We start from the raw sequence: 57116 nt of genomic DNA, 5'->3' as shown, positions 1-57116 counted from the left end.
GGGGGTTCGGGCAGATACCGAACTGTGTCTTCAGTGGTGTTCGAACTGGTCTTGGGAACAATCTCGCCTTCCATGCGTTGGGGGACCGAGACCTCAACACAGGAGATCGAACCATGCCACGTCGAACCGAGACCACGGAGAAAGCGAAAGCCCATGCCCAGGATCTGGCCGGCAAGGTCAAGGACACCGTGACCGCCGAGGCCTCGGCCCGGGCCGAATCACTGAAGGACAGCGCAGCGCAGGAGGTTGAGAGCGCCGCTCATGCAGCCGACGCCGCTGCCGATGCATTTCCCGACCAATCGGTGCAGCATCAGGTCTTGTCGAGGATTGCGGACAACATGGAAGCTGTGGCTGGGCAAGTCCGCTCTGCCGACTTGGCCAGTATGAGCCGAAAGGTGTCTGATTTCGCCCGCGAAAACCCGCTGTTGTTCGTCGGATCGGCTGCCTTGGCCGGGTTTGCTGCAGCCCGTTTCCTGAGCGCGCGCAATACGGGCGCGGCCCAGTCCGCATCTTTTGGGGCAGATCCTTGGGATATTGATCCGTCGCTGCTGCATGGGACCTCGGTCGATACGTCGGGCCACACCAGCGCGCTGGCGCGGATGAATGGTGGCCGCGATGCATAACCCCAACGATCTGCGATCTGCACCGGGGCTTGTGGCAAACGCGCTCAAACATCTGTCGGGTTTGCTTCAGGCTGAGGTAAAGCTTGCCAAGGAGGAGTTGTCCCGAAACCTGACGCGAGCGGGCTTAGGGCTGGCCTGCATTGGCATTGCTCTGATCCTGTTGATGATCGCGCTGAACCTCATGGCCACAGCCCTGGTCGCGTATGTCGCCGCCAATGGACTGTCGGTGGGTATGGCCTCGTTGCTCGTTGGCGCGGGTTTCGTTCTGGTTGCTGCGTGCCTGGCGTTTTTTGGCCGGTCCCGCCTGTCCGCCACCGCGCTGGTCCCCGAGCAAACCATGAAAAACCTGCAGCGCGACATCGAAGCGATGAAGGAATCGACCCATGTCTGACCTGACACCTCTTGAAACGCAGATCGCATACGAACGCAGCGCTCTTGCACGCTCGCTGAATGCTCTGTCGGATACGCTGGCACCGCCACGCCTGGCAGACGAGGCGAAATCGACGCTCGAAGCCTATGGCGGGCAGATCGGTGCGCAACTCTGGTCCGCGGCTCAAAAAAATCCGGCCGCCTTTGCTCTGCTCGGTGCAGGAGCAGCCCTTTTGGTTGCGGGTCCCGGGTTTGGGGCAAAAAGAACTCAATCCCCGCCCCAGGCCGTACCTCCGCAGCAGGCCTTCGACGGGTTTGACCGGCGTGTCGCCGACGCTGACAGCCGCATGAAACAGGAGATGTCAGGAATGACTGAAAACAGCCAATCTGCCAGCGTGTTGTCCGCCGCCTTGGAACGTGGTCTGGACAAGCTCTCACCCCAAGCCCGTGCCCGTGTGATCGAAGCGCGCAAGGCCGCAATCGGTGCGCAGCAAGCGGTCGAGAAGCGTGCGCGGAAGGCGGCGAAGGCCTCGCAGACCTTCGTCCATGATCAGCCGCTGGCGGCCGGCGCATTGGCGCTGGGCGTAGGTATTCTGGCTGGCGCTCTGCTGCCCAACACTCGCAAGGAGGACGAGCTGCTGGGCCATCGGCGCGATCAGCTGATGCGTCACGCCCAAAAGGTTTTGAACGAAGAACTGGACAAGCTGCATGCCGCGGCCAATGTACGGCTGGATGACGCGGCAGATCGGGCCTCTGGCGCTTTGCGCAGTCAGTGAAGCGCGCCCATGCCAACTGCTTTCAGCTCTCCATCGGCCTTGCGTGCAATGCTGGCGATCCTGACCGGGATCGCCAGCATCACCGCTTTGTACCTGGCCCGGTCCATCGTCGCTCCGATCACATTCGCTTTGGTTTTGGGGGTCGTGGTCGCCCCGCTTGCCGACAAGCTTGAGAAGGTCGGTTGCCCGCGTGTGATATCCGCCTCGGCACTGCTGTTCGTGACCAGCACCGTCATTGTCGCGGCGTTCCTTCTGCTTGAACCGTTGCTGTCCACGCTGGTCGAACAGTTGCCTGCCATCAAACGTGAGTTGCGCTCTTGGGTCGCCGCGATGTCCGAGTTCATTCGGGGCATCGAAACGCTTGGACGCGAGATCGAGGAAACCGTCGGCGCCGATGGGGCAGCGGAAACGGAGTCCGCCCTTCCGTCAGTGATGGATGCCTTGTGGCTGGCGCCCAATTTCGGATCAAAGATCCTGATTTTCATCGGCACGCTGTTCTTTTTCGTTTTGACCCGGCCCGAGCTCTATGCCGCAGCCGGTCCCCTGAAAGAGCGGCTGTATCTGGCTGACCGCGCGGTCTATCGCTATTTCGCTGCCGTGACGTTGGTCAATATCGGCCTTGGGACTGTTACGGCTGTGGCCTTGGGGCTGATCGGCATCAATGACGCCGTAATCTGGGGGGTGGCCGCCAGCCTTCTGAATTTTGTGCTGTATCTCGGCCCGCTGATGATCCTGACCGGCCTTCTGATCGCCGGTTTAACCCAGTTCGGTGGAGCCGCGGCCCTGTTGCCTCCCCTGGTTTTCCTGGCGATCAATCTTTCTGAAGCACAATTCGTAACACCCGCCTTCGTTGGCCAACGTCTGCAGGTGAATCCGCTGGTCGTGTTCATCGCCATCATCTTTGGGCTTTGGCTTTGGGGGCCGGTCGGCGCCATCGTCGCGCTGCCGATCTTGCTGTGGTTCGGCGTGTTGATGAACCCCAAGGTCATGAGCCCGATCACAACCAGCTAGACGATGTTTTCAGTTACCCCGGGCAGCGGTTTCCGCATGTCGCGCGCAACGTCGGCGTCATGCGGGACGAGGAAGCCGCTGCGCGCTTCGGGGCGCCGCACACCGTTGGCCTGAACCTCTCGCCCCCACCACGCGAACATGGCATCGGGCTCGATCTGTTTGCTCAGATCATCCGAGAACCACCAATGGTCCACCAAGGCTTGCCGCAGAACCGCCACCCGCTGCCGGTCGGTGACCCGAAGGGCGACTTCTGTGTCCCACCGCAAAGACCGTCCGTTCAGGTTGGCGGACCCGACCAAGGCATGATTGTCATCCACCACCAGAACTTTGTTGTGAACGTGAATTATCGGAGACCCGCTCAGAACCTCGGCGCGGTCATCGGCCCCGCTTGCGGAAATCGGCTGGACCGGGGTCGAAAGCGATACACGGTCTTGGAACCCCTGCTGGATGATCTCCAGGCATTTGGCTTGAAGGTCCAACCCGAATTGCGCGTCCAGTCCGTCATGCCCGCCAAAGGCCACTTCCTCGGGTAAAGCTGGCAGAACAAGCACCAGTTTCAGGTCCTGCTTGTTAAGGCCCGCCTCAGCCAGAGCCTCGGCCAATCGAGTCGATCTGAAATACTGGGTCTCGATGTGCAGAAGTTGCCGCGCGGCTTGAAAGGCGGCTATGTGCTCATCCTCGACCTCATGCGCGATGGTCTTTGGCGACAGCCGCCAGAACGCAAACCGGCGCGGGCTGGACAGGGTGCGGCGCAGGTGGGTTGCCTGAGGGTCCGGTTGTCCGGTTGCGATTTCATGTTCGAACCGGTCGATATGGCGCGCGGCCTCGGCGGCCTCGGGTCCGCGGACAAGCAACTGAACGTCTGACCAGGTGTTTTTGGCCAGACGATCGTGATCCGGTGTGTCAAAGCGCCTTTCGTTCAAGTCCAATCCGCCGAGGTAGCAGATCTCATTGTCGATCACGGCGACTTTCTGATGGTGCGACACGGTGTGAAGCCGGGGTAACGTGTCCGACCCCAGCCGTACTGCCTGCCGTTCGCGTCGTTCGCGGGACAGCTTCTGAATCCGTTGCGCCTTTTTCCGAAGAACCGCCGGCAACAGCGCGGCCCACGGCAATGCGCCAGCCTGCGCCGGGTGCATGGACACGCGAACGGTCAAGCGCGAGGCGATTTCTGGACCCAGGATTTCCGCCAGCGCAACCGCCTGCCGTTTCGTGCGCCAGCTCAGCTCGTGCAACTCGGTCGCGAAGATCGGATCGAAATCGCTGATGACCAAATGAAACGTTACACCCTTGCGAATGACATGCTCGATCAGGTCAAACCAGGTTTCCCCAATCTGGCGCGCCTCGTCGCTGCGCAGCCGTGTCATGAAATCGAATATCCGAAAACTTGCCTTGATCTGGTGCCGGGCCTCAAGAACCGCTTTTTCCAAGGCGGGCCAGGCTTGCTCGGCCGTGATCAGGACCTCAAAGTCATTCTGCTGCGGCACGGGCATCACCGCTTCTCTCATCCGCAATGGACTGTGGTTCGCTATCCGCTTCTACTTCGGAGATTTCGAACGTCACCTCATACACATAATGCGATGACGTCTCGGTTATGTCTTCGGAACCGTCCAATTGGCGGAGGAAGGCCTGCATCAGCCGCTGACCGATCCCGCCGCTATGGAACATATCCGCACCGTCGTCTGTCTGCCCGCGCGTGTTGAAGATTTTCAGGTGCAGGGTGTTCTCCTCGGGTCGGGTCAATTCCACCGAAATTGTCGGCGGTCCGTTCTGCGGAACGCCTACGTATTTGACCGCGTTCGTCAGTGCCTCGGCCACCAGCATCGACAGCGTGACTGCCTGATCCTGCCCCAGTTCGACAGGCGCGATCCGGCAGTCAACCTCGACCACCTGACCCAGAATTGGCGGTCGATGCGCCAGTTCGGCGACCAAATGTCCGATCAGTGCCTCGGTGTTGATCGTCGTCATCTGCGAGTTCTGGTTCAAGCTCTGGTGCACCATGGCCAGGCCGCGAACCCGACGCTGCAACTGTTCCAGCAAGCGCCGGGCCTCGGTGGTTTCGGCCTTGCGCAAATGCATGTTCATGATCGAAGCGATCAGTTGAAGATTGTTTTTGACGCGATGGTGTACCTCGCGCAACAAGAGCGTTTTTTCGACAAGGTCGCGTTCGTGCTGCGCCTCAGCCTCGCGGATCAACAAGACCATGCGGTTGAATGCAGTCTGTATTTGCTGAAACTCCTGCGGGGCGCCTGCGAGGCTTTCAATCGGGTCGCGCTCGCCCAACGCGAAACGACGCACGGCCGAACGCAAGCTGTCGAGATGCCGGATCACCAATCGATGCAGGCCCCACAAGGCAACTCCCAGACCGGTCACCCACATCAGGATCGGAAAAGCAATGGTCAGGGCAGTGCTGCCTGCACCGACAGAGGCCAGCGCCGCCTCGCGTGGCCAACTGCCAATCACGGCGACTTCGCCCGGAATGATGCTGGCAACTGCAAAAACCCGATCCTCTCCGTCGGCCGTTTTAGCCGAAAATGTTTTGCCGGAACTGGACAGAACCAACAGGTTTTCTTTCGCGGGCGGTAGGAATGGTTTGACCTCATCCAAGCCCACATTTGATGACAGCACTTCTCCGGTCGCGTCGAACAGGGCGATGACCACGTCACTACCAATGTTGCCAACATCCATGGGCGTGCGCGCCAGCGCATGAGGTATCGAGATGGAGACGAACCCCATAAGCTCGGTCCTGTTCATGACCGGCTGGGTTACGATGATCACTGATTGCCCTGTCGCCGCCCCGGCACGACTGACAGAAAAAGTAAGCTGCGGATTTTCCGAGATCTGCTCGAAACCGGGCGCGTCCGACAAATCGATGTCCTTCTCGACGGTCGAGCAGGCCATAATCCCATTTGGCTGGATGAATCCGGCAAATACGAACTCGGGCTGGCGTTCAACGAACCGGCGCATGAGGTCCGAACAAGCAGCATTGTCCAGGCTTCCCTCCGCAAGCGCGGGTGTAAGTCCCGAACTGGCACCAACAGCTTTCTGCAGAAGCTCCCGTTCGCGGGTGGCAGCTTCGATCGTGCGCGCCAAAACCGAGGCCCGAGATCTTTCGTCGGCCTCGGTAATCACAGCGCGTGTCTGCAATACCGCAATCAGCCCCAAAGGCAAAAGCGCCAGGGTGACCAGCGCGGCAAGATAGACGGTCAGGCTGCGCGGTTTCGCACCCATCGATCGTCAGGCCGCCGGTTGCGTCTGAACGATCGCCGCCGTCACCGCATCAGTCAATTCGATGGGTTCGTCATCTTCCAAACCCATCAGTTCGGCCAGTTGCGCGCGGGCCCGGTTCACCCGGCTTTTGATCGTTCCAAGGGCGACGCCACACATCTCGGCAGCTTCCTCATAGGAAAACCCTTGTGCACCGACCAGCACCAACGCTTCGCGCTGTTCATCCGTCAGTTGGTCAAATGCAACCGCAAAATCCTTCAACGCCAGCCGTCCGTCATGGTCGGGCTTTTGCGACAGGCTCTCGGCCATGGCGCCATCCACATCCTCGACTTCGCGCTTGCGCTTGCGGTGCAACGAAAAATAGGTGTTCCGGACAATGGTGAACAACCACGCCCGCATGTTGGTGCCTTCCTGGAACGAGTCGATATTGCTCCATGCCTTGATCAATGCGTCCTGCACGATGTCATCGGCAGTGGCGCCGTTTCGGCACAGGCTGATCGCAAAGGCACGCATCGCACCAATATGTTCGACAAGCTCTTCTCGCGGATCAACCATCCGAGCCTCCCGTGTCACCGCTTTTGGGAACACTGGTCTGATTGCGAAGTTTTTCAAGAAGATCGACGAATCGATCCGGAACCGGTTCGTTGGCTACCTCATCGAAAGCCCGCTTGAGGTTCTCGTCGATCCTTTGCTCTATTTCTTGCCGATGGCTTCGGCTTGGCTGTGGTTTTGTCATGGCATCATCAAAAATTTTTACTTTTGCTGGAACCATAACGCCCCAGTATGCGTTTGGTTCCCGAGTTTAGAGAAAAAAATGAGGAAAACATAGATGACCGAGCTGACCGGAGTTTCCGTCGCAGATAAAATTGGCCCGCTCTTGCCGTTTCTGCGCCGTTATGCCCGTGCCCTCACCGGCTCACAGGACAGTGGCGACGCCTACGCCGCTGCATCGCTTGAAGCGATCCTTGCAGATCCCGCCCAGTTCGATGCCGATCTCGCGCCGCGGGTCGCGCTGTTTCGTGTTTTTCACGGTATCTGGTCAACGTCGGGAATGCCCGTTGACGCCGATGGCGGCAGTTCTGACATTCAATCGCGCGCTCACGCCCAGTTGGCACGCCTGACGCCCAATACGCGCGAGGCCTTGCTGCTGCGCACGGTCGAAGAGTTCTCGGTCAGCGATATCGCCGCAATCATGCAGATAGAACCCGCCGAGGCTCAGAAGCTGATCGATATCGCCTACGAGGAAATGGCCCGCCACACTTCTGGGCGCATTTTGATCATCGAAGATGAAGCAATCATCGCGATGGATCTTGAAACGATGGTGACCGACCTGGGCCACCGGGTCACAGGGGTCGCACGCACCGAGAAGGCCGCCATTGACTTGGCCGAGCGCGAGCCGTTCGACCTGATCCTGTCGGACATTCAACTGGCGGACAAGTCCAGCGGAATCGATGCCGTGAACCGCATCATTGCCCAGCACGGCGATTGCCCCGTCATTTTCATCACCGCCTTCCCCGAGCGCCTACTGACGGGCAAAGGGCCCGAACCGGCCTTTTTGATTTCCAAACCCTACACCGAAGAACAGGTCAAATCGGCCGTCAGCCAGGCCATGTTCTTTGCCTCTAGCGCCGTGATCGAGGTCTGACGCGGCAGGACCGCGCTGCAAGAAAAAACTCAGGCGATGAAACACGAGGAACACCATGGAAAACGAGATTGCACAGACCGCAGAGACCGTGACGAACACCGTTTGGGCCAAACTGTCACAAGTTCTGAATACCGAGCTGTATGACGGGAAATCGCTGAGCGACCTGCTGACGCTCGAGGCCCTTCTTGGCCTCGTCGCGAACGCGATCGCGGCGCTGATTCTATTGGTTCTTGGGATTGTGATTTCAAGATATGTCGGCCGGAAGATCCGGGGCGTCGGTGAATACTCGGAAGGTCTGGACGACACGCTTTTCAACTTTCTTGGCAATCTGGCGCGCTATACGATCCTGGCGTTTACGGGGCTGTTCATTCTGAACACGTTTGGGGTGCAGACGACGTCGATCATCGCGCTGATCGGTGCCGCGGGTTTGGCCATTGGTCTTGCCCTGCAAGGCACATTGTCCAACGTTGCAGCCGGCGTGATGATCATCCTGTTCCGACCGCTCAAGATCGGCGATTTCGTTGACGTGAATGGCGTGCTCGGAACCGTAAAAGATATCACCCTGAACTACACCGAAATTGCGGATATGGGGAACGTCAAGGTTATCGTTCCCAACGCCGAGGTGTGGGGAAACACCATCAAGAACTATTCCGTCTACGAGACCCGTCGTGCCGAGTGGACGTTCGGCGTTGGATACGGCGTCAACTTGGCGGAGGCCGAGCGCGTCATTCGCGAGACGATCATGTCGGACGCCCGTTCGCTGGCTGATCCCGAACCGTTCATCCAGGTGAACAATCTTGGCAGCAGCAGCGTCGATTTTCTTGTCCGCGTGTGGTGCAAGTCTTCGGACTACTTCCAATACCAGGCGGACATGAAGCGCAAAGTCAAAGAGGCGCTGGACGAAGCCGATATCAATATTCCGTTCCCAACCCGCACGCTGCTGATCGAAGACGTCGAGAGACGGCAAGAGAAGGCGATCGCGGCAGAATAACCTTGACTGTTGAACCTGGGGTCTGAAGCCAGAGCTCATCGGACAGATGTAGCGTTTTGAGCAATTGAGATGCGGTCATCGGCTGGGACGCTGCAATGATTGCAGCGACTTAAACAACAAAATGGGATGGCCATGAACTTACTATGTGAGACTGGATGTATCTGGTGAAAAAACTGCTACTTGCGTGATCGACGAGACCAGGGTCGTTGAGAAGGAACTCTCGTCGCAAAGCCTGTCAATGAGCATTCAATACTGACCGGGTTTTGGAGTGCGCCCCTTTTTGCTCCGAAACTGAAACAGGCCGCTACAGTCATATCCGATTTCCTGGAAAGTTGAGAGGCAGAGCCTGCAGTAGAGCCGCAATGTGGCTTGCTGCAGGCAATCAAACGGACCGTTTTGCAACTTTTTTGCGCAACGACCGCCAAGTGCCGGATACTCCGCTAAATCGCTGCTTTGGCTGTCCTTGGCAGCATGCGCAGCGAATGGCAGCGAGAATCACAGGTTCTTGGGTCGTGCAGCGAGCGGCGATTTGGGTCTGGCCCAGTTGTGTTTCAACGCCAACACGTCACGACAGCCGATAGAAAGACCGTGAGACATCGGTCTTGTCGGGTTTCAACGCGCTGCCAGTCTTTTTGTCTGCCGAACGTTTTCGCGCGGCACGGATCGCCGCATATCGGATTTCACACGCGACTTGCGCTTTTTGCGGCACGGGATACAGGCGCATATCCCGTTGCCTATCAACGCGCCTGTAAATCAGAGACAGGCAAATCCTTTGACTGAATTGTCCAGCGCAATTTTGGGGATTGCCGCCAATTGGTCACTGCACCGAATGGAAGGTGAGGCCGTCGCCTAGCCGGAGCCCAAAATCGCTTCAATCTTTGACAGGGTTGCGGAGTTCACTGCGACACCCGCTTCGCTTGACGAAAGCCGGCTCTTGCGGCGGCCATCACCGGGCAGATGCGCGCCGTCCTGAGATCTGATCGACTCAACCAGAGTTGCCATGGCATTTGAAAACAAACCTGCAGAGGACGCCACGGGATCAATCGCAATGAAGAACTGCCCTGTCTTCGGGGGGCCACCGGCCGTTCCGGAAAAAGGCGATGCGTTCAACCCAAGTGTCGATCCGGTAAGGGCAGCGGCCATGACTTCGGTCAGCAAAGCAACACCCACGCCCTTGTAGCCGCCCGAGGGGGCCATGCTGCCTTTCAAACCAACGTCAGGGTCGGTTGTCGGGTTGCCGTCAGCGTCCAGCGCCCATCCGACAGGAATGGCCTTGCCTTCTCTTGCATGCTTCATCACTTCGCTTTTGGCGATGGTGCTGGCGCTTTGATCTATCAGCAGCGCGGGTTGACCATCCGTACCCGGTGCAGCGATCGAGAACGGATTGGTCCCAACAACAGGTTTCGATCCGCCCGAGGGTGCGATGGATGCTGGCGCATTGGTGAACCCCAATCCGACCAGCCCTGCCTGGGCCAGCCGATACGTGTGATAGCCCAGCACACCGCAATTGTAGCTGTTTGTAATCGCCAATGCGGCGATGCCCTGTTCCCGTGCCGCAGGGATCAGCGCCTCGAAACCCAGATCGATGGCCGAATGTGCAAACCCGGTTTTGGCATCGACGCGGATGAGGCCCGGACGCGGGGTTTCAAGGGCCGGTTTTGCGTGACCGTCCACCTTGCCGCATTGAACATGCTCGCAATAGATCGGGATATACGCCAGCCCATGGCTGGCCACGCCGTCCGCTTCGGTCGCGGCTGTGGCAACAGCCAGAGGGCGCGCGTTTTCTTCGCTTGTGCCGGCGGCAACCAGCGCATTGAATGACAGTTCTTCGATTTCGGCAAGCGAGAGGGTTCTGGTTTCGGTCATCGGGTGGTCCTTCAATCGTTGTCTGACAAGCCTGCACCAGCGCCAAGCAGCCGGGATTCTTCAGTTGCGGGGGCATAGGTGCGATGCGCCACAGTGTTGAGGAATTGCCACGCCCCCGGATCCGGTTCAGCGCGGCTGTGCAAGGAACGGGTGGGTCTGTTGCGGCCGGTTTCGGTTATCCCTACGCGGTTTGCCTTGTCCATTCCGAAATCTTCACAGCTGAGATGGACACCATCAGTGGTCGCGGAAACCCCGTCCAAAGTGATTTCCACAGTCGATTTCCGCTTTTTCGCCATGGTGGCGACAAAGGGCAGCAACAGAAGAGGTGCGGCAACATTGGAAATCAGAACTTTGCCTTGCGACAGGGCGTCCGGGCAATCTGATAGCGCCGATCCAGTCATAAGGGGGCACAGATCCCGGGCGCCGGCCCACATGCCGTCCCGGGCCTCTGGGATGTGATGTTCCAGGTGCGGCGCAAATTCTAGCTCAAGCAACTGGGACAGGATCGCAGGCCCGTCAAACCCCTGGACGCAAAGCCATCGGGTTGCTTTCGCGGCCTCCTCCGCCACACCCCAGGCATATCCAGCCCCACGGGTTGCGCGTTTGGCGGTGGCTTCCACTTCGTTCAACGAGAAGGTCATTGCACAACCTCCGGATAAACCCAAAGATCGGCGTTCGCGGTGTTCAGCTCTTCCGGGTAGGGCGCGCCCGCATACATGCAGATACGCACCCACCGATCCGAACGCGGGTCGAAATGCGTCGCCCCAAAGAAGGACAGTTTGGCGCGCAGCATATCAATGGGCATCACCTGCGCGCTGATCGTGTTGTCTCGAATTTCACCGTAGGGAGCGATACGGCTGATTTGCGCGCGGCGCACGCTGTGGCGGTGTTCCGGATGGCGCAACAGAAACTCTGCTATCGGAGCGTCATCAGGCCAGTTCTGCAACGCTTCGAAAGCCAAGGTTGCATCCCGCGCCGGTGCAAGAGGTTGTTCATAATCCGAGATCGGCTCCTCGAACCGCTCGCCCAGCCGGGGTTCCAGCTTTTCTTCGGATACGTACCAGGCCCGCGCGCAGTTTTCGGCGGCGGCCCAATCAAGGTTCAAAGCCCAGTCAAAACTGTTCCGGATCAAAGCGCGCACCGCTGATACCGGCATGGTCCCATCAATCACCTGTGCAGAGGCGTCGGTGTCTGCCATGCAGCTTGCAAGCCCGTCAACAAGCGCGCCGTAAGGTTCAAGGATCAAAGAGGCCAGCAGCTCCTGACCTTCTTCGGTCAGCGCGGCTTCGGACCAAAGGATCAGTCGGTTCCAGGGGTGATCCTGTGTCAGATCATCCTTGGCCAGGTATTTCTCGATTTCTTGCAGATCCGAATTCAGCGCCGCCAGCTTTTCCACCTGCACCGGGTGTTCAGATCGCCACCAGGCGATTGACTGTTTGCAGCGTGCAAAGACATCGCAAAAGACACGTGCTTCATCTTCCGAAGCCGCATCAATGGACCGAACGCGCGAGATCGCCTCCTCGCGCACCATGATCCAGTTGTTGAACAGCACCGGGTGATTGACGATGAACGGCGCCATACCCAGGCCGGTCGAATTCCCGATACCCAGCCAGCGCGCGATGTCTGGATCAAGCTCTGCGGTCTGGTCTCGGCCTTTGACCTGCGCTATGTGCTGCACCAGATCGCGCACAAAGGCGCGGGTCAGATAGACCGACAGCATCTCGATCTGGAACGGACCGCTGACTTCGGCCCGGCCGGCTGTCTTTTCGCGGTCCGCCGCGCCGAATTTGCCCGAACCATAAACGGCCGTGGTTCGCATCAGATAGCCGACCTTGTAGATCTGTTCGAGGTCGGGTTGCCGCCCCGCAGCAAGCTGATCCACCACATGAGCCCAAAGCCGCACGGAACGGTTCGCCCGCGACAGGGACAGTTCGGCTTCGCTGACGCGTCCGGCTTCTTGCAACGGAACATTCTGCGACAGACGGTCGATATCCTCTGACGTTGGAATGCCGTCAAACAAGGTAAAGGTGGCATCCCAGGCCTCGGCAATCACCCGGTCCGATCGTTGATCGGGTGGCAGGTCATGGGCAAAGGCGACCAGCGAATAGGCCCGATCAGGGCCTTGCGCAGTGTAGACCGCATGGCCCACACCCTTGTTGTCAATTTCGAACGCGGGGCGCGAAAAGCTCCAGTTTTCCTCGGCCATGCGACGCGTCAGCTGCCGCATAAAGCTGAGCCGACATTGGTGCAACGATCCCAAACGTGACAGCCGCATGACCGTGGATGGGTCACGTCTGGCGATCTCTGTCTGCGCGTGTGGTTCCATTTGGTTACCTTTGTGGGACGAAGTTCTCGGCAAAGAACCGATACCAGTTCCCGCCCATGATCCCGGCCACTTCGTCATCGTTCAGGCCGGTCGCGCGTAACCCTTCTTCGATGTTGCCAAAGTCTCGGTTGTCCTGAAACCAACCCGGCATCGGTGGGAATCCCGGGGCCGAGGCCGAGCCTTCGCCATAGTCGATCTCTTTTGTCCAACGCCCCACACGCATCCATTCCACGACGCTGTCGGGCTGATCCTGACACAAGTCAGTGCCAATCCCCAGATGTTCGGCCCCGTGTTTGTCAGCAGTGCGTGCGATCATTTCGCAAAAGCTTTCCAGCGTGCAATCGGACTTGTCTTTCAGGTGGTGAGGGTAGACCGAAAAGCCCAGCATCCCACCTTTTTCCGTTACCGCACGGATGACGTCATCCCGCTTGTTGCGCAGGGCCGGGGACCATTCGTGCGGATTGGCGTGCGTAATCGCGATAGGCCGGTCCGAGATTTCAGCCGCCTCGATCGTGGAACGGTCTGCCGAATGGCTCATGTCGACCACAAGGCCCACGCGGTTCATCTCTTTAATGACCTGCTTGCCCATGCGGGTGATGCCGGTGTCTTCGGCCTCGTAGCAACCTGTCGCCAGCAGGGATTGGTTGTTGTAGGTCAGTTGCATGAACCGCGCGCCCAGATCGTGCAGGATTTCGACCAGCCCGATATCGTCTTCAATGGGCGACGGGTTCTGAAACCCGAAAAACACGGCGGTTCGGTCCGTATTACGGGCCGTGTCGATATCGCTGGCCCACCGGCCTTTCATGATCAGATCCGGGTATTGCTCGAACCAGCGGTTCCATTTCTCGAAATTCAGTACCGTTTCGCGGAAATTCTCATGATACGCGATGGTGACGTGGATCGCGTCCACGCCCCCTTCGCGCAACTGGCGAAAGATCTTTTCCGACCAGTTGGCATATTGCAGGCCATCGATCCGCATCAGACGGGGCCTGCGCTGATATAGGCGGTTTTGACGGTCGTGTAGAATTCAGCCGCCGCCTTTCCCTGTTCGCGGGGTCCGTACGAGCTGTCGCCGCGGCCACCGAAAGGCACGTGGTAATCGGTGCCCGCGGTGGGCAGGTTCACCGTCACCACGCCGGTGCGCGCGTTGCGGCGGAAATGGGTGGCGCGGGCCAGCGATTTGGTCACGATGCCCGAGGTCAGGCCGAAATTGGTGTCGTTCACAACGCTCAGCGCCTCGTCATAGCTGCCGACCTTGATGACGCTGGTCAGGGGCGCAAACATTTCTTCGCGGTTGATGCGCATGTCGTTGGTGGTGTTCAGGAACACGCCCGGCGACATGTAGAACCCGTCATGGGGCATCTCCAGGCGCTGACCGCCACAGGCCAGCTCGGCCCCTTCGGATTTGCCCAGTTCGACATAGGCGAGGTTTTCATTCAACTGCTGCTGGCTGACGACGGGGCCCATCTGCACGCCCGCTTCCAGCGCGTGACCCACTTTCATTGCCTGCGCACCGGCAACCAGTTTCTCGACAAAGGCATCATGGATGCCCGCGTGAACCACCAGACGCGACGAAGCGGTGCACTTCTGACCGGTGCCGCCGAATGCCCCGCCCAGCGCCAGAGTTACCGCCAGATCCAGATCGGCGTCGTCCATCACGGCCAGCGCGTTTTTGGACCCCATTTCCATCTGCACCTTGGTCAGGTTCTGGATCGCGGCGGCGGCGATGCCTTTGCCCACGGGCACAGACCCGGTGAAGGAAATCGCATTGACCTTGGAGCTTTCCACCAGCCGCTGACCGATGGAACGGCCCGAGCCCATCACCAGGCTGAACAGACCTTTCGGGATGTCCTGCCGTTCGATGATTTCGGTCAGGGCCACGGCCGAGGCAGGGGTGATGTTGGCGGGCTTCCACACAACCGCGTTGCCATAGCACAGCGCCGGGGCAATCTTCCACGAGGCGGTTGCAGTGGGGAAGTTCCACGGGCTGATGATGGCAACCACGCCAACAGCTTCGCGGCGCACGTCCACCTCGATATCGGGGCGCACGGAATCGGCGTTCTCACCGATCTGTCGCAGGCATTCGGCCGCATAGTAAGTGAAGAACTGACCGGCGCGGTAAACCTCGCCCTTGCCCTCGGCCAGCGGCTTGCCTTCTTCACGGCTCAGCAAAGTACCCAGCTCTTCGGCGCGGGCCATCAACTCGTTGCCGATGGCGTTCAGGACGGCCTGTTTGCGCTCGAGCCCGTAGGCGGCCCATTCGGCCTGCGCGACGCGCGCCTGATCCAGGGTCGCCTCAAGCTGGTCGGCGCTGGCTTGTGTGAACATGCCGACCAGATCGCTCAGATCCGATGGGTTGCGGTTTTCGATTTCGCTTTCGCCAGCCAGCCATTCGCCGGCAATTAGATTCAGTTTGGTCACGTCAGGCCCCAAATTCGCAAATTTCAGTTTGCGAAAGAATGGAACTTGCTGACGACATCAGTCAAACTCAAATAACTTTAGAAAACTTCAGAAAGATTGAAGCATGGCCGTGAAAATAGAGATGCTGCGGTGCTTTTGCACCGTGGCCCAAACCGGAAATCTTGCCGAGGCAGCCAGCCGTTTGGGCCGCACGCAATCCGCGGTCTCAATGATGTTGAAACAATTCGAAGAGCATCTTGGCAAGAAACTGTTTGAAGGCGAACGGAAAAACCACCTTACTCCGCTCGGTCAGCAAGTTCTCGACCTTGCGCTCAAACAGGTGCGGGATTTCGATCAGGCTGTTCAGAATATTGAACTGGCGGCACAGGCCGAGCACGGGTTGATCCGGATCGTATCCGTGCCGTCCGTGGGGGCGCTGGTCTTTCCTGCCCTGCTGGGCCATATGACGTCTCGTTTTCCCGGCCTGAAGATCGAGCTGCGAGACGGAGATTCGCAGCAGGTTCTGGATGCGGTCGCCGGGGATACGTCTGATATCGGCATAGCGTCCGGCCATTTTCCGCTGAACGGGGTCAGTGCAGAGCCGCTGTTTCAGGACCGCTTTGGTTTGGTTGCAGCATCCGATCATCCGCTGATGACACGGGCGGAACCGCCAGCCATTTGCGATCTGGTGGCTCAGCCTTTCGTGCGAAACGCCCTGTGTGACTTTATCGAGTCCGCGCCTTTCCGAGAAATTCTGGACAGAGCCGAGGTTACCATCCACAACACGCATTCCCTGATCACGACTGTCAGGGCAGGCCAGTGGATCACGGTCCTGCCGCAGACCGTCGCGCAGTTCATCCCGGACGCAGTCGCCTTTCGTCCGATTTCGGATTTGCCGGACAGGCGCGAGGTGTATCTTTATGTGCGGGAAAGGTCGCGATTCCGAGAAATCTCGGAGGCCTGTCGTTCATTTGTCCTGTCGAGTGGGTTTGGAAATTCAAGCCTGTGAATGCATCAAAAGGGGATTAACCCTGCTCAAAATCACAAATTAATTTGGTTTTTGCAGACTCACGCCCGCTGCCATGCTAGGTTCTCGCTTGAAGTGGGGGACTTCAGAGGGGCGACATGTCTCAAGATCTGAGGGGCTGGTTGAGCGCAAATGGATTAAACGAGTACGCGCAGGCCTTCATTGATAATAAGATCGACTTTTCCATTCTGCCTGATTTGACGGCCGAGGATCTGATCGAAATCGGTGTGACCGCTGTCGGCGATCGTCGGCGGCTTTTGCGTGCCATCGAGCAACTTGATTCCGCGCAGATCGCCGCAGAGCCTGAACCCGCAGCGCCGCACGAACCTGCGCGGCGGCAGGTCACGGTGATGTTTGCGGACCTGACCGGGTTCACGAAAATGTCCAGCAAGCTGGATGCCGAGGATCTGCACGCACTGCTCAACCAGTTCTTCAGCAAAGTGGACAATGTGGTCGAAAAATACGGCGGCCGCATCGACAAGCATATCGGTGATGCGGTCATGGCCGTTTTCGGAGCGCCGATCTCACATACCAATGACACGGAAAGGGCAGCACGGGCGGCAGCTGAAATTCATGCGGTTCTTCCGACGTTATCACCGCCGCTGTCCTGCCATATCGGTATCTCTTCGGGTCAGGTCATCGCCAGTACGACAGGCAGCCAGTCGCATACGGAATATACGGTGACAGGGGATGGGGTGAATCTGGCGTCTCGGCTGACAGATATCTCAGGGGGCGGCGAGACTCTGGTCTCACATGACATTCAACGCGCGCTGGGCCCGTTGTTCGTGGGCGACTCCATCGGGGTCAAGGCGATCAAGGGGCTGAACGAGCCGGTTGAGGTCTGGCGTCTGGACCGGCTGGCCAGGAACATTCGGACGAGACGGCATAAATTCATCGGGCGCGAGCGTGAGATGTCGATTTTCTCGGCCACATTCGACCGATGCCAACGCCATGGAAAAGGTGAAGTGCATATCGTTCTGGGCGAACCCGGAATTGGAAAAACCCATTTGTCCGAGCAAGTGGCGGAATTGGCGACCAGCCTGTCCTACACGATCCACAACGGCGTTGTGATGGATTTCGGTGCGCGCGAAGGTCATTCAGCCATTCAGACCGTTGCACGCAGCATTCTGGGGCTTGAGGCGTCGGACGGGGCGGAAACCGGGGCGGCGGTTGCAAAAGAGGCCATTACCAAGGGCTGGGTCAGCCCTTCCAACGCTGCGCACCTCAATGCTTTGCTTGAACTCGAGCAGGATCCGGGCCTGGCCGAGGTCTATGCGGTGATGGACAACAAGACCCGTCTGCGGGGGCGGCGTCAGGTGCTGGAGGAGCTGCTTTCCGCCAGCAGTCGGGAATCGCCCCTGCTTATTCAGATTGAAGACATCCACTGGGCGACGCCCGACATCCTGGCGGCGTGTTCTCATATCGCCGCGGTGACGCGGAACACGCCCTGTGTGTTGATGATGACCAGCCGGGCCGAGGGCGATCCGATCGACAGGAACTGGCAGATGGCCACGGATGGCGCGCTGGTGTCAAAACTGGAACTGGCACCGATGGGAGAAGAGCACGTCAGGCAACTGGTCGAAGAGTTCCGGGCCATCGATCGCGACTTGCTGGAAACCTGCGTCCAGCGCGCCGGTGGAAATCCGTTGTTTCTGGAGCAGCTGTTGCGAAACACGGATGTGCTCAAACAGGAAACTGTGCCGGGCAGTATTCAGGGTATCGTTCAGTCGCGATTGGACGCACTGGATCGCGCCAGCCGAACCGCCATTCAGGCTGCATCGGTTCTGGGTCAACGGTTCTCGCCCGAAGTTCTGAATTTCATTCTGGGTGAAGGGCATCTGGATACCAGCAACCTTATCCGCTCGGCGTTGATCCGAGAGGCAGGGCCCGATTTCATGTTTACCCACGCGCTGATCCGGGACGGGTCCTATGCAACACTGGTCAAATCCGAACGCGCCCGCCTGCACCGGCAGGCGGCTCAGTGGTTCGAAGACAAGGATGCAACCTTGCGCGCCCAGCATCTGGACCGGGCCGGGGCCAATAACGCGGCGCAAGCCTATCTGGAAGCAGCCGACAAATTGATACAAGCCTTCCGATTCGACGATGCCAGCCCGCTGATCGAGCGTGCTTTGGAATTGCCGTCCCCGGCGGGTGTCCGATTTGACCTGCTGTGCGCGCGGGGCGAAACCCATCGGTTGCAGGGGTTGTCAAACGAAGCTTTGGACGAGTTCAAAGACGCCGCCGGTTTGGCTGAAACAGACGAACAAATCGCCCGGGCCCATATCGGGCTTGCGCAGGCGGCGCGGCAAGCAAGCCTGTATCAGGACGCACTGGAAGCGCTCGACACGGCCGAGGCAGCGGTACAGCGCTGCGGGTCCGAGGAAGATGAGGCCCAGATAAGCTATGTGCGCGGCAACGTCTATTTCCCGCTGGGCCGGAACAAAGAAGCGCTGAAGGCCAACGAGCGGGCGCTCTCGCTTGCCCGCAAGCTGGAATCCCCGCGCCTTGAGGTTGGGGCGCTGAGTGGGTTTGGCGACGCCAATTTCATGAAAGCCTCGATGAAGACGGCGGCGGGGTTCTATACCCAAGCCGCTGAACGGGCACGCGAAAAAGGGCTGGTTCGGGACCTTGCAGCCAATCTGCACAATCTCAGCGTGGCGCGCAGCTATACTGGGGATGTCGGGCAGGGCCGAGCAGATGCCAATGAGGCGATTGAAATCTCGCAGACGTATTTCGCTTTCGTTCCGGAATGTGTTGCGCAAACATGCCTTGGCGTGGCCGAGACCTTTCTGGGCAGTCTCGACCGTGCGCTGGAAGCCTTTGGCGTTTCGGCCGAAATCGCAGAGCGCGTGGGCGCAAAACGCCTTGAAGCGCAGGCGTTGGAACATTTGGCCAGAACGCAGGTTTATGCCGGCCAGGTCGGGCGCGCACGTGAAACCGGTCTGCGAGCAGTCGAAATCGCGCTTGAACATGGCCGGAACTTTGTTGGACCCAAGGCCCTGTCAGCCCTGGCGATGGCCGAAACGGACCCGGATGAGCAAACGCGCCTTTTGAAACTGGGTTCCGAGATCATCGCCGAGGGATGTGTTGGCCACAGCCATCTGCACTTCTTCCCCGATGCCAGCGCCGTCATGCTGGCGCGTGGTGATTGGGATGCCGCAATGGAGTATGCGGATGGCCTTGCCGCGTTCACCAGGAACGAGCCGTTGCCGATGGTGGACCTGTCCATTCGTCAAACACGGCTGTTGGCCGAGAGCGGAAGGCAGAATATTCCACCGTCAGAGCATAGCGGTTTTGCCGGTATGACCGAGCATTTTGCCGCGATGGGCATTACCCAATCCTTGCTGGGCCGCGCGGATTTTCTGACCAGTTAGGCGGCAAGGCAGGAGGCTGAATGAGCGTCGAAAAAAAGGTTTGGCTTATCTCTGGCCTGCTGACCTTTGGGTTGGCCGCCTTGTTGCTCAAGCTTTGGATCGAACTGAACCATTTCGAGGAAGACCTGACGCAGCTGCCCGATCAGGCTTCGGTAGATGCGTATCTGTGCAGAATGGACGTGGCGCCGGACTATCGTTTGAGAACGGGGATTTTCATAAAGTCGTTCAGCTTTCTGGGCGCCAGCGACGTGCGGCTTACCGGCTATATCTGGCAGCACTACAAGGCAAAGGAACATGATGCGATCCTTCCCGCCGAAGGTGAGGTTGGATTTCTTCTGCCCGAAGCGGTCGATACCGCAAGCGGCCTTGTTGAAGAGGCATACCGCTTGTCACAACCCGACGGCGTCTTGATTGGTTGGTATTTTGAACAAACCCTGCGCCAGAGCTTCGACTACACCAGTTATCCCTTCGATCACAAAACGGTTTGGGTGCGGTTCTCGCCCGCTTCTTTCGAGGTCAATATCGCGCTGGTTCCTGACTTCGAGGCTTATCCGGCGACCGGATCGGATGACATTTTCGGGATCGACAACCGGATCGTGATGGGCACGTGGGAGCGAGAAAACACCTATTTCGACTACAAGCTGTCGAAACTGGATACGACGCTGGGCATCCGGCAGAACGCTTACCAGACCAACACGCCCGAGTTGCATTACAACTTCGTCATCAAACGCAATTTTGCAAACGCGTTCATCGTTCACATGATCCCGTTGCTGGTCGTGGTGATGCTGCTGTTCGGTGCAGTCATGACCGTCACGCGCCGCGAGGGGTTGGTCGAGCGGCATGACTTCAGCACGTCCAGCGTGATCGGCACCTGTTCGGTTCTGTTCTTCGTGATCCTGCTGGCCCATGTGCAACTGCGCGAAGGATTCGCCGGATCGCCCGTGATCTATATGGAGTCATTCTTTTTCCTTATGTATTTTATGCTGTTGGCGGTTTCGATCAATACGTACCTGTTCGCCTCAGAGGCGGTGCCGTCGCTGCGGATCATCCATTATCGGGACAACCTGATCCCAAAGGCCAGTTTCTGGCCCTTCGTGCTGCTGTGTATGGTGGCGATCACGGCCTATAACCTCGGCATCAAGGACAGCTCGGAACCGCCACCGATCAGCACGCGGGATTGTTAGGCCACGGGTTCAAACCCGGGTTTGGGTTCTCCCTGCGCCATGTCCAGCGTGTAATCGCTCACCACTTCGGATGTACCCTCGCGCCAGCTTTTCAGGTATTTTTCCGGATCAGCGATCACATAGGCATATGCGGGTTTCATCGCACCCTCGATGACGACGTTGATTTTCTTGCGCACATAGACATTCTCGGGTGAGCCGGGGCCGTAATACCCTTCCAGCCTGTCCAGTTCGCCGAGGCCGGATTCGGTGACACGGTAGACCTCTCCACCCACTTGCTTGCCCATCCCCTGCTGATCCACAAGGGTTGCCATGCGATGCAGATACCCACAGTTGGGATTGTCGCAGAATGGTTCCTTCGGGATGATCAGGGGCATTGGTTGCCGGGTGCGCGCCGTTCCCACGAATTCATTCAGGACCGCGCTGTGTGCGTCATGATTGGGGAACCCCTGCTTCAGTGATCCATAGGTGAAATACAGGTAAGAGGGTTCGTTCACCTCCACGAAGCTTTCGTCACGCCCCTGTTCGGGGTCTGCCATCCTCAGGTTGTGATCTTGCGCCCAGGCGTCCAGCATGGAACGGATTTCCGGTTCGATCTGCATGCTTTGAACGAATTCGATGCACGAGGTCGCATCCATGTCTTCGGCCCGCAGCAGGATTTCCACCATCTTCGGTGCCTTGTTCATCACCGCCACATGCAATGCGGTGAATCCGTGATCGTTGACAATGTTGACGTCGATACCCCTGTCGATCAGGTTCTGGGCGGCCTCATAATCCGGCTTACCCAGATCATGGCCGCTTTCGCCCAGTTCGCCTTCACCGCCCGCTGCATAGTGCAACAGTGAATCTCCATGGGCCTCGTCCACGATGTTGACCCCGACGACCCCTTCGTCGATGGCACGGAACACGCGCTTCCATTCGTTGATATCATCGGCGGCAGCGGCCTCGCGCGCCCATTTGCAGACGCGATACTTCTGGTCGTCCAATTCCTCGAACGCGTCTTCCAGTGCCTCCATGATCTGGTCCGGCGTTGCCATCATGCCGATGCCCATCCGGCCGTTCGACAGGCGACCTTCGCGCGGTCCGACAAAATCGACCCCAAGCGTCTTAAGCTTGTCGACGTTGTTCTGTGTGGTGATGTTGTTCCACATATTCGTATTGCACGCGGGGCAGAGGATCACGGGTTTCTTCTGGTATTGCCATGCCACGAAGACCGAGGTCAAAAGATTGTCGGCGATGCCATTGGCAACCTTGCCCATCGTGTTGCAGGTGATGGGGGCCACTATGACGCAATCTGCCCAGTCACACAGTGCCAGATGCGAGGCGCGCACCGGCATGTCGAAATTCAAATAGCGGAAATTCCACTCGTCATCGTCGCGGTAATAGTCATTGTGGGTGATCTTGGCGTCGATCCGTTCGGCGCCGAAATCCCGAAAGAATTTCTCGGCCGAAACAGACGGGATCAGTTTCACGTTATGCCCCGCGTCGACAATGCGTTCGACAAGCTCGGGGATCTTGTCCGCCGCCGATGACCCGCAGGCGCAGAGCAATACGTTTCGCTTTCCGGCGTTCACTTGATTCATCACCCCCTTGGGATAGCCGAACGGGTTCTTCTCAAGGCTTGGGGTTTCATTCAGTTCGGATACTGGCAACCCTTCCCTGCGCATCCTGGCTTGCAATTCACCGGCCTGGATCATGTCTACAATGTCTTCCAGCTTTTCACTTTTGCTGATGCATTTTCCTTTGAAAAACAAATACGGCACGTCCGGTCTTTCGCCCAGCGTCACCAGTTGCCGCCGCATCCTGATCATATTGGGATCGCGCCCGCCCACGTCGATCTGCTTGACGGTCGTTGCCCCGATATTCGAAAGAATGCTGCGCAGCATATAGGACCACGGGTCCTCGTCCTCGTAGAACAGAACCATCGTATTGTGCTTGATGATGCTGGCAACATCGCTTGGGTTTTCGGGCGGTTCGACCTCTTCGATCACCAGCAATGCAGGGTCTTCGAGATCCCGCAGACCGCGGAAAATGTTGCCCCGCGGCGCTTGCCAGACCTGCGAGGTTGCCGGACTCATATCGACTATGGTCACAACGTCTTCATCCTCGTCATAGTCTATGCACAGGCACCAGAACTCTTCGAGCAACGCAGTTTCCCGGAACACGTTGTCCGGCGGGCGGATCGCCTCGATCCCGGTGACGCGATTGAAGTCGATGTTGATCATCAGGTGACGGTTGCTGTCGGGGGTCAGGCTTTTCAACTGCGCCTTGAACCAGTCTTCGGGGGTTTGGATTGATTTGTCGTCGCGGGTCTCAAAGCTCTGGAACGAACTGCTCAGATGCAGGTTCTCGGATTGTCTGATATACTTTTCGACCATGTCGTGCATGTCTTTGGCGGTGGCGACCCGGCGGACAGTATCCGTGAACGACACCTGGGCCGCCCGCAGCAACTCGTCCTCGTCCACCCTGTAGTCGCCGTGAATGGCGAGGCTTTCCACCAAAACGCCGATCGAGTTCATGTTGGGCGTTGCCCGGCGGAACAGGTTGCGGCGTTTCTTGGGATCTTTCGCCAGATAACGTGTGCTGTCGACGTAATTGCACCGCTGCTTGAAGGTCTTCAGGTGCGTCTTGACCGCGGCCCGTGCTGAAAACCGCAAAAGGCCGCGGGACCGCATCGAGGTTCCGTCACGATCCGACATGGCTTGCCACAACCGTTCGACGGTTGTCACCCAAAGCTTGCCGTATTTCTCAGGGTGCACATCCATCATATGCACCAGCCCCGTGCTTGGATTGCACTTGGCGATGACGGCAAAATGGCCGCCGGGCATAGTCTTGTTGCCATGGGCAAGACCGACCTGGAAATTAGCGACCAGAATGTCGTTGTCACCGCCCAGCCGGTTGGATTCGTCGATCGCCTCAAGCAGCAGCGGCACACTGGTTGTGTCTGCGTCCATGAAATAGGCCTGAACCTGAACCCTCTCGCGCAGCCCCTGCGTGTGAATGTAGGTGCAGGCGACGTCAAAAAGCTCGCCCAGCGAGATTCCGTCGTTCACGACAAAGGACGAGGGCAATGCGCATTCGCGGAAGATGTCATTCACTTCGCAGCTGAACCCCAGCGCCGACATGCTGAGAGCGGCCGCCGTGACACTGCAACAATTGATCGGCTGCTGAAAATTCTGCAACTGAACGCTGACCAGATCACCAAACATCGTTGCAAAACAGGGTTGCCGAACGCTCTCTGGTATCTGAAGCCAGTTCTGGCTGGACAGATACGCCAACCGGGTTCCATCCAGCGCAAGCGCTTCTAGGCTGACAGGGATATCCGAGATCTGAAGGTGTTCTTCATAGAAGTAATCGCCGACATCCGCGCTGGCCAATGGATTTCCGTTCTGGCGCAGCTGAACCACGCCACGCAGCACGATATACATGCCGTTCGCTGGCAGAACCGCGTTTCCGGTCACCTCGATACATTCGAATTGTGGGTTGATGACGGCTGGGTCGGCGATCTGAGCCTTACCCGGAAGGACATCATATATCATCTTCCAGTCTGCGTCGCTTGGGGTGTAAGGTCTGGATTTGGAAATTTGATCTATGGTCACAACTGTGTCCCCCTGGAGTTGCGTTGCAATATTTCAATCTTCGGTCCGCCAGCGCCTCTGGTTCTTCGAAGCTCGGACAACGGTCATTCAGAATAAAAGACCTGCCTGTTTTCAGTGTTTGTTTCTGGCAAGGGCCGTGTTTCTGATGGAAAAAGTATGAACAAAATGGCCCAATTGGCTGCACAGTATCCGATAATTGAATAAAAATCACGAGTGCAGTTGCAGCGGCAGCGGCTGCCTTGCATGGCGGAACACTTGCCATCCGCGATTTGGATTGCGCGGGTCACGGGTGCCAGCCTTCGGGCAGACAATCTGTGAAGGGCTTTGGGGATCAGTCGAGGAAAAGGTAATCCAACTGCATGACGGCTTGGGCTTTGTCTTCACCAACCCCAAGAAACTTGGCAATAACCGCTTCATTGTCGGCGCGCGGGGCCGTTTCCCGCAGGCGCAGGTAATTGTCCAGCCGGGCAGCGCGGATCCGTTCGGATTCATAGCCCAGATCGTTGCGAAGGGTCGGCAGCAAGGAAGCAACGGTTTCCGTTGGGCTGTTGTCTCCGGCCAGCCCGACCCGACGCGCGTGGCCGATCAGATAGTCGTCCGAGTATTCGCATTCGATCTCAAGCACGTGGGTTTTGGCCTGGCCGCCGCAGAAATCCTCGAGCGCGTCAAGATTGGCCGGGTCAAGGCACAGCACCAGCTGATCCGACCCGAAACTGTCGAACAACAGGCGCAGAACGGCACGCCGGTGACGAGAGCGCTTGGTCAGTGTGGAGTCGATCCCGCCCAGATCCGGCAGCAACGTATTTTCTTCGTTGAACAGGTATTCAACGCAAGGAATATCCGTTTCAGATGCGATCTGATCGACAAGACGTTTGGCAACATGCCATTTCTTGCAGACGATCACGAACAGTTCCCGTTCCGGGCCGAGTACGCTCCCGGCTTCCCAGAAGCGTTGTCCGAACCGGCGGCCGATACGCCCGCGACCAGTGAGAAACGCGTACAGATTGCGCCCCTCGTTCGAGATCGGGAAATCGACGCCCTCACTGGCATAGAGCGAGCCGAGCCGGGCCTTCAACTCATGCGCCTCGGCGCTGATCTTGCGTGCGAACAGATAATCCTGGCCCAGCAACATGTCATAGTGGTCATTGTAGAACGTGACCGGCATTCCATAGTCCGAGAACATCAAGAATGTCGGCGTTCGGTTTTCAATCTCGTTTTTTGGGATCAGGTGACGCACCAGCGTCTGAAAAAAGGTTTCATCAGGAATCCACGTGGTCGAAAAAAAACGGATCACATCCCGGCGCTGATGCAGGAAATCCAGTATCATTTCGACGGTTCTGCGACGCAGGCACCACCATTGGCTGCCGATCATCATCTGAATGTCCTGGGGGATGTCCCGCGTCAGACCGAGGCGCTTTTGCAATTCATAGGCGGCATAGAACAGCTTGGACTGCGTGCGCTCGTTGAAGTAGTGGCGATAGATCAGCCGGTCTTCCTTCATGCCGGTCTTGATCCAGTTGCTTTCAAAGAAATCGTGGCTTTCGATGAAATCCTTGTCGTTATCGTCGAGGTAACGGTGCGTGTATTCAGCGGTTTTGATTGCCATGCAGTCACCCGACAGCATGTAGAAATGTGTGGCGCGGGGGAAATTTTCCACGGCGGCTTCCAGGGCGTTCAGCGTGGCCCGGACCAGCGACCATTCTCCCCAGCCGCATCTGACGCGTTTTTTTGCAAAGGTTACATTGGGGTTCTGATCCAGTGCGGAACGAATGCGCTCATAGGCTTTGGCGCTGGCGCTGGCGTCAAAATGGATGGCCATGCAATCGCCGACAGCGGTCAGTTGTTCGGCCTGTGCAATGATGGCTTCAGGGTCCTTGTGACACAGCAATATATAGGCGACTTTTGCCATTGAGATTACGCAATATCCGTTTCTGCCTGATTTCAACCGTGATACTGAGGATGAGCGATTGAATAAACAGAATAATTTTGGTTCTTTGTTACCAAAAGCTGGCGTATCGCATCGAGACCTGGCCAGCGCAGGAGGCACAGCAGATGGGGTTTCCCGGTACCTGGATGACCGAGAGCGAAAGCATGGTGTACCGCGTGGTGCCCAAATGTGCTTGCTCGACCATTGGTCAGATCATGTATTTCTCGGATCATGGTCAGTTCTTCGACGGTGATATCCATGATGCCAAGGACGGCATGCACAAATGGGCATTTGATCAGAGCCAGAAGCTGATCTCGAACAATGTGCGCAATCACGCGTCCTATTCTTTCACTTGCGTGCGCAATCCCTACACCCGCATCCTCAGCTCATTCTTTGACAAGATCTGCGGCATTCAGCGCAACGGCAAGAGATACCGCGGCAATCTGGTGCCGACGCTGATCTATAACTACGGGATCGAAGTGGGCGGCGACGACGGCAAGGGAGAGTTTGACCAGATCGCCAGCTTCCGCCGGTTTCTGCTGTTTGCGCGCGATACGATCCGGTGGCGGCGCCCGATGGACCCGGACATTCACTGGTCTGCGATGTCAGGCCACGTGTCTACTTTCATCGTGAACGGCGGTCACTATGACCGGATATTCTGGACAGAAGCGTTCAATGACGGGATGCAGGATGTTCTGGACAATGTCGAGCTGAAGCACCCGGTCAAATTGTCCGAGATTCCACGGTTCAATGAATCCGAAGGGCACGGGCCAAAACGTGCGCATCCGGTCGAGGACTACTTTGACGATCTGTCAATGCATCTGGTCTACGAGATCTACAAGCAGGATTTCGAGCTGTTCAAATACGACTTCGAAAACCCGGCGAACAAGATGCCGATCGGTGAAATCGATCTGGATGAAATCCACGCCAAATTGGGCGACTGACGGTGGGGTGCTCCCGCCCGTCGTCGATATTTCTTGCGAAACATCTCCTCCGGTTGGGCCCGGCGCCGCGCGCTGCGCGGCGCCGGGCCCAAGGTCGAACGTGGCATCGGCGAAGCCGATGGTACGGATCGGGCGCGGGATCTCTTGAGGACGGTTGATTACCCGGCTCGCCACCTCGGCAAGCCGGTCGCGTATGTGCTTAGACTTGGCGAACAGCCCCTTTTGCTGCGCTGGTCGTCAGCTTGGCATAGGCCTTGAGCGCGGTGGACACTTTACGTTTGCGGGGCGCGGCGGGCTCCCACCCCTTTGCGTTCTGTTCAGTGCGGCGGGCGGCCAGCTCTTCATCCGAAACTGCCAGATGAATGGTGCGGTTTGGGATGTCGATCTCGATCGTGTCGCCATTCTGAACCAGACCGATCTCACCGCCTTCGGCCGCTTCGGGCGAAACATGGCCGATCGACAGGCCTGATGTGCCGCCCGAGAAGCGACCATCGGTCAGCAACGCGCAGGCTTTGCCCAGACCCTTGGACTTCAGATATGACGTCGGATACAGCATTTCCTGCATCCCCGGGCCACCGCGCGGGCCTTCATAGCGGATGACGACCACATCGCCTTCTTTCACCTTGCCCGTAAGAATGTCGTTGACCGCCTGATCCTGACTTTCGCACACGTAGGCCGAGCCGGTGAATTTCAGGATATTGGCGTCCACGCCAGCAGTTTTCACGATACAGCCGTCGCGAGCGATATTGCCGAACAGAACGGCCAGACCACCATCCTGGCTGAACGCGTGTTCTTTCGAGCGGATCACGCCGCCTTCGCGGTCGGTGTCCAGTTCCTTGTACCGGTTGGACTGGCTGAACGCCTGTGTGGTGCGCACACCACCGGGGGCGGCCTTGAACAGCTCCTGCGCCTTTGGATTGTTGGCGACCTTGATGTCCCAGTTGGCGATCGCTTCACCCATTGTGGCCGAATGTACCGTGTTGCATTCCTCGTGCAGCAGGCCTGCGCGGCTGAGCTCTCCGAGGATCGAGAAGATACCTCCGGCGCGGTGGACGTCTTCCATGTGCACATTTTCGGTGTTGGGCGCGACTTTGCACAGGCAGGGAACGCGGCGGCTCAGGCGGTCCATGTCGGACATGGTGAAATCAACGCCACCCTCATGCGCGATGGCCAACAGATGAAGCACCGTATTGGTGGACCCGCCCATGGCGATGTCTAGGCTCATGGCGTTTTCGAATGCTTCGAAGGTGGCAATCTCGCGTGGGAGAAAACCTTTTTCATCCAGATCATAATGGCGCTTGGTGATCTCAACGATGCGGCGGCCTGCCTCAAGGAACAGCTCTTTGCGGTCGGCATGTGTCGCCAGTGTCGAGCCGTTGCCCGGCAGGGCCAGGCCCAATGCTTCGGCCAGGCAGTTCATCGAGTTCGCAGTGAACATGCCAGAACAGGAGCCGCAGGTCGGGCAGGCATTCTCTTCGATATGTTGAACCTGTTCGTCGGTGAATTTGTCGTCCGCCGCGGCGACCATGGCGTCGACGAGGTCGATTTTCTTGGCCTCCAGATCGGCGATATCGATCTTGCCAGCCTCCATCGGCCCGCCCGAGACAAATATGGCAGGGATGTTCAGGCGCATCGCGGCCATCAGCATGCCGGGGGTGATCTTGTCGCAATTCGAAATGCAGACCATCGCATCGGCGCAATGGGCGTTGACCATGTATTCGACCGAATCCGCGATCACTTCGCGCGAGGGCAGCGAATACAGCATCCCGTCATGGCCCATTGCGATGCCGTCATCCACCGCGATCGTGTTGAATTCTTTGGCCACACCGCCTGCAGCCTCGACCTCGCGCGCAACCATCTGGCCCAGATCCTTCAGATGCACGTGGCCCGGGACGAATTGGGTGAACGAGTTGACGATGGCAATGATCGGTTTGCCAAAATCATCGTCTCCCATGCCGGTGGCGCGCCAAAGGCCGCGTGCGCCAGCCATGTTGCGGCCATGGGTTGAGGTTCTGGATCGGTACAATGGCATGATGCTGTTTCCCTTTTGCCTCGGGTTGCATGTCTTGGGGTTCGTACGTTATAGCGCACGTACCACATGTGCGCTATAACGCACAAGAGGATTCGCGGGACGATGAGATGGACTCTGACGATATAACGCTGAAACTGCGAGACGTGCGTGCGGCATCGGGCCTGAGCCTGTCGAAAGTGGCCGAGATGACTGGCGTGAGCAAAGCCATGCTGGGGCAGATCGAGCGCGGTGAATCCAGCCCAACCATCGCAACGCTGTGGAAAATTGCCAAGGGGTTTCAACTGCCGCTCAGCGCGCTGATCGATACGATGAACGGGGACCCTTCGGTTTTTCAGACCGTAACTTTCCCCGGCACGATCGAGGTCAAGATCGTCTTTCCATTCGATCCCGCTCTGGGGGCCGAGACATTCCACGTCAACCTCAGGCCGAACCAAAGCCACGAGTCGCCCGCCCACGCGACAGGCGTGACCGAAGAGGTCTTTGTTCTGAGCGGCACGCTTGAGATCCTGCGCGGAGACGAGTGGGTTTCCCTACAAGCCGGGCAGGGGTTGCGTTTCGCGGCCGATCTTCCGCACGGGTATCGCGCCGGCCCCGAGGGGGCGGCCTTTCTGAACATGCATCATTACGCCCAACACACCGAATTTGTAGAGAACGGCAAGGCCCATTCATGACCGCATTTTTCGACAGCCTGACCATCGTCGACGCCATCGGCTCTTTCGGGGCTCTAATCGTGGTCGCCGCGTATTTCGCAACACAGATGCGGATGATGAACTCGGATGATCTGGCCTTTCCGGTGATCAACCTGCTGGGCTCGGTGCTGATCGTCTATTCCCTGCTCCAGAATTTCAATCTCGCATCAATGTTGATCGAGGGGTTTTGGATTCTGATCAGCCTCATTGGGATTATCCAACATTTCCGCCTGCGCAGCGCCAAGTGAGCGCTATCCAGCCTTGAACCCCTATGCCGCCGGGTATAGGGAAAAATCAAGCGCGCTTAGGGGAGGCTTTGATGCAGGACGATCCAAAAACCCTCGTATCCACCGAATGGCTGGCCGCGCATATGAAGGATCCGGATCTGCGGATTCTGGACGGGTCGTGGTACTTGCCCGCGCAAAATCGTGATGCACGGGCGGAATATGACGCAGGCCACATCCCCGGGGCGCGGTTCTTTGACATAGACGAGATATCAGATCGCCGTTCCGACTTGCCGCATATGGCGCCTCCGGTCGAGAAATTCATGTCGCGCCTGCGCGCGATGGGTGTGGGCGACGGTCATCAGGTCGTGGTTTACGATGGCGCTGGGCTGATGTCGGCTGCGCGCGTCTGGTGGCTGTTCCGTCTTATGGGGCAGGAAAACATCGCGGTTCTGGATGGTGGATTCCCCAAATGGCAGGCGGAAGGGCGCGAGGTCGAAGACCTGCCGCCGGTCATCCGTGATCGTCATATGACCGTCCGGGTGCAAAATCAGCTTGTCCGGGACGTCACGCAAGTTTCCGCCGCCGCCAAGCTGGGTGATCATGAGATCATCGACGCCCGCTCTGCCAGCCGGTTTTCCGGGGCCGAGGCCGAACCGCGCGAGGGTCTGCGCTCGGGGCATATTCCGGGTTCACGCAATGTCCCCTTTGGCCAGTTGCTGAACGCCAATGGTACCATGAAGTCGCCGGAAGAGTGCCGCGCCATATTCGAGGCCGCGGGCGTCGATCTGTCGAAACCGGCGATCACCTCGTGCGGGTCTGGCGTGACCGCCGCGATCCTCAGCCTTGCGCTTGAACGCATGGGCAAGAAAGACCACTCGCTTTATGACGGCTCATGGGCTGAATGGGGCGCCTTCCCGACCCTGCCCGTCGCAACCGGAGAGACCTGATGTTCGAGAACCTGAAACCGCAGCCTGCCGACAAGATCCTGGCGCTGATGCAGATGTATCGCGAAGACCCGCGTGATCAGAAGGTCGACCTGGGCGTCGGCGTCTACAAAAACGCGGAAGGCATCACCCCGGTCATGCGCGCCGTCAAAGCGGCCGAGCAGCGCGTCTGGGAAGAGCAGGAAACCAAAGCCTATACCGGGCTGGCCGGCGATCCGGCCTATGCGGATGCGATGATCGGGCTGATCCTCGGCACCTCGGTTGAGCGCGGCAATATCGCCGCCGTGGCGACACCGGGCGGCACCGGCGCCTGCCGTCAGGGCTTCGAGATGATCCGTATGGCCAACCCGTCGGCCCGCGTCTTCGTGTCGAACCCGACATGGCCGAACCACTTGTCGATCCTGAACTACCTGGGGATCGAGACGGTTCCATACCGCTATTTCGATGGCGACACACGTGGCGTCGATTTCGACGGCATGATCGAAGACCTGAAGACCGCAAAAGCGGGTGACGTGGTTCTGCTGCACGGTTGCTGCCACAACCCGACCGGTGCCAACCTCAACATGGTTCAATGGCAGGAGGTCGTGAACCTGATCAACGCGCTTGGCCTCGTTGCGATGATCGACATCGCCTATCAAGGCTTCGGCGACGGCCTGGAAGAGGATGCGCAAGCGACACGTCTGGTCGCGTCTTCGGTCAAGGAATGTCTGATAGCGGCGTCATGCTCGAAGAATTTCGGCGTGTATCGCGAACGCACCGGTTTGCTGATGGCCATCACCGCCGATGCCGGGCAGACCGCTTTGAACCAGGGTACATTGGCATTCCTGAACCGCCAGAATTATTCCTTCCCGCCCGACCACGGCGCGCGTGTTGTGACCACGATCCTGATGGACGAAGCCCTGCGCGCCGACTGGATGGCCGAACTGGAAGAGGTGCGCCTGTCGATGCTGGGCCTGCGTCGCCAACTGGCCGACGAACTCCAGCGTCTGAGCGGCTCGGACCGCTTTGGTTTCATCGCCCAGCACCGCGGCATGTTCTCGCGCTTGGGTGCGGCCCCGGAACTGGTCGAGAAACTGCGCGTTGAACACGGCATCTACATGGTTGGCGACAGCCGCCTCAACATCGCCGGTCTGAACGCCGACACCGTTCCGATCCTTGCGCAGGCGATTGTCGACGTCGGCGTCTGATTTTCGGGCATTGCCAAACAAGAAACCCGGGCACGAATGCCCGGGTTTTTTTGTTTGGGTGGAAGCGGGATCAGCCTTTCGAGAATTCGGGATAGGCTTCCATGCCCAGTTCGCCCATGTCGAGGCCGTTGATCTCTTCTTCCTCGCCAACCCGCAGGCCGACGGTGGCCTTGAGGATCGAGAACAGGATGAAGCTGACTACGAAGACGAAGATCCCGATAGCCGCGAAACCGATGATCTGGGTCACGAAAGACGCATCACCGTTGGTCCATGCCACGATGAAGGTGCCCCAGAAGCCTGCGATCAGGTGAACCGGGATGGCGCCGACCACGTCATCAATCTTCATCTTGTCCAGCAGCGGCACGGTGTAGACTACGATCACGCCGCCGATGCCGCCGATGATCAGCGCCTGAAACAGCGACGGCGCCAGCGGTTCGGCGGTGATCGAGACCAGCCCGGCCAGCGCGCCGTTCAGAACCATGGTCAGGTCGACCTTGCCATACATCACCTGCGTCAGGATCAGGGCGGCAACGGCGCCGGCGGCGGCGGCCATGTTGGTGTTGGCGAAGATACGGCTGATATCGGCCATGTCACCGATCGTGCCCATGGCCAACTGCGAGCCGCCGTTGAAGCCGAACCAACCCAGCCACAGGATGAACGTCCCCAGGGTTGCCAGCGCCAGGTTCGAGCCGGGGATCGGCACAACTTTGCCTTCCTTGTTGTATTTACCGATGCGCGGGCCCAGTACGATGGCACCGGCCAGAGCTGCGAAGCCACCTGCGGCGTGCACCAGGGTCGAGCCGGCGAAGTCGCTGAAGCCCATCTCGGACAACCAGCCGCCACCCCACTGCCAGGACGCTTCGATCGGGTAGATGATGCCTGTCAGAACGATCACGAAAAAGAAGAAGGGCCACAGTTTGACGCGCTCGGCCATGGTGCCCGATACAATGGACGCGGTGGTGGCGCAGAACATCAGCTGGAAGAAGAAGTCCGAACCGACGGATGCATAAGACAGGTCGGTTTCGACACCTTCCAGACCAACCGGTTCCAGTGACGTTGGCGAGAACGCGCCCAGAATGCCGGTGATCGTCCAGCCGTCGCCCGGATACATCAGGTTGAAGCCCACCAGCCAGTACATGATGGCTGCAAAGGAAAACAGACCCATATTCTTGACCAGCTGCATGGCCACGTTCTTGGAGCGCACCAGACCGGCCTCGAGCATGGCAAAGCCCGCGGCCATCCAGAACACCAGAAAGCCGCCCATCAGGAACAGCAGCGAGGTCAGGATGTATTGTGTATGCTGCGCGGTTTCGCCGGTTGCGGCGGCCTCCTGCGCCAGGCCCATCTGCGGCAGCGCGACGATCGCGGCGGCAGGGATGAGGGATTTCATCAGGTTCATGTTCAGTCCTCGAATGATTGTCGGTCGCGGCGCCTTACAGCGCCTCTTCGTTGGTTTCCCCGGTCCGCACGCGCAGGGCCTGCTCGACATCGAGGACGAAAATCTTGCCGTCGCCGATCTTGCCGGTCTTGGCGGTTTTGGTGATGGTCTCGACGATCTGGTCGGTCATCGCGGCAGGCACCACGATTTCCAGCTTGATCTTGGGCACGAAATTCACCGCGTATTCGGCCCCCCGATAGATTTCGGTGTGGCCGGATTGCGAGCCGAAGCCCTTGATCTCGGTCACCATCATGCCGCGCACGCCGGCCTCGGTCAGTGCCTCGCGCACCTCCTCCAGCTTGAACGGCTTGATTGTCGCAATGATCAGTTTCACGTCTTTCCCCTCTGGTTCTCCGGTGGAACCGGTTTGTTTGCACCTGCAGAAAAATGCGCGACGGATCGCGGTATGAAACGGCTCTTGGGGGTCAAAGGGCTGCCAAATGGCAGAAGATTGCACATTTTTTGCACAATTCGGTCGCGTTGATTAAATAACGGGCAGTGTTGTGAGGGGAATTTTCGGAAATTCGGACCTCTACATACTCGGATCACCGGGGTATGGTGGCGCAAAAGAAAACCCGGGCAGAGTTTGAGCATGACTGAGTCCAAGCGACGCAAGCCGAAATTGGTTGCGGACAAAAGGTACCCGTCAAAGGGTCGTAAACCGTCGGCATCCAAGCGCCCGGCGGGCAAGAAGGCGACGGCTCGCAAAACCACCACACGCAAAACTGCGCGCAAAAAGACGCGCAAGAGATCGGGGGGCAAAGGCGGCGGCATCCTGCGTCGTTTTTTCCGCTGGGTCTGGCGCATGGTCTGGGGGCTGACCTGGCGGGTCGGAGCGGTCGTGGCCATCCTGATCGCCCTGGCGGTGGGTGTCGTCTATTCCTCGTTGCCGGACTTGGATGCCTTGTTGGACGGCCGTGCGCGCGGGTCTGTCACGCTGCTGGACCGCGACGGCAAAGTGTTTGCCTGGCGGGGCGACCAGTTTGGCGGGGTGATCACTGCCGATACGGTGTCGCCGCATCTGAAAAACGCCGTCATCGCGACCGAGGACAAACGGTTCTATCGCCATTTCGGGGTGAGCCCGCGCGGTGTGGCAAGCGCCGTTCGCATCAACCTGAGCGAAGGGCGCGGCCCGTTGTCCGGGCATGGCGGGTCAACCATAACGCAGCAAACGGCCAAATTGCTGTGTCTGGGCGTGCCTTATGATCCGACTGAATGGGAATCAGAGGCCGCCTATGAAGCCGATTGCCGACAGGGATCGCTGTTGCGCAAGGCCAAAGAGGCCATTTATGCAATGGCGATGGAGGTGAAATACTCCAAGGATGAGGTTCTGACGATCTACCTGAACCGGGCTTTCCTTGGTGCAGGCGCGCGCGGGTTCGAGGCCGCAAGCCAGCGGTACTTTGGCAAGTCCGCCGCCGAAGTCTCGCCGGCCGAGGCAGCGATGTTGGCCGGGCTGTTGGTTGCGCCCACACGTTATGCACCGACGAACAATCTGCAACGGTCGCAGGACCGGGCCCGCCTTGTGATCGGTCTGATGGAGGATCAGGGCTATCTGACCGCCGCGCAGGCCAGCGAAGCGCGGGCCCGCCCAGCCCAACTGTCCGAGGCGGCGGCTGCACGGGCCGGGGGATATTTTGCGGATTGGGTTATGGCCAGCGGGCCCGAGTTCTTTACCCGCAACACGACCGAAGATGTGGTGATCCGGACCACCCTGGATCAGCGCATTCAGACCTCTGCGGAAGAGGCGCTGAAATTCATCTTTCAGGAAAAAGTGCGCGAAGGATCAAAGGCGCAGGCGGCCATTGTGGTGATGTCGGCCGACGGTGCGGTGCGCGCGATGGTTGGTGGGCGCAAGACACGCGTGTCTGGAGCGTTCAACCGGGCGACGCAGGCGTTGCGACAGACGGGATCATCGTTCAAGCCATTCGTCTATGCCACCGCGCTGGAACTTGGGTATTCGCCGCTGGATACGGTGATGGATGAACCCTATTGCGTCGATATTCCGGGGTCAGGCCAGTGGTGCCCCAAGAACTACACCAACAAGTATTATGGGCGGGTGACCTTGGCGGATGCGCTGAAAAACTCGCTGAACATACCGGCGGTGAAAGTGGCCGAGATTTCCGGCCTGGACAATGTTCGGACGGTTGCCAGCGGCTTCGGGATTGCCAGCGACCTGGCACAGGGGCCTGCGCTGGCGCTTGGTGCATCGGAAAGCACGTTGATCGAGATGACCGGGGCTTATGCAGGCATCCTGAATGGCGGGTCGCAGGTTGAACCTTATGGGCTGACCGAACTGAAGCTGCTGGGCGACGAAACACCCGTCATGGTCACGACGACCGGTATTGGCGAGAGGGTCATCAATGAAAAGGCTGCCAAACAGCTGACCTGGATGATGGAGCGCGTGGTCTCTGAAGGGACCGGCGGGCGGGCCAAATTGCCCGGCTGGCAGGTGGCGGGCAAGACCGGAACGACCCAGGCCGCGCGCGATGCATGGTTCATCGGGTTCACGGCGGATTATGTGACCGGGGTCTGGATGGGGTATGATGACAACACGCCCTTGTCCGGCGTGACCGGTGGTGGCTTGCCGGCCGAAATCTGGAAAGAAACCATGCTGCGCGTGACCGAGGGGATGACGCCCACCCCGTTGCCGATGATGGCGCCGGAACCTCCGGTGCAAACGGCGCAGCCGCAGCAACAACGGCGAAAGAAACAAACCGGGTTGGACCGGGCTATAAACAACCTGTTGAACAATATCTTCGGGAATTGAGCAGGCAAAAAAAGGCGGTGCGCTGGGCACCGCCTTTTGTTTTTTCATTCTTTCGTTTCTTAGACGCTTGCGTCCAACGCTGAAAGGATCGCGTCGCCCATTTCGCTGGTCGAGACGGGCTGAACGCCCTGATCCGCAAGCAGGTCGCCGGTGCGAACGCCGTCGGCCAGAACTTTCTCGATCGCAGCTTCCAGCCGATCCGCTTCCTCGCCCTGATCAAAGCTGTAGCGCAGAGCCATCGCAAAGCTGAGGATGCAGGCGATCGGGTTGGCTTTGCCTTGACCCGCGATATCGGGGGCAGACCCGTGTACGGGCTCGTACATTGCTTTGGGGCGTCCATTGGCCATCGGCGCGCCCAGCGACGCCGACGGCAGCATGCCCAGAGAGCCCGTCAGCATCGCGGCGCAGTCGGACAGGATGTCACCGAACAGGTTGTCGGTCAGGATCACGTCGAACTGTTTCGGCGCGCGCACCAGCTGCATGGCACCGTTGTCGGCGTACATATGGCTCAGCTCAACTTCGGGGTAGTCAGCGGAAACGCGGTTGACCACTTCGCGCCACAGAATGCCCGATTCCATCACGTTGGCTTTTTCCATCGAGCACAGCTTTTTGTTCCGGCGCATCGCCAGTTCAAAGGCCGAACGCGCGGCGCGTTCAATCTCGGATTCGGTGTAACGCTGGGTGTTGATGCCGACGCGTTCATTGCCTTCCTCGAAGATACCGCGTGGTTCACCGAAATAAACGCCCGAGGTCAGTTCGCGCACGATCATGATATCCAGACCGGCAACGATGTCTTTCTTCAGCGACGAGAAATCAGCCAGCGCGTCAAAGCACTGGGCCGGGCGCAGGTTCGAATACAAGTCCATTTCCTTGCGCAGGCGCAGCAGGCCGCGCTCGGGCTTCAGGCTGAAATCCAGATCGTCGTATTTTGGGCCGCCGACAGCGCCCAATAGAACCGCGTCGACCTCTTGCGCCTTGGCCATCGTCTCATCGGACAGAGGCTTGCCGTGGGCGTCATAGGCGGCACCGCCGACCAGATCCTCGCTCACGTCAAATTGAAGACCGCGATTGGCGCCGAACCAATTGATGATTCTGCGCACTTCGGCCATGACTTCCGGGCCAATTCCGTCTCCGGGCAGGATAAGGAGCGAAGGGTTGGACATGAAGGGTCTCCTTGCGTTTTGTTGCACAGGGCCTAGCGTCTGCGTTGCATCGGGTCAATGAGACGAACCTGCCAAAACAGAAGGAAAACACATGCTGACACCTGGAAATCTGGTTCCTGCGCTGAAAATCGAAACTGTTGCCCATGGCAGGTTCGATCTTGAGGCGGACAAGGGCGAAAACGGGACGCTGGTGATTCAATATCGCGGGCTGCATTGCCCGATCTGCATCAAGCAGATGGCCGAGGTCGAAGCGGCGCTGGATGACTTTGCGGCGCTGGGCGTCGAGGTCATCATGATCACCACCGATACAGCCGAGCGCGCGGCGGAAGCCGCCGAAAAAGCCGGAGCGTCGCGCCTGCGTGTGGGCCACAGCCTTCCCCTGTCCGCTGCGCGGGATGATTGGGGCCTTAACATCTCGACCAAGCGCGAAGGCAGCGCCGAACCGGACCTGTTCGCAGAGCCGGGGCATTTCTACATCGCACCCGACCGGACGCTGTACTATGCATGGCAACAGACCACGCCTTTCGGTCGCCCGTCCATGTCGGATATTGCGGGTGGTTTGAAATTCACACTGGGCAACAACTATCCCGCGCGCGGAACTTATACCGGCCCGCTTTGACCCTCAAAGAGCGGCTTTGAGCCCTTCTGCCAACAAATCCCAGACCCTGCGGATGCGCGGGGTCTGGCGCATGGCCTGGGGTGCGGCCAGCCACACGGGTAGAATCGGGATGTCCACATCCAGCGGCAGGATTTCCACGTCGGGGTCGGCTTGGGCAACCTGTACCTGGCTGAAGCCTATGCCACAGCCCGCCCGGATCAGTTCCCAATAGGCGCTTTGCAGGTCACAGCGGGTGGCAAAACTGTCGCGGCTGGCTGGCCACCCCTTTTCACGCATGGCTTTGATGATCTCCTGGTTCGCGTCAAACCCTACCAGATCATGCGTAAACAGTTCTTCGGGTGTCTTGGGGCGCCCCTTCCGGTCCAGATAGGACTTTGCCGCACAAAAACACAGCGGCACATCCCCGAGATAGCGGGAAATAAGATCCACCTGCGCAGGGCGATACATCCGCACGGCGATATCCGCCTCGCGATAGAGCAGATTCTCGGTGGTGTCAGTGGCCACCAATTCAAGCTGGATCGTGGGCTCTTGCCTGCGGATGGACGCCAGTATCGGTGGCAGCAGGTGATGCGAGGCAAAGACAGATGCGGTGATGCGCACCGAACCTTCAAGCTGTTGCGATTGCCCCGCGGCGGCAAGACTGAACGCGGTCATGGCGCTGTGCATCTGCTGGGCCATCGGCAAAAGCTGTAAGCCCGCTTCGCTGAGCTTCAGACCACGCGCGTGGCGATCGAAAAGAGAGACACCCAGTTCGTCCTCGAGGTTTTGGACCTGCCGCCCCAAAGTGGGTTGGCTGCGATTGAGATGTCGTGCGGCGGCGGACAACGATCCCGTCTCGGCCACGGCCAGAAAGCATTGAATCAGAGACCAATCTGCATGTGTCAGAGCTTTGTCCATTCAGAAATGAATACACGTTCTGCGAATTGCGGCAATTCCTTGCGCGAAGTGAATGGGTAGATTGACCTCAGACAGGAGGCAAACATGGCACAATCTGTACTGGTACTGGGCGCAACAGGTCGTTTTGGACGCAACGCATCCCTGGCGTTCAGGGGCGCGGGCTGGGATGTGACGGAATTTGACCGCAGGTCTGATTCGCTGTCACAGGCGGCGCGCGGCGTGGACGTCATCGTGAACGGATGGAATCCGCCCTATCCCGATTGGGCACGCGATGTGCCGGTACTGACCAAACGGGTGATAGATGCGGCCTCAGATACGGGGGCGACCGTGATCGTACCGGGCAATGTCTACGTATTTGGTGGGAATACGCCGGGCTCATGGTCGGGCGGGACGCCGCATCGAGCCACCAACCCTTTGGGCCGGGTTCGGATCGAGATGGAAGAGGCCTATCGCGCGTCAACCGTGCGCACCATCCTTTTGCGCGCCGGGGATTTCATCGACACCAATGCATCCGGAAACTGGTTCGATCAGGTCATGATCAAGCGTCTTTCGCGCGGTCAGTTCGTTTATCCCGGTGATCCGGTCGCACCGCACGCTTGGGCCTTTCTGCCTGATCTGGCCCGCGCCGCCGTCGCGCTGGCTGAGATGCGGCAAGACCTTCCCCGTTTCTGCGATGTTCCATTTGAAGGGTACACTTTGACCGGGACGCAGATCGCTCAATCGCTTTCGCAAGTCACCGGCCGGCCGGTTACAGTGCGGCGTATGAAATGGTGGCCTCTGCAATTGGCCCGCCCATTCTGGCGCATGGCCCCTCATTTGATCGAGATGCGGTACCTCTGGCACGTGCCGCATCAATTGGATGGCGGTTATATGAAAGAATTGCTGACCTCGTTTTCTGAAACGAAGCTGGAGGATGCCTTGCGTTCCGCCATTTCGTCCCAACGTGCCGTTTCATCGGCGACGGCCGGGAACAGGGGCGAGGTTCTAGGGTAGGATTATGTCAACCCAGACCAGTCGATGCCTGCTGGCGCGTCGGGCACTGTCGTACAGCGTGCCACCTTCCACGGGCCAGACAATGCCGGTTTCCGAGATTTGCAGATCACTGGACGGCAACACATAGTCAACGCGCATTTCCCCGGTGGCTTTCCATTCGACCGTTGCTGATGAACCCGATGGGTCCTTTGGCATCGGATCCTGCACATGGGGATCGGCCAAAAGCGCGTGAATGGCCTGCTTGTGGCCTTCTCCGCGGGTCGGGTCGAGATTGGCGTCCGCGGCTATCACGAAGGGGCCTTGAGGAACTGGCCCCAGGCCGCCATTCAGCAAAACCGACCACAGGCGAATCTCGTCCCTGTTGCGCAGACCGTTGCGATCCTCGGGTCCGTCAAAAACCGGTGGGGCAGCGTGAAAGGTCATCAGGCTAAATCGCCCCTGCGGGGTTTCGATCGGAAGCACCCAATGCACGGTCGAGGACAGGCGCTGAATGTCGTGCGCAGCTTCAGACGGGAAGGGGAGCCCATCCCTGAATGGCAAATCAGCCCTAGGCAGGTCTTTCCACCGCAGATTGGTGTAATCCTGAACGTCTTCGGTCATGATTTCGAAACGGGACAACACCGCCACCCCTCCGTGGCCGGTGAACTTCCCCCAGCCCTGCGCGTCGCCGGGGCCTTGCGTTTGGCCATCTCCGTCCAGATCCAGCGGCGTTTCCAACCCAGCATTTGGTTGGGCGGAAAAGTGATAGGGGAAATCCAGGCCCGCCTCGCGCAGTTTCTCGGACAGGGCGCTCAGGGCAGCTCCGTCCAGATCCCAGTCGATGCCTTGCAGGGCAATGACATCAGGTCGCGCCGCAGCAATGACCTCGACAACGGCTTCAACCTGCGCATCATCCCGCTGGATGTCGCGCAGCAGCAGGCCGGGGCCGTTTCTGCTGAGTTCAGTGTTGTAGGTGGCGATGCGATAAACCTCTGCCTGTGCCGAGAAAGGCAACAGCAGCAGAGCAAGGGCACGGATCATGCGGCTTGCGTTGTCTCGTTTGTCGAATAGGCGCGGCGCTTTTCCACGATCAGACCCGCGATGCGAAGCGTCGCCATGCCGCGCATGATCATGCTGGCGGGCAGGAAGGCCCAGGCGCACATGGTCCAGATCAATGTTTGCGGATTGCTCAGCGAGATCGGGGCAACGACGCTGCTCATGAGCTTGATGACAGCCGGAATGAGGAAGGGGAGCAGAACGCCAATGCAGATATTCAGGCGACCATCACGTTGCAGGCGGGTGACAACATCGCCGCCCTTGGTGGGATCAAACAACGGCAGATTGGTCCATACGTTGAAGGCGCCATTGCCCGTGGGCCAGCCGCGCACTTTGACCGCATAGGCAAAGCTGGCGACGGTGACCAAGGCGGCAACATAGGCCACACTGGCTGCGATCCGAACCAATTCGATCAACGGCTGACCGGCATCCAAGGGTAGCATCAGCACGATCAACCGAACCGGGGAATAGGGAAAGTCCGCAACATTCGCGACGGCCAGACCTGCGGTGTAGGCGAACGCGGTCAGTTCAGTCGGCTCATAGGTGTTTTTGCAAACCAGTGTCAGAAAGGTGACCATCGACATCAGCCCGACAAACCGCAGACGGTTCACCGGCGGCGCATCGCGAAATTCAATAAAACTGGGAAAAGCAGAATTGTACTCGGCGAATGTCAGGATGAACGCGAGAATCGCGAGAAAGACCAGAATCTCGGTCCCGTTCGTCGATGATACAGGCAGGTACAACGCGGGTGTCAGCACCATCAGTGCCACAAGTATTCCGCGTATCGCCGCCCCTGTTGTGCGCGCAATCACTATCCGAACCCTTTTTCAAACCGGATAAGTCGATCTTCGCCGACTTACATTCCAACTTGTGCCCATCGTCTCGAGTTTTTGACGGATGCCTCTTTAGCGCCAACATGGACGATAAGCGGCATTTCGCTCAAGACAGGGTGCAGAAAACACGTGATTTCGGGCAAAATGATGGCGCAACTGGTGCGGGATTGCATCATTTTCGACGCAAATCCGACGTGTATCTCAATATGAGACCAAGATGTTGTGGTTTTGCGAAAATCAACCCCAAGAATGAGAACGGGGCCGCATTGGCGACCCCGGTAGGTTGAGTGTTCAAAGAATCGCTTGGGCCTTACACCCAGGGGCGGGCCTGGCTGGCGTGTTCCTCAAACTTGTCGATGTGGTGATCTTTCTCCATCGTCAGGCCAATATCGTCCAGACCGTTCAGCAGGCAGTGTTTGCGATGCGGGTCAATATCAAACGCGATCACGACACCATCCGAAGTGGTGATCTGCTGATCTTCCAGATGTACCGTCATGCGGGCATTCTCGCCTTTATGCGCGTCTTCCATCAGGATCGCGTGATGCTCTTCTTCGACCACGATCGGCAGGATGCCGTTCTTGAAGCAGTTGTTGAAGAAGATGTCGGCAAAGCTGGTCGAGATCACAACCTTGATGCCGAAATCCTTGATCGCCCAGGGTGCGTGTTCGCGCGACGAGCCGCAGCCGAAATTGTCTCCGGCGACCAGAATTTCGGCCTCGCGATAGGCGGGTTTGTTCAGGACGAACTCTTCGTTCTCGCGCCCGTCATCATGATAACGCATTTCGTCAAACAGCACGACGCCGAGGCCGGACCGTTTGATGGTTTTCAAATGCACTTTGGGAATGATCATATCGGTGTCGATATTGATCAATGGCATCGGGGCGGCCACCCCGTGGACTTTTTCAAACTTATCCATGTTCACACTCCTGCGGGAGAGGGCCGCGCCCAGGCCCCGCGTTAAGCTTGTTTCGTTTCTTTTGGTGCGTCCTTGACGAAGAACGCCATGAAGACAAGGCCGAGCCCGTTAAAGATCATCTCGATCCCCAGCAGGATGCCCAGCAATTGCAGCAGCACCGAAGGGTCCATTGCGGCAAAGCGCCAGATCAGGATCGCCAGTACAATCGACATGATGCCCGAGACCAGCGTCGCCCAGAAATATTGCGTTCCGCGCATCTGGAACGACAGGATCACGCGGGCAATGCCGCCAGCCATGAACAGGATCAGGCAGACAGTTGCCAGTGTCAGCGTTCCTTGCAGTGGGTGATCCAGAAAGGACCAGCCCAGAAACAGCATCACGACACCCATGATAAGTGACAGTATCTTGTTGCCGGCCCCATCGACGGTGAAGCCGCCAACAACCTGTAACGCGCCTGAAATCAGCAGCAATACACCTGTGACCACCGTCACGGTGATTGATGCCACGACCGGTGCGCCCAGCACAAAGATGCCGAACACTATGGACAGAAGTCCAAGCAATAGCCATTTGACCCAGTCACTCATTTGTTCAATCCCTCAAATATCTAGATATGAGGGCACCTTACAACAATTCACGGACGTCTGTCAGCCGTCCCGTGATTGCCGCTGCGGCAGCCATTGCCGGGCTCAGCAGATGTGTGCGCCCGCCCCGGCCCTGACGGCCTTCGAAGTTGCGGTTCGAGGTTGCGGCACAGCGTTCGCCCGGTTGCAACTGGTCGGGGTTCATCGCCAGGCACATCGAACAGCCTGCCAGACGCCATTCGAACCCGGCCTCTTTGAAGATGTCGGCCAGGCCTTCTTCTTCGGCCTGAGCGCGGACCAGCCCCGAACCCGGCACCACCATGGCGCGCATCCCGTCCTTGATCTTCTTGCCTTTCAGGATCTCGGCCGCGGCACGCAGGTCTTCGATACGTCCGTTGGTGCAGGACCCGATAAAGACGGTGTCAATCTCGACATCGCTCAGCTTCTGACCGGCTTTGAGACCCATATACTCGATTGACCGGCGGGCCGCTTCGACCTTGCCGCCTTCGAAATCCTCGGGGTGCGGCACGGTTGCCGTGATCGGCAGAACATCCTCGGGGCTGGTGCCCCAGGTGACGACAGGCGCGATGTCTTCGCCACGAATCGTGACAACCTTGTCGAAATGCGCGCCTTCGTCGGTGTAGAGTGTTTTCCACCAATTCATCGCGGCTTCCCACTGCGCACCTTTCGGCGCATGCGGACGGCCTTTGACATATTCGAACGTGTTCTCATCCGGTGCAATCAGCCCTGCGCGTGCGCCACCTTCGATGGCCATGTTGCAGACGGTCATGCGGCCTTCCATCGACAGGTTGCGTATGGCTTCACCGCAATACTCGATGACATAGCCGGTGCCGCCGGCGGTGCCGGTTTCGCCGATCACGGCCAAGGTGATGTCCTTGGCGGTCACGCCCGGCTGCAATTTGCCGGTGATTTCCACCTTCATGTTCTTGGATTTCTTCTGGATCAGGGTCTGCGTGGCCAGCACGTGTTCGACCTCTGACGTGCCGATGCCGTGGGCCAATGCGCCGAATGCGCCATGGGTGGCGGTATGGCTGTCGCCGCAGACGACGGTCATGCCCGGCAGGGTCCAGCCTTGTTCGGGGCCGACGATGTGCACGATGCCCTGACGGACGTCATTTACCGGGTAATAGTGAATGCCGAAGTCCCGGGCGTTCTTGTCCAGCGCTTCGACCTGAATGCGCGATTCCGGGTTTTCAATACCGTTCACCCGGTCAGGTGTGGTCGGAACGTTGTGGTCCGGCACGGCAATGGTCTTTTCCGGCGCGCGCACCTTGCGGCCCGCCATGCGCAGGCCTTCGAACGCCTGCGGGCTGGTGACCTCGTGGACCAGATGGCGGTCGATATACAGCAGGCAGGTGCCATCATCGGCTTCGTGCGCGACATGGGCATCCCAGATCTTGTCATAGAGTGTTTTGGGGGACATGTGTCCTCTCCCGTATGTAACTGAGAAATAGCTGGCGAGTTGGCTCAGGCGACGGGTAGGCGCGCCAGGACCGTGCGGGCAGCCCCAAAGAACCGTTCGCGCAGACGCGCGCGGTCTTCCAGATTCTGTTCTTGGGCCACATTGAGTCTCATGCGGTTCAGATATACCGCGCGTTTGCTGCAATCAAGGTTCAAAACCGGTGTCAGGCTTGCATCGCCTGGCATTGCTGTCCAAGCTGCCGTGCAGGAGGCGCGTATGAACCAAGACCTGATCCCCAGCTCGCTGACAGACCTTTACAACAACATGGTCGCGGGGTTCTCTTCCGAGCTTCAAGAACTGGTCGAGTTGGTGGTTACGCCGGGCTGGCGGCAGTATCAGTTGGTCATCATCCTTTTCCTTTGGGCGCTGGCTTTCCTTCTGAAAGTTCTGACACAGCCACGATGGGATGCCTGGACGCGCGCACGCACCGGATGGCCGAAATGGCGGCTTCGCACCATGGTACAGCTGATGCAGCGGCTGACACTGGTCTATTTCGTGCTGCTGTCCTGGCTCTTGTATCAGGTTATGCAGCATGTTACCTGGCCGTCGCGCAGTTATCTCATTGGGATCATTGCAACTCTGGCAACTGCGTGGCTGGCGATTGCACTGGTCGCGAGGCTTGTCCGCAACCGGACGCTGCGACGGATATTCAAGTGGGCAATGTGGGTCTATGCAACGCTTGTTGCTTTGAATCTGACGGATGACGTGGCCAAATTCCTTGATGGGGTCGCGATTTCCGTCGGTGACCTGCATATTTCCTTGCTGGGCATTCTCAAGGCCATCCTGCTGATCGGGGTCCTGTTGACGCTGGCCCGCATCGGCACCCGCGCGGCCGAGCGTGGATTGCAGAGCAATGACGACATCACCCCATCCATGCAGGTGTTGTTGGCCAAGGGAATTCAGGTGCTGCTGTACGGCGCGGTCTTTCTGGCTGCGATCCGCACGCTGGGCTTCGATCTGACCGGCATTGCGCTGCTGTCGGGCGCAATCGGCGTCGGCATCGGGTTTGGCCTGCAAAAAGTGGTGTCAAACCTCATATCGGGGATCATCATCCTGATGGATCGGTCGATCAAGCCAGGCGATGTGATCTCGCTGGGCGATACGTTTGGTTGGATCAATGCGCTGGGCGCACGCTATGTCTCGGTTGTCACGCGGGACGGGCGGGAATACCTGATCCCGAACGAGGACCTGATTACCAACCAGGTGGTGAACTGGTCGCATTCCGACAAATTCGTGCGGTTGGATCTGGATTTCGGCACCAGCTATGAGGATGACCCCCACAAAGTGCGGGCAACGGCGATCCGGGCTGTAAAGGCAGTGACCCGCGTATTGAGTGGCGGAAAACATGAACCGGTATGCCATATCACCGGTTTTGGCGACAGCAGCGTGGATTACGTTCTGCGGTTCTGGATCAGCGATCCGACCAAAGGGCTGACCAATATCAGGGGAAATGTCTATCTTGCGCTGTGGGATGCGTTTCAGGACGAAGGCATCTCGATCCCCTTCCCGCAGCGCGAGGTTCGGCTTTTGTCGGAAAACGCAAACATGCAACAAATCGCAGAAGAGTGATCACCCCTGCGCGGGGCCGGACGCGCTTTCATTGAAATGTTGCATTCCCCTTGCTACCTTATTAGTACCCTGGCGCCGGGGTTTCACGGCGCGCAGCAAAGGAGGACTATGTCCTGTCTCTACATACACAGGCGGGTTTGCCCGCCGAAGACGGGTCCCGTGTAATGGCCCACTCTCAGTCAATCAGCGACAAGCTGCTTGAGCGTATCCTTTCCTCACTTTCCGATGACAAGGCCGAAGACGTCGTGCAGATCAACCTGCAAGGCAAGTCGTCTGTCGCGGATCACATGGTCATTGCTTCGGGTCGGTCGACCCGTCAGGTCTCGGCCATGGCGGAAAAGCTGACGGATCGCATCAAGCAGGAATTCGGTTTCTCCTCGAAGGTCGAAGGCAAGGATGCCGGCGATTGGGTGCTGATCGATACGGGCGACGTGATCGTCCATATCTTCCGCCCCGAAGTGCGCGAATTCTACCAGCTGGAAAAGATGTGGCTGCCTCAGGGCGGCAGCGCCTCGGCGAACTGAGGCGCCATCCCGGCCCGTATTAAAGGGCCGGAGGCGAGAGAGATATGCGTATCAGCATAGTTGCGGTCGGGCGATTGCGCGCCGGACCGGAGAAGTCCCTGCTTGATGATTACCTGACCCGCTTTGACCGGACCGGACGTGCGCTGGGCCTTGGTCCCGCGCGGGTGATCGAGGTCGAGGACAAGAAAAACGCAGGCATGGGGGCCGAAGCCGCGTTGCTGCGCAAGGCGCTGCCCAAGGGCGCGGTGATCTGTACGCTGGACGAACGTGGGCGCGTGATGTCCTCGCCCGATTTTGCCAAGAAACTGGGTAGTTGGCGCGATGCCGGGCGGCAGGATCTGGCGCTGATCATCGGCGGAGCGGACGGAATAGACCCTGCTTTGCGGGCGGAAGCCGACTTTTCCCTCTCGTTGGGGTCGATGGTCTGGCCTCATATGCTGGTCCGTGTGATGCTGGCCGAGCAACTGTATCGGGCCGCGACCATTCTGTCAGGTGGCCCCTATCACCGGGTCTGACATGGCGCAGCTTCTGATCGTTTACCATTCGCGCACAGGTGGCGCCCGGCAGATGGCCGAAGCGGCGGCTGAATCGGCGCGGGCTGAGACCGAGGTTGAACTTGTGCCTGCGGATCAAGCGGAGCCGGAGGATGTGCTGGCCGCCGACGGCTACATTTTCTGCGCGCCAGAGAATCTGGCGGCGATCTCGGGCTTGATGAAGGAATTCTTCGATCGCTGCTATTATCCGGTTCTGGGACAGATCGAAGGTCGCCCATATGCGCAGATGATTTGCGCCGGATCAGACGGAGAGAATGCAGCCCGCCAGATCGCACGGATCGCCACTGGCTGGCGGTTGAAAAAGGTCCAGTCGCCGCTGATTGTCTGCACGCATGCGCAAACGCCCGAGGCCATTCTGGCCCGGAAAACCATTCCTGAAGATCAGCTGGATCGGTGTCGCGAGATCGGCGCCGCGCTGGGTGCGGGCCTGGCCATGGGGATTTTCTGAAGGTCAGTTCAGTTCGACCAATGTCGTGTCTTCGTTCCAGCCATCCACATTGCACCGGGCCTGAATCTGCACCTGTGACACGTTTTCCGGAATCACCACGCCACCAAGTGAGCGGGTAAAGGGTTGTTCTGTCTCGTGCGGGTGGTGCAGCACCCGCATTCCCAGTTCATTCCCGTCCATGTCCAGAACGCGCCAGCCGTCGGCGTAATGATCCCAGCCTGTATCGGGATGCCGGATCGTCACGTCGAACCGCCATGTGTCACCGGTGGCGCTGGCGCGGACCTGTTCGATTGTCGGCGGGTCGGCGAGGGCAGGTGCAGCCAGAAGGGCGCTGAGAATCACATATCGCATGGTTCGAACCTAGGGTTTAATGTCGCGCTTGGGGATCACGTCTCTGTGTTCGACGTTTGGGCCATGAGGATCGCGCGGGAATGCGATGCAAATTCGCGGCGATACAGGACACCGAATGTGATCATTGTGCCCAACACCAATGCCATCGGCCCGAGAAACCACGCCAGCGAAGCAAGGGCGAAATATGTGGCGCGGAGACCGCGGTTGAAGCTTCGGGCAGCGGTCACGCAGATCTCGGCCGCCTGACCGGCCCGAGGATAGGCGTTTGGGTCTTCAGGATCGTTTGGAACCGAGGCCATCAAAACGGCGCAATACCCAAAAAGGCGATGTGCCCAGACGTATTTCAGAAAGGCATTGGCCAGCAGCAGGACAACCACAAGTATCTTGATTTCCCAGACCATCGCCGGTGCGCTGCCGATGGCAAGATCCGTCGCCACCCCGGCCAATCGCTCGGTATTGCCCAACAGGGCCAGACCGCCCCCGATGGCAATCATCGTGGTTGAGGCGAAAAAGGTGCTGCCTTGCCGCATGGCAGCCACGACCTGCGCATCGAACATCCGTGGCTGGCGCGTCACCATCTCGTGCATCCAGTCGCGGCGGTAGCCATCCATCACAAGGGCGACGGACGGTTTCTGTGGTGACGGGTGTTCGATCTTCCATCCGATCCATAGCCACGCACCCAGCAATATCACCATGGCAGCATAATCCAGAAGGGAAAACAGGGCGGCACGTTCGATCCAGGTCATGGCGCGACAGTAAGACCGGACATCGCAACTTGCCAGAGTGCTAAATTGGTAATATTATTTTACCAAAGAGAGGAAGGGGAGGGATGCCATGGAAATGCCAAAGCCAAGCCCGGACGTACTGAACCGGAAAAGCACGATCGTTTCGCGGCTGTCGCGCGTTCTGCCAGATACGGCAATTATCCATGATCCGGCTGAAACCCGAGCCTATGAGTGCGATGCCCTGACGGCTTACAAATGCCCGCCGATGCTGGCCGTGCTGCCGTCGAGCACGCAGGAAGTCTCGGATGTTTTGCGCATTTGCCATGAAGAAGGCGTGCCGGTCGTGCCGCGCGGTGCGGGTACGTCGCTGGCCGGCGGGGCATTGCCAACGGCTGATTGCGTCATTCTGGGCGTTGCGCGGATGAATGAGGTTCTGGAAACGGACTATGACAACCGTTTCATCAGGGTGCAGACGGGCCGCACCAATCTGAGCGTGACCGACGCGGTCGAGGAAGAAGACTTCTTTTATGCGCCTGATCCTTCCTCGCAACTGGCCTGTGCCATTGCCGGCAATATCGCGATGAATTCAGGTGGCGCCCATTGCCTGAAATATGGCGTGACAACGAACAACCTTCTGGGCGTGACCATGGTGATGATGGATGGCAGTGTTGTCGAGATCGGCGGCGCGCATCTGGATGCACCCGGTCTGGACCTGTTGGGCGTCATTTGCGGCTCGGAAGGTCAGCTGGGCGTGGTGACCGAAGCAACACTGCGCATTCTGCGCAAACCCGAAGGCGCGCGGCCGGTTCTGATGGGGTTCGACGACAACGAAGTCGCGGGTCAATGTGTTTCTGACATTATCAAATCGGGCATTCTGCCGGTCGCGATCGAGTTCATGGACACGCTGTGCATAAAAGCCTGCGAAAACTTTGCGCACGCTGGATACCCCGATTGCCATGCGCTGTTGATTGTCGAAGTGGAAGGGTCTGAAGCCGAAATTGACCATCAATTGGCGAAAATCATCGAGATCGCCAAACGACACAACCCGGTCGAACTGCGAGAAAGCCAGTCAGCCGAAGAAAGTGCAAAAATATGGCTTGGTCGGAAATCCGCATTCGGCGCCATGGGGCAGTTGAACGACTATATGTGCCTTGACGGTACGATCCCGGTGTCGGCCCTGCCGACGGTGCTGCGCCGTATCGGCGAGTTGAGTGAAGAATTCGGTCTGCCTGTTGGCAACGTATTTCACGCAGGGGATGGGAACATGCATCCGCTGATCCTTTTCGATGCCAACAAACCGGGTGATCTGGAAAAATGCGAGGCATTCGGGGCCGAAATTCTGAAATTATGCGTGGACGAAGGCGGTTGTCTGACCGGTGAGCACGGCGTGGGTATCGAGAAGAGGGATCTCATGTCGCATCAATATGCGCCTGCCGATCTTGAGGCGCAGATGGCGGTCAAGGACGTTTTTGACCCCAAATGGCTGCTGAACCCTGCCAAGGTGTTTCCACTGAACGTTTCGGAAACCCGTCGCCACGCGCAGATTGCTGCCGAGTAACAGGCTCTAATAACGGATTTTGCCATGAAACCTGAATCAGAATCTGAACTGGCCGACATGGTGGCCGGATTGAAAGACCCTGTTTGCATCGTCGGTGGCGGCACGCGCGCGGTCACCGGCCCCGAAGCGAATATCGAAACCGGGGCTCTGCGTGGCATTTCGCTTTACGAACCCGGAGCACTTACTCTTGTGGCCAAGGCCGGGACACCATTGGCAGAGATCAAGGCCGTGCTGGAGGCGGAAGGTCAGCAGCTGGCGTTTGAGCCGATGGATCACCGCAGTTTGCTTGAAACTCAAGGTGAACCAACGATCGGCGGTGTCGTCGCGGCCAATATCTCGGGCCCGCGGCGGATTCAGGTCGGTGCCTGCCGGGATTTCCTGCTAGGTGTGCGTTTCGTCGACGGGCGCGGACAGGTGGTCAAGAACGGTGGGCGAGTTATGAAAAACGTCACCGGTTATGATCTCGTTAAATTGATGGGTGGGTCTTGGGGAACACTGGGAATTCTGACCGAAGTGTCGTTGAAGGTGCTGCCCAAGCCGGAAAAAGCGGCGACTTTGTCCGTCGCCGTTCGGGATGCCGGCAGAGCGGTGGAAGTTCTTTCCGCTGCGTTGAAATCACCTTTTGAAGTGACGGGTGCCGCCTATGACCCGGCGGGTGGCAATGCCCTGCTTAGGGTCGAGGGGTTTGCAGAATCGGTGACGTACAGGATCGGTCGTTTGACCGCCTTACTGGCAGATTTTGGTGAGGTGACAGACGAGGGAGACGCCGCAGCGCCTTGGACCGGGATCCGCAACGTTCACCCATTTCAGGGAAAGGACGGGGACGTCTGGCGGCTTTCGGTAAAACCGGGTGACGCGGCAGAGATTTCGGCGCGCGCCGAAGCGGATCAAGCGCTGTTTGACTGGGGCGGCGGTCTTGTCTGGCTGCTGGTCCCGGCTGGCACGGATGTGCGTGCCCGGCTTGGCGCGTTTTCAGGTCATGCCACTTTGGTACGATCTGACCACGACACGATCAGAAAACTGGGGCGATTTCATCCGGAGCCCACATCAATATCGGCACTGACAAAGGGCTTGCGTGCGAAATTTGATCCTCGGGGTTTGTTCAACCCGGGGCTGATGGGATAGGGCGATGCAGACAACATTCACCAATGAGCAATTGCAAGACCCGGCCATCCAGCGCTCGAACGAGATTCTGCGAAACTGCGTCCATTGCGGATTTTGCACGGCCACGTGCCCGACATATCAGGTGCTGGGAGACGAGCTGGACAGTCCGCGTGGGCGCATCTACCTGATCAAGGACATGCTGGAAAACGAGCGCGTGCCCGACGAAAAGACGGTCAAGCACATCGACCGCTGCCTGTCCTGTCTGGCCTGCATGACCACCTGCCCGTCAGGTGTGCATTATATGCATCTGGTCGATCATGCGCGCGAATATATCGAGGCCAACTACAAGCGCCCGCTGACGGATCGCGTGTTGCGCTGGGTTTTGGCGCAGATCCTGCCTTATCCGATGCGGTTCCGTTGGGCCCTGATCGGGGCCAGGCTGGGCCGTCCTTTCCGGTTCCTGATGCCTGATGCCCGGCTGCGCGCGATGTTGGAGATGGCGCCCAAGCATATCTCGTCTGTCAGCCGCAACGATGATCCGCAGAGTTTTGCGCCCGGCGGTGAACGAAAAATGCGGGTGGCGCTGATGACGGGCTGCGCACAAAAGGCGCTGAACACCGATATCAATGACGCCACGATCCGCCTGCTGACACGGTTGGGGTGCGAGGTCGTGATCGCTGACGGTGCCGGGTGTTGCGGAGCTTTGACCCATCACATGGGCAAAGTGCAAGACAGTCATATGGCGGCAACCGCCAATATCAGAGCCTGGAAACGGGAAATGGACGGTGATGGGTTGGACGCCATCGTCATCAACACCTCTGGCTGTGGCACAACCGTGAAAGACTATGGGCATATGTTTCGCAATGACCCGCTTGCCGAAGATGCGGCGCGTGTGTCTGCAATCGCCATGGATGTCAGTGAACTTCTGATCCAGCTAGACCTGTCGGCGGGGGAAAACAAAAACCTGACCGTCGCCTATCATGCAGCCTGTTCATTGCAGCATGGGCAGAAGATCAAATCCTATCCCAAAGACTTGCTGAAACACGCGGGTTTCACGGTTGTCGAACCCGCCGACAGTCATTTGTGCTGCGGCAGCGCGGGAACGTACAACCTGATGCAGCCGGAAATATCAGGCCAGTTGAAACAGCGAAAAGTCAGAACACTTGAGGCGAAACAGCCCGATATCATTGCTGCCGGCAATATCGGGTGCATGATTCAAATCGGTTCTGGTACGCAACTGCCGATCGTTCACACGGTAGAGTTGCTGGACTGGGCGACGGGCGGGCCAAAGCCACCGGCCTTGCAGAGAACAGCGGATCCGGTTCCCGTCTTGCGGTGAATCATGCTGATGCCAGCGCGCATCATTTCCCAGGGAAATTCCTTTGATGCCTGATCGCCCTATTTTCGCCCAACGCGGCACGTAGGACAAAGGCTTCAAAGTGAGTCTCGGAGAACCGCGTGCGCAACTGGATCAAGGCGATCGTGCTCTGTGTCTTGCCATTGGCGGCCACGGCGCAGGACACCAGGCTGGAAAGCCTGGATACGTCGGATTCCGGGCGCGAGTGGATGGCTGTCGGGCGGTTGGATATCGCCGGCGCAGGGTTTTGCACCGGAACGCTGGTGTCGCCGACGCTTGTACTGACAGCGGCGCATTGCCTGTTCGACAAAAGATCAGGACAACGGATCAACCCTGCGGATATCGAGTTTCTGGCTGGGTGGCGTTTGGGGCGTGCGTTGGCCTATCGGACCGCGCGCCAGGCTGTGATCCATCCGGATTACCAATATGGCGTCGATTCAACGGCCGACCGGGTAAGCGCGGACGTGGCCTTGATCGAGCTGTGGCAGCCGATCCGTAATACCGCCGTCATTCCATTTGAGTCGGGCGATCAGCCCAAACGTGGCGCTGAAGTGGGCGTTGTGTCTTATGCGCATGACCGGTCAGAAGCTCCGTCGCTGCAACAGGTCTGCTCGGTCATGAATCGGCAGGCCGGGGTTATGGTCATGTCCTGCGATGTTGATTTCGGGTCTTCGGGGGCACCCGTTTTTTCTTTCTCGGGCGCGCGCCCTCAGATCGTATCGGTGGTTGCGGCCAAGGCCAGTATGGACGGCCAGAGTGTTGCAATTGGAACCGCGGTTGAGCATTCGCTGCAATTGCTGCGTGACGAACTTTCTGCGGGGCGGGGATTTGGGCTTTCCTCGTCCGGATCGGGAACGAACAAGAACATAGGTGCAAAGTTCATTCGACCATGATGAGAGTCTTCTGGAGCTTGTTATTGGGCCTGAGCGTCTTGGCAACAGCGCCGCAAGCGCAATCCAACAAGCGCAAGCTGACCGACCGGGATGACCTTTATGGTTGGGAGGCTATCGGTCGACTGGATGTCCGCGATGCCTCGTATTGCACCGGCACGTTGATCGCGCAGGACATGGTACTGACCGCAGCCCATTGTGCGGTGGATCGTCGAACCGGGAAGACATATGTGCCCGAAGACATCACGTTTCGTGCAGGCCTCAGTAACGGCAACGCTTTGGCCGAACGTCAGGTCACGCAAATCGCCCTTCATCCCAGCTATGGGGCGCAGAACCCGCTGTCGCACGAAGGCGTCCAGTTGGACGTGGCCCTGATGCGGCTGAATGAGCCTATTCCGTATTCGGTCGCCGACCCTTTTGCGCTGCACAGCGGCCATGTTCCGGGCAACGAGATCAGCATTGCCTCGTATGGACGGGGACGGTCCGAGGCGATCACCCGAGAACGGTCGTGCCGTATCATCGACCGCAGGCAGGGTCTGATCACCTTTGATTGCGACATTACTTTCGGGTCTTCCGGGTCTGCAATTCTGGCGAAAAACGGTGCGCGCTGGCAGATCCTGTCCGTGGTATCGGCGGTAGGCACGAACGGCCGTAGAAAGGTGGGGTTTGGCATGGAGCTTGACGGGATCGTCGCCGAGCTCAAGGCCATCATGCGGCGCGACGCACCTCAGCCCAAGGCTTCGATCCGCCGATTGCAGGTCGGGTCCGGTAAGTCAGGATCTGGTGCGAAATTCATCAGTTCTGGCGGGGGTTGAACTCGGCGAAATCGCTACCCATGTGATGTGTATCGGACCGCCACAACGGGGTCCGGTACCTGAAATCGCCCGTCCAGTCGGAGGGCGCTTATCGCAAATCGCTCAAGAATGAGGATATGACACATGCGTACGTTTGATTTTGCACCGCTGCACCGCGCCACCATTGGCTTTGACCAGATTGCCGACATGATGGATCGCGTTCTGACCAATGATGGGGCCCAGCCCAGCTATCCACCCTACAACATCGAAAAAACTGATGTCGACACCTACCGGATTTCGGTGGCCGTTGCCGGTTTTTCGGAAAACGACCTGACCGTGGAAGTGAAAGAGAATTCACTTGTCGTGGCAGGTAAGAAAGCCGCCGAAGACAAAGAGCGCACCTATCTGCACCGTGGCATCGCCACCCGCGCGTTCGAGCGTCGGTTTGCCCTGGCGGATCATGTCCGCGTCACCGGTGCGAGCCACGAAAACGGTATGCTGAACATCGAACTGAAGCGCGAGGTTCCTGAGGCCCTGAAACCGCGCCGGATCGAGATCACCTCGGCCAAAGCCATCGAGAAGGATGTGATGGACGCCAAAGCCGTGAACTGAGGCTTCTGAATATCCCGCGGCAGTTCACTCCTCCCGGACTGCCGCAACACACGCCCCGCGTTCCTCCAGACGCGGGGCGTTGTGTTTTGGGCGTTTGCGAAAACTGGTTCCCAGCAAATTATCCGCCTGATAGTCTTCGGTATTATGGAAAGCCGACCAAAACGTCGACTAGCAGCTATCCTGGCAGCCGACATCGCCGGCTACTCAAGATTGGTTGGTCTGGACGAAGAAGGTACCATCGCAAGGCTTCGCCTGATCCGCAGCGAAGTGATAGAGCCGGCGATCGCCCGGCATTCAGGGCGCATCGCGAACACTGCGGGAGACAGCTTTGTGATCGAATTTCGCAGCGCCGTCGATGCGGTTCACGCTGCCGTGGAAATTCAGGCCGACCTTGCAAAGAGAAACGCGGGCACCGATCAAGATAGCGTCTTCACGTTTCGGGTTGGCCTGAATGTCGGCGATGTGGTTTCGAACGGGGATGACATCCTTGGCGACGGGGTGAACGTTGCCGCGCGGCTTGAGGCACTGGCAGATCCCGGTGGTATCATTGTTTCACAATCCATCGTCGATTATGCGCGCAACAAAGTGCCCTATGGTTTTGCCCCGATCGGGCCACAGAACGTCAAGAACATCGCAGACCTGGTTCAGGCCTTCCGCGTAGAAGCGGAAATTTTGCCTTCCCCGCGAAAAAGCCGCACGCAGAGGACATCCCGCTGGCTGCCACTGGCGGCTCTGCTGGTGATGTTGGCAGCTGTTGGGCTTTTTCTGACGAAACCGTGGAAGACGGGCCAATTGCGCGCCTCAGAGGCGCAGATGGTTTACCCTTTACCGGATCTGCCTTCCATCGCCGTGTTGCCGATTGCGAATTACACCGATGACGCATCCAAGGAGATGCTGATCAACGGTATCTCTGAGGATTTGATCACGGACCTGTCCCGAATATCCGGATTGTTCGTCATCGCCGGGAATTCATCCTTCGCATACCGCGACAGAAACATAGATATCGCACGTTTCGCCGAAGAACTTGGGGTTCGCTACGTCGTTGACGGCAGCGTGCGACGTGCGGATGAAGATTTCCGGATCAACATTCGCCTGACCGACACATTGAGCGGGCGATTGATCTGGGCGGACAGGTTTGATGGCGCGATTGATGACGTCTTTGAAGTGCAGAAAACCATTGTTCTCGCAATTGCGCAGGAGCTGGATCTTCCGCTCGACCCTCAAAGCCGGCAAGCCATCGAAAGCGTGGAAACCCAGACCATTGCGGCACGCGAAGCCTTCCAACGCGGGTGGGAGTTGTATTCGCAGTTCAACGAACAGGACAACCTTGCGGCAATTCCCCATTTTGAAAAGGCCGTGGAACTGGACCCGGATTATGGGCGTGCCTGGGCGACGCTTGCCTTGGCGCATTTGCGGCCGCACATCTTTCATCATTGGAATGGGTTTGCAGAATCAGGCGCGCAAATGCATATCGGCCTGTTTTACAGATATTACCGGGATGTGATGGAGCAGGATACCGCCCTGGTGCACGTTATC

General features: G+C 58.6%; 52 protein-coding genes (1 of these 52 only partly in view). 28 read left to right on the top strand and 24 right to left on the bottom strand.

All coding sequences use genetic code 11. From position 1 onward, the window contains the following. The first annotated feature begins 113 nt into the window (after positions 1-113). The 4 genes from ACR0LI_RS11035 to ACR0LI_RS11020 are packed head-to-tail and all read left to right on the top strand — an operon-like array spanning position 114 to position 2779. Positions 114-623: a hypothetical protein gene (locus ACR0LI_RS11035; protein WP_480718516.1), complete on the top strand. Its 510-nt coding sequence runs from the start codon at positions 114-116 to the stop codon at positions 621-623. After that, entirely contained in the window at positions 616-1014 is a 399-nt protein-coding gene (locus tag ACR0LI_RS11030) for a phage holin family protein (RefSeq protein WP_480491759.1), read from the top strand. The genes ACR0LI_RS11035 and ACR0LI_RS11030 overlap by 8 nt, the downstream gene beginning before the upstream one ends. Then, positions 1007-1768 (top strand): hypothetical protein, encoded by a 762-nt coding sequence (locus ACR0LI_RS11025; protein ID WP_480718515.1) that lies wholly within the window; start codon positions 1007-1009, stop codon positions 1766-1768. Before ACR0LI_RS11030 ends, ACR0LI_RS11025 begins: the two co-directional genes overlap by 8 nt. 9 nt (positions 1769-1777) lie before the next feature. After that, complete coding sequence (locus tag ACR0LI_RS11020; protein ID WP_480718514.1) at positions 1778-2779, top strand: AI-2E family transporter; 1002 nt, start codon at positions 1778-1780, stop codon at positions 2777-2779. On the opposite strand, the gene ACR0LI_RS11015 is transcribed toward ACR0LI_RS11020, so the two are convergent. Genes ACR0LI_RS11015 through ACR0LI_RS11000 form a run of 4 tightly spaced genes read right to left on the bottom strand, consistent with a single transcriptional unit; the run spans position 2776 to position 6779 of the window. Continuing rightward, complete coding sequence (locus tag ACR0LI_RS11015; RefSeq protein ID WP_480718513.1) at positions 2776-4272, bottom strand: phospholipase D family protein; 1497 nt, start codon at positions 4270-4272, stop codon at positions 2776-2778. The genes ACR0LI_RS11020 and ACR0LI_RS11015 overlap by 4 nt on opposite strands. Continuing rightward, complete coding sequence (locus tag ACR0LI_RS11010; RefSeq protein ID WP_480718512.1) at positions 4250-6010, bottom strand: sensor histidine kinase; 1761 nt, start codon at positions 6008-6010, stop codon at positions 4250-4252. Before ACR0LI_RS11010 ends, ACR0LI_RS11015 begins: the two co-directional genes overlap by 23 nt. 6 nt (positions 6011-6016) lie before the next feature. Then, positions 6017-6562: an RNA polymerase sigma factor gene (locus ACR0LI_RS11005; RefSeq protein WP_171635524.1), complete on the bottom strand. Its 546-nt coding sequence runs from the start codon at positions 6560-6562 to the stop codon at positions 6017-6019. Continuing rightward, positions 6555-6779 carry a NepR family anti-sigma factor gene (locus ACR0LI_RS11000; protein ID WP_245218085.1) on the bottom strand — a complete coding sequence of 75 codons (225 nt, stop codon included), beginning with the start codon at positions 6777-6779 and terminating at the stop codon, positions 6555-6557. The genes ACR0LI_RS11005 and ACR0LI_RS11000 overlap by 8 nt, the downstream gene beginning before the upstream one ends. A 57-nt stretch (positions 6780-6836) precedes the next feature. Here ACR0LI_RS11000 and ACR0LI_RS10995 point away from each other — a divergent pair, with 57 nt between their 5' ends. Both ACR0LI_RS10995 and ACR0LI_RS10990 read left to right on the top strand, forming a co-directional pair. Continuing rightward, a complete protein-coding gene (locus ACR0LI_RS10995) occupies positions 6837-7652 on the top strand; it encodes a response regulator (protein WP_480718511.1) in 816 nt (271 codons plus the stop codon). Positions 7653-7707: 55 nt separating this feature from the next. Next, entirely contained in the window at positions 7708-8643 is a 936-nt protein-coding gene (locus ACR0LI_RS10990; protein WP_480718510.1) for a mechanosensitive ion channel family protein, read from the top strand. Between the two features lie 849 nt (positions 8644-9492). Here ACR0LI_RS10990 and ACR0LI_RS10985 read toward each other — a convergent pair. Genes ACR0LI_RS10985 through ACR0LI_RS10965 form a run of 5 tightly spaced genes read right to left on the bottom strand, consistent with a single transcriptional unit; the run spans position 9493 to position 15256 of the window. Next, the gene (locus tag ACR0LI_RS10985) at positions 9493-10509 is read right to left on the bottom strand and encodes an Ldh family oxidoreductase (RefSeq protein WP_171724076.1); all 1017 of its coding nucleotides are present in this window, start codon (positions 10507-10509) and stop codon (positions 9493-9495) included. An 11-nt stretch (positions 10510-10520) separates the two neighbouring features. Continuing rightward, positions 10521-11150, bottom strand: a complete 630-nt coding sequence (locus tag ACR0LI_RS10980; RefSeq protein WP_480718509.1) for a DUF3726 domain-containing protein — start codon at positions 11148-11150, stop codon at positions 10521-10523. Continuing rightward, positions 11147-12835 (bottom strand): hypothetical protein, encoded by a 1689-nt coding sequence (locus ACR0LI_RS10975; protein ID WP_480718508.1) that lies wholly within the window; start codon positions 12833-12835, stop codon positions 11147-11149. The genes ACR0LI_RS10980 and ACR0LI_RS10975 overlap by 4 nt, the downstream gene beginning before the upstream one ends. Before the next feature lie 4 nt (positions 12836-12839). Beyond that, complete coding sequence (locus ACR0LI_RS10970; protein WP_480491774.1) at positions 12840-13814, bottom strand: membrane dipeptidase; 975 nt, start codon at positions 13812-13814, stop codon at positions 12840-12842. Continuing rightward, a complete protein-coding gene (locus ACR0LI_RS10965; RefSeq protein WP_480491776.1) occupies positions 13814-15256 on the bottom strand; it encodes an aldehyde dehydrogenase family protein in 1443 nt (480 codons plus the stop codon). Before ACR0LI_RS10965 ends, ACR0LI_RS10970 begins: the two co-directional genes overlap by 1 nt. Positions 15257-15359: 103 nt before the next feature. Between ACR0LI_RS10965 and ACR0LI_RS10960 the strand changes: the two genes are divergently transcribed. The 3 genes from ACR0LI_RS10960 to ACR0LI_RS10950 all read left to right on the top strand — a co-directional run bounded on the left by ACR0LI_RS10960 (position 15360) and on the right by ACR0LI_RS10950 (position 20820). Next, positions 15360-16244, top strand: coding sequence for a LysR family transcriptional regulator (locus tag ACR0LI_RS10960; protein WP_171635540.1), 885 nt, complete (start codon positions 15360-15362; stop codon positions 16242-16244). A 116-nt stretch (positions 16245-16360) separates the two neighbouring features. Further along, positions 16361-19636 carry an adenylate/guanylate cyclase domain-containing protein gene (locus ACR0LI_RS10955; protein WP_480718507.1) on the top strand — a complete coding sequence of 1092 codons (3276 nt, stop codon included), beginning with the start codon at positions 16361-16363 and terminating at the stop codon, positions 19634-19636. Positions 19637-19656: 20 nt separating this feature from the next. Continuing rightward, complete coding sequence (locus tag ACR0LI_RS10950) at positions 19657-20820, top strand: hypothetical protein (RefSeq protein ID WP_171635544.1); 1164 nt, start codon at positions 19657-19659, stop codon at positions 20818-20820. On the opposite strand, the gene ACR0LI_RS10945 is transcribed toward ACR0LI_RS10950, so the two are convergent. Then, positions 20817-24416 (bottom strand): flavoprotein, encoded by a 3600-nt coding sequence (locus ACR0LI_RS10945; protein ID WP_480718506.1) that lies wholly within the window; start codon positions 24414-24416, stop codon positions 20817-20819. The genes ACR0LI_RS10950 and ACR0LI_RS10945 overlap by 4 nt on opposite strands. 331 nt (positions 24417-24747) lie before the next feature. Beyond that, positions 24748-26325, bottom strand: coding sequence for a DUF5928 domain-containing protein (locus ACR0LI_RS10940; RefSeq protein ID WP_210093184.1), 1578 nt, complete (start codon positions 26323-26325; stop codon positions 24748-24750). Positions 26326-26468: 143 nt separating this feature from the next. On the opposite strand from ACR0LI_RS10940, the gene ACR0LI_RS10935 reads away from it, so the two are divergent. Continuing rightward, positions 26469-27287, top strand: coding sequence for a sulfotransferase family protein (locus ACR0LI_RS10935; protein WP_171724083.1), 819 nt, complete (start codon positions 26469-26471; stop codon positions 27285-27287). 199 nt (positions 27288-27486) lie between these two features. On the opposite strand, the gene ilvD is transcribed toward ACR0LI_RS10935, so the two are convergent. Beyond that, positions 27487-29319, bottom strand: coding sequence for a dihydroxy-acid dehydratase (gene ilvD / locus ACR0LI_RS10930; protein ID WP_171635553.1), 1833 nt, complete (start codon positions 29317-29319; stop codon positions 27487-27489). Positions 29320-29426: 107 nt separating this feature from the next. Between ilvD and ACR0LI_RS10925 the strand changes: the two genes are divergently transcribed. The 4 genes from ACR0LI_RS10925 to ACR0LI_RS10910 all read left to right on the top strand — a co-directional run bounded on the left by ACR0LI_RS10925 (position 29427) and on the right by ACR0LI_RS10910 (position 32366). Further along, positions 29427-29990, top strand: coding sequence for a helix-turn-helix domain-containing protein (locus ACR0LI_RS10925; protein WP_171635555.1), 564 nt, complete (start codon positions 29427-29429; stop codon positions 29988-29990). Continuing rightward, entirely contained in the window at positions 29987-30256 is a 270-nt protein-coding gene (locus ACR0LI_RS10920; RefSeq protein ID WP_152459709.1) for a CBU_0592 family membrane protein, read from the top strand. Before ACR0LI_RS10925 ends, ACR0LI_RS10920 begins: the two co-directional genes overlap by 4 nt. 71 nt (positions 30257-30327) lie before the next feature. Then, positions 30328-31182, top strand: coding sequence for a 3-mercaptopyruvate sulfurtransferase (gene sseA / locus ACR0LI_RS10915; protein WP_171635557.1), 855 nt, complete (start codon positions 30328-30330; stop codon positions 31180-31182). Continuing rightward, positions 31182-32366, top strand: a complete 1185-nt coding sequence (locus ACR0LI_RS10910) for an amino acid aminotransferase (protein WP_480718505.1) — start codon at positions 31182-31184, stop codon at positions 32364-32366. Before sseA ends, ACR0LI_RS10910 begins: the two co-directional genes overlap by 1 nt. A gap of 70 nt (positions 32367-32436) precedes the next feature. Here ACR0LI_RS10910 and ACR0LI_RS10905 read toward each other — a convergent pair whose 3' ends face one another. Then, the gene (locus ACR0LI_RS10905; protein ID WP_171724087.1) at positions 32437-33765 is read right to left on the bottom strand and encodes an ammonium transporter; all 1329 of its coding nucleotides are present in this window, start codon (positions 33763-33765) and stop codon (positions 32437-32439) included. 34 nt (positions 33766-33799) lie between these two features. After that, a complete protein-coding gene (locus ACR0LI_RS10900; protein WP_152459713.1) occupies positions 33800-34138 on the bottom strand; it encodes a P-II family nitrogen regulator in 339 nt (112 codons plus the stop codon). Positions 34139-34396: 258 nt separating this feature from the next. Between ACR0LI_RS10900 and ACR0LI_RS10895 the strand changes: the two genes are divergently transcribed. Further along, positions 34397-36574 (top strand): transglycosylase domain-containing protein, encoded by a 2178-nt coding sequence (locus ACR0LI_RS10895; protein WP_171724088.1) that lies wholly within the window; start codon positions 34397-34399, stop codon positions 36572-36574. 59 nt (positions 36575-36633) lie between these two features. Here ACR0LI_RS10895 and leuB read toward each other — a convergent pair whose 3' ends face one another. After that, entirely contained in the window at positions 36634-37737 is a 1104-nt protein-coding gene (leuB, locus tag ACR0LI_RS10890) for a 3-isopropylmalate dehydrogenase (RefSeq protein ID WP_480718504.1), read from the bottom strand. Positions 37738-37828: 91 nt separating this feature from the next. On the opposite strand from leuB, the gene ACR0LI_RS10885 reads away from it, so the two are divergent. Continuing rightward, positions 37829-38356, top strand: coding sequence for a redoxin domain-containing protein (locus tag ACR0LI_RS10885; RefSeq protein WP_480718503.1), 528 nt, complete (start codon positions 37829-37831; stop codon positions 38354-38356). Positions 38357-38359: 3 nt separating this feature from the next. Here the strand turns inward: ACR0LI_RS10885 and ACR0LI_RS10880 are convergent, their stop codons facing one another. Continuing rightward, a complete protein-coding gene (locus tag ACR0LI_RS10880; RefSeq protein WP_480492306.1) occupies positions 38360-39253 on the bottom strand; it encodes a LysR family transcriptional regulator in 894 nt (297 codons plus the stop codon). An 84-nt stretch (positions 39254-39337) separates the two neighbouring features. Here ACR0LI_RS10880 and ACR0LI_RS10875 point away from each other — a divergent pair, with 84 nt between their 5' ends. Then, complete coding sequence (locus tag ACR0LI_RS10875; protein WP_480718502.1) at positions 39338-40246, top strand: Rossmann-fold NAD(P)-binding domain-containing protein; 909 nt, start codon at positions 39338-39340, stop codon at positions 40244-40246. Here the strand turns inward: ACR0LI_RS10875 and ACR0LI_RS10870 are convergent. From ACR0LI_RS10870 to ACR0LI_RS10845, 6 genes are all read right to left on the bottom strand, one after another. Next, positions 40238-41266, bottom strand: a complete 1029-nt coding sequence (locus tag ACR0LI_RS10870; RefSeq protein ID WP_480718501.1) for an endonuclease/exonuclease/phosphatase family protein — start codon at positions 41264-41266, stop codon at positions 40238-40240. The two genes, ACR0LI_RS10875 and ACR0LI_RS10870, sit on opposite strands and share 9 nt — an antisense overlap. After that, on the bottom strand, positions 41263-42093 hold the full coding sequence (locus ACR0LI_RS10865; protein WP_171635576.1) for a hypothetical protein: 831 nt from the start codon (positions 42091-42093) through the stop codon (positions 41263-41265). Before ACR0LI_RS10865 ends, ACR0LI_RS10870 begins: the two co-directional genes overlap by 4 nt. A 331-nt stretch (positions 42094-42424) precedes the next feature. Then, positions 42425-43030, bottom strand: a complete 606-nt coding sequence (gene leuD, locus ACR0LI_RS10860) for a 3-isopropylmalate dehydratase small subunit (RefSeq protein WP_480486071.1) — start codon at positions 43028-43030, stop codon at positions 42425-42427. Positions 43031-43071: 41 nt separating this feature from the next. Beyond that, positions 43072-43614, bottom strand: a complete 543-nt coding sequence (locus tag ACR0LI_RS10855) for an HdeD family acid-resistance protein (RefSeq protein WP_171635581.1) — start codon at positions 43612-43614, stop codon at positions 43072-43074. 37 nt (positions 43615-43651) lie between these two features. Further along, positions 43652-45055, bottom strand: a complete 1404-nt coding sequence (gene leuC / locus ACR0LI_RS10850) for a 3-isopropylmalate dehydratase large subunit (RefSeq protein ID WP_171724092.1) — start codon at positions 45053-45055, stop codon at positions 43652-43654. Between the two features lie 44 nt (positions 45056-45099). Then, complete coding sequence (locus tag ACR0LI_RS10845; RefSeq protein WP_224857982.1) at positions 45100-45195, bottom strand: isopropylmalate isomerase; 96 nt, start codon at positions 45193-45195, stop codon at positions 45100-45102. 115 nt (positions 45196-45310) lie between these two features. Here ACR0LI_RS10845 and ACR0LI_RS10840 point away from each other — a divergent pair, with 115 nt between their 5' ends. The 4 genes from ACR0LI_RS10840 (at position 45311) to ACR0LI_RS10825 (ending at position 48189) form a co-directional block, all read left to right on the top strand. Further along, on the top strand, positions 45311-46663 hold the full coding sequence (locus tag ACR0LI_RS10840; protein ID WP_171635588.1) for a mechanosensitive ion channel family protein: 1353 nt from the start codon (positions 45311-45313) through the stop codon (positions 46661-46663). A 164-nt stretch (positions 46664-46827) separates the two neighbouring features. After that, entirely contained in the window at positions 46828-47187 is a 360-nt protein-coding gene (gene rsfS / locus ACR0LI_RS10835) for a ribosome silencing factor (protein WP_171635591.1), read from the top strand. A gap of 44 nt (positions 47188-47231) precedes the next feature. Then, positions 47232-47702, top strand: a complete 471-nt coding sequence (gene rlmH, locus ACR0LI_RS10830; protein ID WP_171635594.1) for a 23S rRNA (pseudouridine(1915)-N(3))-methyltransferase RlmH — start codon at positions 47232-47234, stop codon at positions 47700-47702. A 1-nt stretch (position 47703) separates the two neighbouring features. Continuing rightward, positions 47704-48189 (top strand): flavodoxin family protein, encoded by a 486-nt coding sequence (locus tag ACR0LI_RS10825; protein WP_480718500.1) that lies wholly within the window; start codon positions 47704-47706, stop codon positions 48187-48189. Between the two features lie 3 nt (positions 48190-48192). On the opposite strand, the gene ACR0LI_RS10820 is transcribed toward ACR0LI_RS10825, so the two are convergent. Both ACR0LI_RS10820 and ACR0LI_RS10815 read right to left on the bottom strand, forming a co-directional pair. Then, on the bottom strand, positions 48193-48540 hold the full coding sequence (locus tag ACR0LI_RS10820) for a hypothetical protein (RefSeq protein WP_171230254.1): 348 nt from the start codon (positions 48538-48540) through the stop codon (positions 48193-48195). 35 nt (positions 48541-48575) lie between these two features. Then, positions 48576-49286, bottom strand: a complete 711-nt coding sequence (locus ACR0LI_RS10815; protein ID WP_210093198.1) for a DUF599 domain-containing protein — start codon at positions 49284-49286, stop codon at positions 48576-48578. Positions 49287-49374: 88 nt separating this feature from the next. Here ACR0LI_RS10815 and ACR0LI_RS10810 point away from each other — a divergent pair, with 88 nt between their 5' ends. The 7 genes from ACR0LI_RS10810 to ACR0LI_RS10780 all read left to right on the top strand — a co-directional run. Continuing rightward, the gene (locus ACR0LI_RS10810; protein WP_209834229.1) at positions 49375-50823 is read left to right on the top strand and encodes an FAD-linked oxidase C-terminal domain-containing protein; all 1449 of its coding nucleotides are present in this window, start codon (positions 49375-49377) and stop codon (positions 50821-50823) included. A 24-nt stretch (positions 50824-50847) separates the two neighbouring features. Beyond that, positions 50848-51948 carry an FAD-binding protein gene (locus ACR0LI_RS10805; RefSeq protein ID WP_480718499.1) on the top strand — a complete coding sequence of 367 codons (1101 nt, stop codon included), beginning with the start codon at positions 50848-50850 and terminating at the stop codon, positions 51946-51948. 4 nt (positions 51949-51952) lie between these two features. Continuing rightward, positions 51953-53266: a glycolate oxidase subunit GlcF gene (gene glcF / locus ACR0LI_RS10800; protein ID WP_480718498.1), complete on the top strand. Its 1314-nt coding sequence runs from the start codon at positions 51953-51955 to the stop codon at positions 53264-53266. A gap of 119 nt (positions 53267-53385) precedes the next feature. Beyond that, the gene (locus tag ACR0LI_RS10795; RefSeq protein WP_480718497.1) at positions 53386-54177 is read left to right on the top strand and encodes a trypsin-like serine peptidase; all 792 of its coding nucleotides are present in this window, start codon (positions 53386-53388) and stop codon (positions 54175-54177) included. A 23-nt stretch (positions 54178-54200) separates the two neighbouring features. Continuing rightward, positions 54201-54989 (top strand): trypsin-like serine peptidase, encoded by a 789-nt coding sequence (locus ACR0LI_RS10790; protein ID WP_480718496.1) that lies wholly within the window; start codon positions 54201-54203, stop codon positions 54987-54989. Positions 54990-55112: 123 nt separating this feature from the next. Further along, entirely contained in the window at positions 55113-55580 is a 468-nt protein-coding gene (locus ACR0LI_RS10785) for an Hsp20 family protein (protein WP_171635607.1), read from the top strand. Between the two features lie 144 nt (positions 55581-55724). Further along, positions 55725-57116, top strand: partial view of a tetratricopeptide repeat protein gene (locus ACR0LI_RS10780; protein WP_480718495.1) — the 5' portion only. Its footprint extends 834 nt past the window's final position; 1392 of the gene's 2226 nt are visible here — the first part of the coding sequence; the start codon lies at positions 55725-55727; the stop codon falls past the right edge of the window.

Source organism: Ruegeria sp. CL7 (assembly GCF_056536445.1).
Note: the sequence above shows the minus strand (reverse complement) of the source record. Positions and strands in the feature narration are given on the sequence as shown.

Bases quoted from the DNA above. Each gene is read 5' to 3' on its own strand.
- ACR0LI_RS11035 (WP_480718516.1), top strand. From the start codon at position 114: ATGCCACGTCGAACCGAGACCACGGAGAAAGCGAAAGCCCATGCCCAG.
- ACR0LI_RS11030 (WP_480491759.1), top strand. From the start codon at position 616: ATGCATAACCCCAACGATCTGCGATCTGCACCGGGGCTTGTGGCAAAC.
- ACR0LI_RS11025 (WP_480718515.1), top strand. From the start codon at position 1,007: ATGTCTGACCTGACACCTCTTGAAACGCAGATCGCATACGAACGCAGC.
- ACR0LI_RS11020 (WP_480718514.1), top strand. From the start codon at position 1,778: ATGCCAACTGCTTTCAGCTCTCCATCGGCCTTGCGTGCAATGCTGGCG.
- ACR0LI_RS11015 (WP_480718513.1), bottom strand. From the start codon at position 4,272: ATGCCCGTGCCGCAGCAGAATGACTTTGAGGTCCTGATCACGGCCGAG.
- ACR0LI_RS11010 (WP_480718512.1), bottom strand. From the start codon at position 6,010: ATGGGTGCGAAACCGCGCAGCCTGACCGTCTATCTTGCCGCGCTGGTC.
- ACR0LI_RS11005 (WP_171635524.1), bottom strand. From the start codon at position 6,562: ATGGTTGATCCGCGAGAAGAGCTTGTCGAACATATTGGTGCGATGCGT.
- ACR0LI_RS11000 (WP_245218085.1), bottom strand. From the start codon at position 6,779: ATGGTTCCAGCAAAAGTAAAAATTTTTGATGATGCCATGACAAAACCA.
- ACR0LI_RS10995 (WP_480718511.1), top strand. From the start codon at position 6,837: ATGACCGAGCTGACCGGAGTTTCCGTCGCAGATAAAATTGGCCCGCTC.
- ACR0LI_RS10990 (WP_480718510.1), top strand. From the start codon at position 7,708: ATGGAAAACGAGATTGCACAGACCGCAGAGACCGTGACGAACACCGTT.
- ACR0LI_RS10985 (WP_171724076.1), bottom strand. From the start codon at position 10,509: ATGACCGAAACCAGAACCCTCTCGCTTGCCGAAATCGAAGAACTGTCA.
- ACR0LI_RS10980 (WP_480718509.1), bottom strand. From the start codon at position 11,150: ATGACCTTCTCGTTGAACGAAGTGGAAGCCACCGCCAAACGCGCAACC.
- ACR0LI_RS10975 (WP_480718508.1), bottom strand. From the start codon at position 12,835: ATGGAACCACACGCGCAGACAGAGATCGCCAGACGTGACCCATCCACG.
- ACR0LI_RS10970 (WP_480491774.1), bottom strand. From the start codon at position 13,814: ATGCGGATCGATGGCCTGCAATATGCCAACTGGTCGGAAAAGATCTTT.
- ACR0LI_RS10960 (WP_171635540.1), top strand. From the start codon at position 15,360: ATGGCCGTGAAAATAGAGATGCTGCGGTGCTTTTGCACCGTGGCCCAA.
- ACR0LI_RS10955 (WP_480718507.1), top strand. From the start codon at position 16,361: ATGTCTCAAGATCTGAGGGGCTGGTTGAGCGCAAATGGATTAAACGAG.
- ACR0LI_RS10950 (WP_171635544.1), top strand. From the start codon at position 19,657: ATGAGCGTCGAAAAAAAGGTTTGGCTTATCTCTGGCCTGCTGACCTTT.
- ACR0LI_RS10940 (WP_210093184.1), bottom strand. From the start codon at position 26,325: ATGGCAAAAGTCGCCTATATATTGCTGTGTCACAAGGACCCTGAAGCC.
- ACR0LI_RS10935 (WP_171724083.1), top strand. From the start codon at position 26,469: ATGGGGTTTCCCGGTACCTGGATGACCGAGAGCGAAAGCATGGTGTAC.
- ilvD (WP_171635553.1), bottom strand. From the start codon at position 29,319: ATGCCATTGTACCGATCCAGAACCTCAACCCATGGCCGCAACATGGCT.
- ACR0LI_RS10925 (WP_171635555.1), top strand. From the start codon at position 29,427: ATGGACTCTGACGATATAACGCTGAAACTGCGAGACGTGCGTGCGGCA.
- ACR0LI_RS10920 (WP_152459709.1), top strand. From the start codon at position 29,987: ATGACCGCATTTTTCGACAGCCTGACCATCGTCGACGCCATCGGCTCT.
- sseA (WP_171635557.1), top strand. From the start codon at position 30,328: ATGCAGGACGATCCAAAAACCCTCGTATCCACCGAATGGCTGGCCGCG.
- ACR0LI_RS10910 (WP_480718505.1), top strand. From the start codon at position 31,182: ATGTTCGAGAACCTGAAACCGCAGCCTGCCGACAAGATCCTGGCGCTG.
- ACR0LI_RS10905 (WP_171724087.1), bottom strand. From the start codon at position 33,765: ATGAACCTGATGAAATCCCTCATCCCTGCCGCCGCGATCGTCGCGCTG.
- ACR0LI_RS10895 (WP_171724088.1), top strand. From the start codon at position 34,397: ATGACTGAGTCCAAGCGACGCAAGCCGAAATTGGTTGCGGACAAAAGG.
- leuB (WP_480718504.1), bottom strand. From the start codon at position 37,737: ATGTCCAACCCTTCGCTCCTTATCCTGCCCGGAGACGGAATTGGCCCG.
- ACR0LI_RS10885 (WP_480718503.1), top strand. From the start codon at position 37,829: ATGCTGACACCTGGAAATCTGGTTCCTGCGCTGAAAATCGAAACTGTT.
- ACR0LI_RS10880 (WP_480492306.1), bottom strand. From the start codon at position 39,253: ATGGACAAAGCTCTGACACATGCAGATTGGTCTCTGATTCAATGCTTT.
- ACR0LI_RS10875 (WP_480718502.1), top strand. From the start codon at position 39,338: ATGGCACAATCTGTACTGGTACTGGGCGCAACAGGTCGTTTTGGACGC.
- ACR0LI_RS10870 (WP_480718501.1), bottom strand. From the start codon at position 41,266: ATGATCCGTGCCCTTGCTCTGCTGCTGTTGCCTTTCTCGGCACAGGCA.
- leuD (WP_480486071.1), bottom strand. From the start codon at position 43,030: ATGGATAAGTTTGAAAAAGTCCACGGGGTGGCCGCCCCGATGCCATTG.
- ACR0LI_RS10855 (WP_171635581.1), bottom strand. From the start codon at position 43,614: ATGAGTGACTGGGTCAAATGGCTATTGCTTGGACTTCTGTCCATAGTG.
- leuC (WP_171724092.1), bottom strand. From the start codon at position 45,055: ATGTCCCCCAAAACACTCTATGACAAGATCTGGGATGCCCATGTCGCG.
- ACR0LI_RS10840 (WP_171635588.1), top strand. From the start codon at position 45,311: ATGAACCAAGACCTGATCCCCAGCTCGCTGACAGACCTTTACAACAAC.
- rsfS (WP_171635591.1), top strand. From the start codon at position 46,828: ATGGCCCACTCTCAGTCAATCAGCGACAAGCTGCTTGAGCGTATCCTT.
- rlmH (WP_171635594.1), top strand. From the start codon at position 47,232: ATGCGTATCAGCATAGTTGCGGTCGGGCGATTGCGCGCCGGACCGGAG.
- ACR0LI_RS10825 (WP_480718500.1), top strand. From the start codon at position 47,704: ATGGCGCAGCTTCTGATCGTTTACCATTCGCGCACAGGTGGCGCCCGG.
- ACR0LI_RS10820 (WP_171230254.1), bottom strand. From the start codon at position 48,540: ATGCGATATGTGATTCTCAGCGCCCTTCTGGCTGCACCTGCCCTCGCC.
- ACR0LI_RS10815 (WP_210093198.1), bottom strand. From the start codon at position 49,286: ATGACCTGGATCGAACGTGCCGCCCTGTTTTCCCTTCTGGATTATGCT.
- ACR0LI_RS10810 (WP_209834229.1), top strand. From the start codon at position 49,375: ATGGAAATGCCAAAGCCAAGCCCGGACGTACTGAACCGGAAAAGCACG.
- ACR0LI_RS10805 (WP_480718499.1), top strand. From the start codon at position 50,848: ATGAAACCTGAATCAGAATCTGAACTGGCCGACATGGTGGCCGGATTG.
- glcF (WP_480718498.1), top strand. From the start codon at position 51,953: ATGCAGACAACATTCACCAATGAGCAATTGCAAGACCCGGCCATCCAG.
- ACR0LI_RS10785 (WP_171635607.1), top strand. From the start codon at position 55,113: ATGCGTACGTTTGATTTTGCACCGCTGCACCGCGCCACCATTGGCTTT.